Origin of the sequence: Amycolatopsis sp. NPDC051106 (genome assembly GCF_040682775.1) — a bacterium.
In the GTDB taxonomy this organism is placed as follows: domain Bacteria; phylum Actinomycetota; class Actinomycetes; order Mycobacteriales; family Pseudonocardiaceae; genus Amycolatopsis.
This window is the reverse complement of sequence record NZ_JBFBBQ010000075.1, coordinates 1-41679: the sequence shown is the minus strand read 5'-3', so window position 1 is coordinate 41679 and position 41679 is coordinate 1. Positions and strand designations below refer to the sequence as shown.

Genomic DNA, 41679 nt, shown 5'->3' with positions numbered 1-41679 from the left:
CGCTGCTGGCACGACCACCAGCCCTACAACCCCGACCTACACGGCCAGCTCAACACCCTCCGCCGACAGGCCGCTTGACATAGGGCTCTCAGGCGAGCCGGGCGCGGTGGGCCGAGACGGCGGCCCGCCGCGGGTCGGCCGCCGGGAGCGTCTTCAGCAGGGCGTCCAGCACCGCGAAGTCGTCCACCCCGCACGCCGTCTCCCAGAACGCCCACAGCACGCCCGGATCGCCGCTGTTCAACGCTACCTGGCGGACCTGGGCGGTGAGGGACTCACGCTCTTCGCGGATCGCGGGCGCTTCCGACTCCGGCAGCAGCGGCCCGCGGAAGACGCGCAGGACGTCGGCCGGGGAGCCGGTGCGCAACGACGCTCGCGCCCGGGCGAAGTCCGCGTCGACGTCGGCCGCCAGCCGGTACGGGCGGGTCTGCACGACCTGCGCGCCCAGCTGGGAGCGCAGGCGGTGGATCTCCGCGCGGACCGTCACCGGGTTGCCCGTCTCGCCGTAGAGCTGCAGGGCCAGCCGTTCCGCGGAGAGGCCGTTCGGGTGCAGGGCCAGCAGGGTCAAGATCTCCGCGTGGCGCAACGTCAGCGGCACTTCGCGACCGTCCACAGTGGTCGAATGCGCGCCGTCGGAGAGGTAGTCGAGCCGCAGGCGGGAGCGTCGGCTCACACCACCGGACGAAAGCCGGAGCAGGTAGCCCTCGGCCAGGGGCTCCACCGTGGCGAGGCGGCCGTCGGGCAGGGCGACCGTCCCGCCGCCGCGCCGGACGTCCACTGTGGACGGAAGCAGGCACTCCTGGGCCGCCAGCACCCGGCCGCCCGCCGAGAGCAGTGCGCCGGGCCGGCCGCGCAGGGCTTCCAGGTGCGGCATGTTGACGCGGCGCAGGCGTTCGTCGCGGACCGCGAGCTGAGCGCGCAGCTGACCCTCGGCGAGCTGCGCGGTCGCCGTGACCAGCGAAATCATCGCCGGGTGGACCGTGCGCAGCGGCCCGCTGACGTCGATGGAGCCGAGCAGCACGCCGGTCTCGGGGTCGCGCACGGGCGCCGCCGCGCACGTCCACGTGTGGTAGCGCCGGACCAGGTGCTCGGCCGAGTGGATCTGCACCGGCTCGCCCGTCGCGAGCGCCGTGCCCATGGCGTTCGTGCCGATCGCCGCCTCGCTCCAGCACGTGCCCTCGGTGAGGCCGACGCGGTCGCCGCGCAGGAGCTGGGCCGTTTCGCCCTCGCGCCACAGGATCAGGCCGTCCGCGTCGGTCACGATCATCACGTGCTCGGCGTCGTCGGCGATGCTCACCAGCATCTGCCGCAGCACCGGCAGCACCGGGGCCAGCGGATGGGCTTCCCGCAGCGAAGCGAGGGCTTCGGAGTCGAAGACGAACGGTGCCTCGCCCTCGTCCGGGTCGACGCGGGCGGCGAGCGAGCGGTGCCACGAGTCGGAGACGACGGAGCGTGGCGGCCGGGGCCCGGCAACGCCCTGGAGCACCGCTTCGCGGACGTGCTCCAGTAGCCGCGCGGACGACCCGGGATCGCGCGGCAGCTCCGGTTCGGGCGCCTCTGCCACGTCCACCAGCGTAGATAGCCGGCTCACCGCGGTGCAACGCGCTTGCAACGTTGCCCGGCCTACGTTCGCCGCCACCAGCTCAACCGTCACTCCGAGCAACGAGGCAGGGAAGATGGTCCAGTACGCCGCACCGAACACCGAAGGCAGCGTCGTCAGCTACGAGTCGCGCTACGACCACTACATCGGCGGCGAGTACGTGCCGCCCGCGAGCGGCCGGTACTTCGAGAACCCGACCCCCGTCACCGGGAAGACCTTCTGCGAGATCGCCCGCGGCACCGCCGAGGACGTCGAAAAGGCGCTCGACGCGGCCCACGGCGCGGCGCCGGCGTGGGGCCGGACGTCGGTCGAGGAACGCGCGAACACCCTGCTCAAGATCGCCGACCGGATGGAGCGGAACCTCGAGGCGATCGCGGTGGCCGAGACCTGGGAGAACGGCAAGGCGGTCCGCGAGACCCTCGCCGCCGACATCCCGCTGGCCATCGACCACTTCCGCTACTTCGCCGGCGCGCTGCGCGCCCAGGAGGGCGGCATCTCGCAGATCGACGAAAACACCGTCGCCTACCACTTCCACGAGCCCCTCGGCGTGGTCGCGCAGATCATCCCGTGGAACTTCCCGATCCTGATGGCGGTCTGGAAGCTCGCCCCGGCGCTGGCCGCGGGCAACGCGATCGTGCTCAAGCCCGCCGAGCAGACGCCGGCGTCGATCCACCTGCTGTTCTCGATCATCGGCGACCTGATCCCACCGGGCGTGGTGAACATCGTCAACGGCTTCGGCGTCGAGGCCGGCAAGCCGCTGGCCTCCAGCAACCGCGTCCGCAAGGTCGCCTTCACCGGGGAGACCACGACCGGCCGGCTGATCCTGCAGTACGCCAGCGAAAACATCATCCCGGTGACCGTCGAGCTGGGCGGCAAGAGCCCGAACATCTTCTTCGACGACGTCGCCGCGCGCAACGACGACTTCTACGACAAGGCGCAGGAAGGCTTCGCGCTCTTCGCGCTCAACCAGGGCGAGGTCTGCACCTGCCCGTCGCGGGCGCTGATCCAGTCGGGCATCTACGAGGAGTTCCTCGGCGACGGCGTCGAGCGCGTCCGCAAGATCAAGCAGGGCAACCCGCTCGACACGAACACGATGATCGGCGCCCAGGCGTCGAACGACCAGCTCGAGAAGATCCTTTCCTACATCGACATCGGCAAGCAGGAAGGCGCCGAAATCCTCACCGGCGGGGTCCGCAGCGACCTCGGCGGCGACCTGTCGGGCGGCTTCTACGTCGAGCCGACGGTGTTCGCCGGCGACAACAAGATGCGCATCTTCCAGGAGGAGATCTTCGGCCCGGTCGTGTCCGTGGCGAAGTTCGACGACTACGCCGACGCGATCAAGATCGCCAACGACACGCTGTACGGCCTCGGCGCCGGCGTCTGGTCGCGGGACGGCAACACCGCCTACCGCGCCGGCCGTGACATCCAGGCGGGCCGCGTCTGGGTGAACAACTACCACGCCTACCCGGCGCACGCGGCTTTCGGCGGCTACAAGGCGTCCGGCATCGGCCGCGAGAACCACAAGATGATGCTGGACCACTACCAGCAGACGAAGAACATGCTCGTCTCCTACTCCGACCAGGCGCTCGGGTTCTTCTGATGACCGAGCGCGTCGACCTGACCCCGGCCGCCGCGGACCTGCCGCGGCGGCTGGTGTCGCTCCACGGGCCGGTGATGTTCCACCAGTCCGGCGCCTCGGCTCGCTTGAAGTCGAGGGCGGATTTCCTTGGAAGCGCCCGAAGGCGTGCACTTCCTGATCCGCTCCCGGCTGCTCACCGGCGAAGAGTCGGCGGCGCTGAACTGAAGGCGCCGAACAACGCCGTGGCGAGCACCAGTCCTTCCCGGGCGACCGGGGCGAGCAGGTGCTCGTCCGGCGCGTGCTGCAGGCAGCCCGGGTAGGAGTGCGGCAGCCACAGCGTCGCCAGGCCGAGGACGTCGGTGAAGACGTGGTTGGGCAGGCCGCCGCCGAAGTTGGGCAGGAGAGCGACCGGCCGGTCCGCGACGGCGTCCAAAGTGGACTTCGCCCAGTGGACCCACGGGTTGTCGACCGGTGTCCGGCTGGCGCGGAAGCTGGCATCGGCGGTCACGTCGACCATTGAAAACCCTTGCGCCGCCAGGTGTTCGCGGATGGCGGGGGCGACGCCGTCGACGTCGGTGCCGGCCACGTACCGCAGCTGCAGCACCGCACGGGCCCGGCCCGGGATGGCGTTGACCGGGCGGTCGGCGTCGGCCGCGCCGAGCGCGAGGACCTCCAGGGTGTTCCAGCCGTAGAGCCGTTCGGCGGGCGCGAGTCGTTGATCGCCCCAGTTCTCGTCCAGTTCCGGGTCGCCCGGCGTGGTGCCGACGACGACGTCGTTCAGGGCCGCGCGCACGGAGTCCGGCAGGTCGGGTGGCAGCAGTGCGGGTAGCTGAATGCGGCCGTGGCCGTCGACCAGGCTCGCGATCGCGCCGGCGAGCGTCGTCGCCGGGTTGCGCAGGATCCCGCCCCAGTTGCCGGAGTGGTAGGAGTCCGGGCGCAGGTCGGCTTCCAGGGTGATGCGGATGCCGCCGCGCGCGCCGAGGAACAGCGTCGGGGTGGCCGCGTCGAGGCGCGGGCCGTCGGAAGCGATGAGGACGTCGGCGGCGAGCAGGTCTTTCTGCCGCGCGGCGAACTCGTCGAGGCCCGGTGAGCCGATCTCTTCGCCGGTCTCGAAGAGGAACTTGAGGTTGAAGCCGAGCTTGCCTCGTGCTTCGAGGAGCAGGCGCAACGCCGTGAGGTTGACCAGGTGCTGGCCCTTGTTGTCGGCAGTGCCGCGGCCGTACCAGCGGTCGCCGTCCGCGGTCAGCGTCCACGGGTCTCGTCCTTCACTCCACTGCCCGGCTTCTCCGACGACGTCGGCGTGGCCGTAGCAGAGCAGCGTCGGCAGCCCGGGCGCCTCGACGCGGACGCCGACCAGGAACGGGCCGCCCGCCGGGTCGGGGTTGGGGTGCTGGGACACCTCGCAGCCGAGGCCGGTCAGGGCCGGGGTCAGGACCTCGTCGAGGTACGCCTGGATCGCGGCGCGGCCCTCGGGGGCGTCGCTCACCGTGGGGTAGGCGACCAGCCGGGCCAGTTCGGTGAAGAAGGCGCCGGAGTCGACGTGTGCGCGGGCCTGATCGAGCAGCTCCATGATCGCCACTCTAGAGGTGGAAAACAATACGAACGGTCGTGCTATATTCGAGGTATGAACGTCGACGGCGTGTATGTGGGGGAACCGAGCGTCCTGGGCCACCGGCGGGAGCGCCCGGTGCTGAGCGCGATCACGAAGGCGCGGGTCACGGCGCCGGAGCTGGCCTTGACCGAGCTGAACCTCGAGGGCGACCGGCAGGCCGACCTGACCGTGCACGGCGGGGTCGACAAAGCGGTCTACGTCTACCCGGCCGAGCACTACGCGGCCTGGCGCGAGGACGGCTTCGAGGTGGCGACGGCCGACTTCGGCGAGAACATCTCGCTGAGCGGCGTCACCGAAGACGACGTCCGGGTCGGGGACGTCTGGGCCTGGGGTGACGCGCTCGTGCAGGTCTCCCAGCCGCGGTCGCCGTGCTACAAGCTCGCCATGAAGACCGGCCGCAAGGACGTCACCCCGGCGATGATCGACTCCCTGCGCAGCGGGTGGTACCTGCGCGTGCTGCGGCCGGGCACCGTGCCGACGTCCGGCGCCCTCGAGCTGGTCGAACGCGCGGACGCGCCGACGATCGCCGAGGTGTACGTGATCTCGTTCGCGAACTACGGTCAGCTGCCGCCGGACAAGATCGAAGCGGCGCTGGACTTCGCGGACCGCGTGCTGGCGACCCCGGCGCTGGCGGTGTCGTGGAGCGCCGGCATCCAGTCCACTGTGGACCGCTGGCGGGAGCGGCATGCCGGGTGACGGCCGGGTCGCCCGCGGTGACGCGACCCGCCGCGTGGTGCTGCGCCGGGCGGTGGACGTCGCGTCGGTCGACGGCTTGGAGGGGCTGTCCCTCGGCCGGCTGGCCACCGAACTGGAGCTGAGCAAGAGCGGCGTGTTCGCGCTGTTCGGCTCGAAGGAAGAGCTGCAGCTCGCGACGGTCGAAGCCGCTCTGGAGATCTTCCGCTCGTACGTCGTGACGCCGTCCCTCGACGTCGCGCCGGGGCTGCCGCGGCTGCGGGCGATCTGCGAGAACTGGCTGGACTACTCGGAAAAGCGCGTGTTCCCGGGTGGCTGTTTCTTCTTCAACGCCGGCGCGGAGGTCGACGCCCGCCCGGGCCGGGTGCACGACGCGGTGGCGGCGGCGAGCGGCTCGTTCGCGGAGTTCATCCGCGAGACTTGCCGGGACGCGGTCTCGCTCGGCCACCTGGACACGGACGCGGAAGTCCTGGCGTTCGAGCTGCACGCGCTGGGCCGCGCGGCGAACGCCGACTCCGTCCTCAACAACGCCACCACGCCCTACGCCCTGGCCCGCCGCGCCATCCGTTCCCGCCTGGGCGACCCCGGAATGCTCTGAAGGCCACCATGAGGGCATCTAGTTCCCTCATGGTGGCCTTCAGAGGCTTTGGGCTACTTCCAGTCGACCTGGGGGCTGCGGTAGAAGTCGATGCCCTGAGTGGTCCACCGCGGGGCCTGCTTCGCCAGGCGTACGCGGTAGGCGTCCCAGTTGTGCGTCGACTTCGGGGACCAGCCGATCTCCGCGATGCCGGGCAGGCGCGGGAACGCCATGTACTCGATGTCGTCGCTGGTGCGGATCGTCTCCGTCCACAGCGGGGCCTCGACGCCCGCGACCTGCTTCTCGCCGACCCCGGTCACCAGCGAAGCCGGATCCCAGTTGTACCCGTCGCGCACCTCGACCAGCGCCGCCCAGTCCTGGCCCAGCGGGGTCTCGGGGGTGTACTTCATGTCCAGGTACGCGTAGTTCGCCGGCGACATCAGGATCTTGTTGCCCCGGGCCGCGGCGGCCGCGACGGACGCGTTGTCGCCGCCGAAGTCCCAGTACTGCGGGACAGCCGAGACCGGCAGCGTGGACTTCGCGATCTCGTGCCAGCCGGTGACCTTCTTGCCGTACTTGGCGACGATCGGCTGCACCTTCTGCTGGAAGGTCAGGTAGTCCGCGGGCGGTGTCGCGTGGGCCTCGTCGCCGCCGATGTGCAGGTACTGGCCCGGCGTGATCGCCGCCAGCTCGCGCACGACGTCGTCGACGAACTTGTACGTGATCGGCGAGGAGATGCACAGCGAGCTGTAGCCGACCTCGGTGTCCGTGCGCACCGGGACGGCCTTGCCGTCGCAGTTCAGCTCCGCGTACGTCGACTGCGCCGCGTTCGTGTGACCCGGCATGTCGATCTCCGGGATCACGGTGATGTGCCGCGAAGCCGCGTACGCGACGATGTCCTGGTACTGCTTCTGCGTGTAGTAGCCGCCCGGGTCGCCGTACGCGGCCGTCTGGCCGCCGACCGTCGCGAGCTTCGGCCAGCTCTTGATCTCGATGCGCCAGCCCTGGTCGTCGGCCAGGTGCAGGTGCAGCGTGTTGATCTTGTACTGGGCGATCTGGTCGATGTACAGCTTGACCTGGTCCGGCCGGAAGAAGTGCCGGGCGACGTCGAGCATCGCGCCGCGCTCGCCGAAACGCGGGTAGTCGAGGATGGTGCCGCCGGCGACCGTCCACGTCCGGTGCTGGACGCGCTTCGCGTCGATCGCCGACGGCAGCAGCTGCCGCAGCGACTGGACGCCCTCGAAGAGCCCGTCGGCGGTGTTGGCCTTCAGCGCGACGCCGTCGTGGGCGACCTTCAGCTCGTAACCCTCGGTGCCGATGCGCGAGTCGTGCCCGAGCTGCAGCGAGATCGCGGGCAGGCCCCACGAGCGCGGCACGACGGGCAGCGGGTAGCCGGTGGCCGGGCGCAGCAGGCCGCGCAGGTAGTCCGCGACCTGGCCGGCGCCGCGGTCGGCGCTGATCACGGTGAACGGCGTCAGCTTGAAGTCGCCGCGCGGGTCGGCCTTCGCCGACACGGGCGCCGGGACGACGTCGGTCACGCTGCGTTCCGGCGCGGCTGGGGAAGCCGCCGCGGCAGCGGGCAGGCCGACTGCCGTCAGACTCACGATCGCCGCGGTCGAGACGGCTCTGGACAAGCGCATCAGGGCACCTCCGGTCGGGGACTCCCTCACAAAGGTACAGACCAGCCGGTGCATTTGGAACAATACTTTACGAAGTGCGCAGCGCCGCCCGGATCGCGTCCAGGACGCCCGGGTCCTCGATGGTGGAGGGCACCGCTTCGTCGCGGCCGTCGGCGATCGCCCGCATGGTCTTGCGCAGGATCTTCCCGGACCGCGTCTTCGGCAGTGCGTCCACAATGGACACATCGCGGAACGCCGCGACCGGCCCGATGTCCCGGCGGACCATCGCCACGAGCTCGTCGCGCAGCTCGTCCTCGGCGATGTCCGCGCCCGCCTTGAGCACGACGAACCCGCGCGGCAGCTGGCCCTTGAGCTGGTCGGCGACCCCGATGACGGCGCACTCGGCGACGGCGGGGTGCGACGCCAGCACGGCCTCCATGGACCCGGTCGACAGGCGGTGCCCGGCGACGTTGATGACGTCGTCGGTGCGGCCCATGACGAACAGGTAGCCGTCTTCGTCGAGGTAGCCGGAGTCTCCGGTCAGGTAGAAGCCGTCGTAGCGCGAGAGGTAGGCCTCGCGGTAACGCTCGTCGTCGCCCCACAGCGTCGGCAGTGAGCCCGGCGGCAGCGGCAGCTTCACCGTGATGGCGCCTTCGCGCCCGGCCGGCAGCTCGTCGCCGGCCTGGTCGAGGATCCGCACGTCCCAGCCGGGAACGGGCTTGGTCGCCGAGCCCGGCTTGACGTCCATCGGCTCGAGGCCGCGGAGGTTGGCGGCGATGGGCCAGCCGGTCTCGGTCTGCCACCAGTGGTCGATGACCGGCGTGCCGAGCTTCTCGTGCGCCCAGTGGTAGGTCTCCGGGTCCAGCCGCTCGCCGGCCATGAACAGCGTCTTGAACGCTTCGAGGTCGTACTTCTCCAGCTCCCGGGCGTCCGGATCGAGCTTCTTGATCGCCCGCAGCGCGGTCGGCGCGGTGAACAGCGCCTGGACGCCGTGCTCGGCGATGACCCGCCAGAACGCGCCCGCGTGCGGCGTCCCGACCGGCTTGCCCTCGTAGAGCACGGTCGTCGCGCCGGCCAGCAGCGGCGCGTACACGATGTAGGAGTGCCCGACGACCCAGCCGACGTCGGAAGCCGTCCACCAGACGTCGCCCGCGTGGACGTCGTAGATCGCGTCCATCGAATAGGCGAGCGCGACCGCGTGGCCGCCGGTGTCGCGCACGACGCCCTTGGGCTTCCCGGTGGTCCCGGACGTGTAGAGGATGTAGAGCGGGTCGGTGGCCGCGACCGGCACCGGCTCGGCCGGGGTGGCGTTCGCCGCGAGCTCGCGCCAGTCGAGGTCGTGGCCGGTCAGCTCGGCCGGCGCCTGCTCGCGCTGCAGCACGACGACGTGGTCGGGCTGGTGCTCGGTCATCGCGAGCGCGCCGTCGATGATCGGCTTGTACTCGACGACCCGCGTCGGCTCGATGCCGCAGGACGCCGCCAGGATCACCTTGGGCTTCGCGTCCTCGATCCGCGCCGCGAGCTCCTTGGGCGCGAACCCGCCGAAGACCACGGAGTGCACCGCGCCGATCCGCGCGCAGGCCAGCATCGCGATCGCGGCCTCGGGCACCATCGGCAGGTAGACGATGACGCGGTCACCTTTCGTGACCCCCAGGGAGCTGAGCGCACCGGCGAAGCGCGCGACCGTGTCCCGCAGCTCTTCGTAGGTGTAGGTACGTTGCCGTCCGGTCACGGGAGAGTCCCAGATCAACGCGGCCTGGTTGCCGCGGCCGGCCTCGACGTGCCGGTCGAGCGCGTTGTATGCCGTGTTCAGCTCGGCGTCCGGGAACCACCGGTAGAACGGCGGCCGGGAGTCGTCCAGCGCCCGCTCCGGCGGCTTCGTCCAGCTGATCGACCTGGCCGCGGCCAGCCAGAACGCCTCCGGATCGGCCAGGCTCCGCCGGTAGGCCTCGGAGTACGCGCCCATGCCCCGCTCCTTCGCGTCGAACGTTGCCGCCGGCCCCATCATGGCGCGGGAGCGGCGGGCCCGCCGGATTCCGGGCACGCTGAAGACCCGGCAACCTCAAGGCCGCCGGCTGCGTCCTAAGCTGGACCGCGGGAAAACGCCGCGTGACGGTACGAAGTGAACACGGACAGTGAGGGGAGCCCGGCGGTGAACGGACTCGCGAGCGCGTTGCTCTCGCTAGCCCATTCCTTGTTCGGCCCGGGCTTCTGCCCCGGCGACTGGGTCTGGGCCACGAGTGCGGCCGGCGCGCTCGTCGCACTGCTGCCGCCGATCGGCGCGCTGGCGGTGTCGATCATCCGGAAGGGCACGGGCAACCGCTACGACGTCACGACGCTGTCGATCTTCGGCGCGATCGGGCTGTTCAGCGCGCTGGTGTTCCCGTGGCTGCTGTCGAACGGCGTGTCGGGCGTGTTCCGCGCGGAGTTCGCGGGCCAGAAGTCCGGGCTGTCCAAGGCCGAGACGGCCACGCTGACCAGCGGCTTCTGCTGGGTCGACGACCAGAAGAAGTACCTCGGCGGCGGCCAGACCGTCTACGACGTGCTGTTCTCCCGCAACGGCAGTGACATCCCGTTCTTCGTCTACGTCCTGGCGTTCATCGTCCTGGGGGCCGGGTCGCTGCTCTTCGTGATGCTGCAGGCCCGCACCGCCTTCCGCCGCGGCCCGAAGTGGCCGTCGCGGTTCTTCTGGATCCCGTTCGCCGCGATGCTGGTGTTCAGCGTCGGCATGGAGGCGAACACCGCGCTGCACTTCTGGCTCGGCTTCCTGCCGTTCAGCGTGCTGGGCCTGATCCCGGTCGCGATGGTCGGGCCGCCGCCGTGGGCGGTGATCAACCGGCCGGACGTGCCGCCGCGCCGCGACCAGGAGCCGCAGGGCCCGCCGCCGTCGCAGGTCCAGCCGCGCCCGACTCCGCCGCCGCCACCCCCGCCTCCGGTCAACCGGCCGTACCCCAAGACGGCCCTGGCGGCCGCGCCCGAGCCCCCGCCGATGGCCGGCGCGCTGGCCGCCGCGCCGGGCCCGGTCCCGCCGCCGCCCGGTTCGCGCAACGCCGGCGGCAGCCGCTACCGGCGCGTCAAGCAGCTCGGCGCGGGTGGGTTCGGCACGGTCTGGCAGGCCGTCGACACCCAGCTCAACCGCACGGTCGCGCTGAAGATCGCGCACGCGCCGGACCGCGACACCGCCGAGCGCATGCAGCGCGAGGCCCGCGCGCTGGCCGTGGTCAGCCACCCGAACTGCGTCAAGGTGTACGACCTGGCCGAGGAGCCGGACGGGCTCGCGCTGGTCATGGAGTACCTCGAAGGCCGTCCGCTGGCCGAGCTGGTCGACGGCCAGGGCCCGCTCGACGACGTCGCGGCCGGCCGCCTCTGGGCGACGATGGCGGGCGCGCTGGCGGCGGCGCACGACAAGGGCGTCCTGCACCGCGACATCAAGCCGTCGAACGTCATCCTCGACCCGAGCGGCCTGGCCCACCTGATCGACTTCGGCATCGCCCGCAGCCAAGGCGACTCGAAGATGACGGCCACCGGCATGATGATCGGCACGCCCGACTTCGTGGCCCCGGAGCAGGCGATGGGCGCGACGGCGTCCCCGGCGTCGGACGCGTGGCAGCTGGCGGCGACGATCAGCTACGCCCTGTCCGGCCAGCCCCCGCGCGGCACCCGCGAGACCCCGATGGCGGCCCTGATGGCCGCGGCCCGGGCGGAACCGGTGTCCCGGCTCCCGCAGCGCAGCGCCCACGCGCGGCTGCTGGCGGCTTCGCTGGACCCGGAGCCCCGGCGCCGTCCGACGTTGAACGCGGTGCGTCGCGAGGTCGAGGGCTGGCTGTCGCGAGCGGGCAAGTCGGCCGACGGCCCGGTGACGCGGGTCGTGCCGCGCCAGCCGGGGAACCAGCTGCCGCGCCGCTAACCGGGCTTCACGGCCGAGAAGATCACCAGCTCCTTCGGCCTCAGGTCCACCTTGACCTGCTCGAACCCCGCCTTCTCGAGCCGTTCCGGGAAGGTCGCCGCGTCGATGACGTTCATCGTGTCGCCGATGTGCAGGAGGCGGAAGCGGAGGTTGAGCTGGCCGTCGCTGCCGCAGTACGTGCCGCCCGGGCGCAGGACCCGGGCGGCCTCCGCGAAGATCGCGTCCTGCAGCTGCCGGGTCGGCACGTGGTGGAGCATCGTGAAGCACACGACGGCCGAGAACCGGCCGTCCTCGAAGGGCATCTCCGCGCCGCTGCCCTCGACGACCTCGGCACGGCCGCCGAACTTCGCGCGCAGGAGCTCGCTCGACGCGGGGTCGATCTCCAGCACCGTCAGCTTCGGGACGGCGCCGAGCAGCACCTTCGTCGTGGCGCCGAACCCCGGCCCGATCTCGAGCACGTCGTCACCCAGGTCGCGAGCCGCGAGCCACGGCGTCAGGCGTTCCTCGACGGTGGCCGCCCACTTCTCCGAGCTGCAGATCTTGCGGTGGATCAGGTTCATCGGCATCCGTCCGACGCTATTTCGGCGCGGGAGTGGCCGGTAGCCGATACTCTGACAAATGATGTCGCCAAACAGCCAAGCCATGCTGCTCGGCGAGGTCGACCTGCCCGCCGGCACCTGGTTCCCCGAGCACGAGCACCCCGTGCACCAGCTGGTCTGGTCGGCCCGCGGGGTCGTCGCGGTGAAGGCGGGCGACGCCGGCTGGGTCCTCCCGCCGACCCGGGCGCTGTGGATCCCGGCGGGTGTCCAGCACCGCACGGGCGCGCTCGGCCGGGCGGCGCTGCGCGGCATCTACGCCGATCCCGCGCTGTCCCCGGTGTCGTGGCCGGTGCCGCGGATGGTGGTCGTCCGCCCGCTGCTGCGCGAACTGCTCGAGTACCTGACCGACGACAGCGTGGCCCCGGCGGCGCGGCTGCGGGCCGAGGCGGTGGCGTTCGACCTGCTGGAACCCCTGGACGTGATCCCGATCGTGGTGCCGTCCCCGGCCGACCCGCGAGCCCGCGACGTCGAGACGGCGGTGGTGGCGAACCCAGCCGACCCGCGCAGCCTGGCGGAGTTCGGGCGCGACGTCGGAGCCGCGGAGCGGACCTTGGCGCGCCTCTTCGTCCGGGAGTGCCGGATGCCGTTCGGGACGTGGCGCACGCAGGTGCGGCTGCGGGCGTCGCTGCCCCTGCTGGCGCAGGGCGCGCCGCTGGAGGCGGTGGCCCACCGGGTGGGGTACAGCTCGGCGAGCGCGTTCGTCGCCGCCTTCCGGCGGGCTGTCGGGGTCACCCCGGGGGCGTACTTCGCGGGCTGAGCCGGCACCAGTACCGCAGCCGCCCGGCGGAACTGGTGTCCGCCAGGACGCCGCCGTTGCGTTCGATCACCCGGCGCGACGCGTGGTTCTCGGGAGCGCAGGTCAGCAGGACGTCGTCGATGCCGGCGTCCCGGGCGACCCGCAGGCTCGCCCGCAGCAGCGCGGTGGCGTGTCCCCGCCCTCGCGCCGACGGCCGGATGTCGTAGCCGAGGTGGCCCCCGAACTCGGTCAGCTCCTCGTTGAGCCGCAGGTTGAGCCGGACCCGCCCGAGGTACTCGTCGCCGGCGGCCCACCAGAGGATCCGGTGCGGAACCCGGTCACGGGCGACGGACGCCGAACCGCGGACGCCGGCCTCGCGCATCTCCGCGAGCCAGCGCGCGAACGCCGCCGGATCGGCGAGCAGCTCCGGCCGCAGCTCGGTGTGCAGTCCCTCGCGGTGGTACTCGCGCAGGGCGTCGAGGAACGATCGGTGGTGCCGCGGCGCGGGGTCGGTCAGCCCTACCGCCAGGACGGCAGCCACCGTTCGGCTTCCCACTGGCCGGTGGTGATCGCGACGCCGTTCAGGATCGGCCACAGCCAGGCGAAGTTCGCCACCACCAGGCCCACGTACAACGACACCACGAGCAGGCCGGTCCCGCGCCGTTCGAACCCGCGCCGGGCGCTGCCCAGGATCTGGCCCAGGCACAACGTCAACCCCAGCACCAGGAACGCCGCCAGCGGGGTCGCGTAGAAGAAGTACATCTGGCGGTCGATGTTGGTGAACCAGAAGACGTACCCGCCGAGGTAGCCCACCAGCACGGCCGCGTAGCGCCAGTCCGCGCGGAAGATCGAGCGCCACACCGACCAGCCCAGCATCGGGATCGCCAGCCACCACATCGCCGGCGTGCCGATGAGCATCGTCGCGCTGACGCAGCGGGACTCGCCGCAGCCGGTGACGTCGCCGTCGTAGCTGTAGAGCATCGGGCGCAGCCCCATCGGCCACGTCCACGGCTTCGACTCCCACGGGTGCGGGTTGTCCTTGGGCGTGACCAGCGTTTCGTGGAAGTGCAGGACGTTGCCGGTGTAGTCGGCGAGCGAGCGCAACGACGACGGCACCCACGACCAGAAGCCCGGCGCGATGTCCTTGATCTCGGTGTAGTGCCGGTCGGTCGCGGTCTCGCTCGCGAACCAGGCCCAGTACGCGGCGAGGTACATCAGGAACGGGACGAGCAGGATCGCCCACAGGGCGGGCAGCACGTCCCGGCGGATCGTGCCCAGCCACGGCCGTTCGACGCCGGCCGCGCGGCGTGCCGCGACGTCGAAGAACACGCACAGCAGCCCGAACGCGACGATGTAGTACAGCGCCGACCACTTGACGCCGAAGGTGAGCCCGATCATCAGCCCGGTCGCGAACCGCCACCAGCGGAAGCCCAGCTTGGGGCCCCACACGGACTCGTTGACCCAGCCCTCGCGGACCGCCGTCGCGAGCCGGGTGCGGACCTGGTCGCGGTCCACCAGCAGGCAGGAGAACGCGGCGAGCACGAACAGCGCGATGAAGATGTCGAGCATGCCCATGCGCGACTGCAGGTGCAGCACGCCGTCGCTGATCACGAGGATGCCGGCGATGCCGCCGAGCAGCGTCGAGCGGGTCAGGCGGCGGGCGATGCGGATGGTCAGGAAGACGATGAGCGTGCCGGCCAGCGCGGGCATGATCCGCCAGCCCCAGCCGTTGTAGCCGAACAGCCATTCGCCGATCGCGATCAGCTGCTTGGCCAGCGGCGGGTGGACGACCAGCTCGTAGCCGTAGTTGTCCTCGTAGCCGCCGTTGCGCAGCATCTGCCACGCCTGCGGCACGTAGTGCTTCTCGTCGAAGACCGGGCTGCCCTTGTCCGTCGGCACGCCGAGGTTCTGCAGCCGGACGATGCCGCCGATCGCGGTCAGCACGAGGGTGACGACCCAGCCGCGCAGCCGGTCGGCGGGCATGCCGCGGCCGAGCAGGGTCACTTCGCGGTCGGTCGGCGGCCGGAGCGCCTCGACCGGGTCCGGCCGGACGCTTTCGTCGTCGGGACGGGTCAGCACGGCGGTCACGGGGGCGATCCTACGGGCGGGACAGGGCGTGCGTCGTCCGGATCCGCTGATCAGCCTAGGCTGGACCGGTGAGTCCCTCGGTCCTTCCCGGTCGTCTCGTCCTGGCCGCCACCCCGCTCGGCGACGTCCGCGACGCCTCGCCCCGCCTGGCCGAAGCGCTGGCGGAAGCCGACGTCATCGCGGCCGAGGACACCCGCCGGTTCCGCACGCTGGCCTCGGCGCTGGAGGTGACCCCCCGCGGCCGGGTGGTGAGCTTCTACGAAGACGTCGAGACGGCCCGCCTGCCCAAGTTGCTCGAATCGTTACGCGCGGGCGAGTCGGTGGTGCTGGTGACGGACGCCGGTATGCCCAGCGTGTCCGACCCGGGGTTCCGGTTGGTGGCGGCGTGCGTCTCGGCGGACATCCCGGTCACGTGCCTGCCCGGCCCGTCCGCGGTGACGACGGCGCTCGCTTTGTCCGGTTTGCCGTGTGACCGGTTCTGTTTCGAGGGCTTCGCGCCGCGCAAGCCCGGGGAGCGGTCCAAGTGGCTTTCGTCGTTGCGCGACGAGCCCCGGACGGCGGTGTTCTTCGAGTCCCCGCACCGGCTGGCGTCGTTGCTGGCGGACGCGGTCGCGGTGCTGGGCCCGGACCGGCCCGCCGCGGTGTGCCGCGAGCTGACCAAGACGTACGAAGAGGTGAAGCGGGGACCTCTGTCGTTCTTGGCGGAGTGGGCCGCGGACGGGGTCCGCGGCGAGATCACGGTGGTGCTGTCCGGAGCGGAACCGCGGGAGGTGTCGGTGGCGGACCTGGTCTCGGAGGTCGCGGACCGCGTCTCGGCGGGCGAGCGCTTGAAGACCGCGGCGGCGGAGGTCGCCGAGGCCGCGGGAGTGTCCAAAAAGGAGCTTTACGACGCCGTTCTCGCCGCGCGCACCGCGAAGTAACAACGCTCACAACGAGAAGATGTCCGTTTTGCCGCAAGTGATCGATGTGAGATCCGAATTAATCCGTTCGGCCGCTACCGCGGCAGTCGATCATCGGTGAAGGTACTCCCTGGGCGCGGTCCGGGTTGTCCGGCCGCGGAGTGAGGGGAATCTTCGTGGCTTTCGACGTGCGTTCTTCGCGGCTGAGATCCAGACGTGGCGTGCTCTTCTTGGTACTGGCCGTGGCTTTCGGGATCCTCCCCGCCACGGCTTTTTTGCGCCCATCGCCCGCCGCGGCCGACACCGTCGCGCAGGTCCCGGACACCGCACCGGACCAGGCGACCGCCGCCCGGTACTCCGGGCAGGCCGGAAAGCGCGTTCAGGTCATGGACCAGACCACCGAGACGACGGAGACGTTCGCCGACCCGGACGGCACCGTCACGACCACCCGCCACCTGCGGCCCGTGCGGGTCAAGCAGGGCGGGAAGTGGGCCACACCCGATTCGACACTGGCGCCGAAGGACGGCGTGCTCGCCCCCAAGGCCGCGACCACCGGGATCACCCTCTCCGCCGGCGCGGGGCGCTCCGCGAAGTCCGTCGGCGCGCAGCCCTTGCTGCGGTTGACCCGTGACGGCACCACGGCCGGGTTCGACTGGCCCGGCACCTTGCCCGAGCCGGTCGTCACCGGCTCGACCGCGACCTATCCGGAGGTCCTGCCCGGCGTCGACCTGCGGGTCGAGGTGGACGTCGACACCGTGCACGAGGTCGTCGTCGTCAAGACGCCCGAGGCGGCCGCCAACGTGGCGAAGCTGGGCTTCGGCGTGCCGGTGCAGAACGGCGCCGTGACGAAGGACGCCGACGGTTCGCTGCACGTACGGAACGCCGCGGGCGACGAGAAGTTCACGGCTCCGCCCGCGGCGATGTGGGACTCGTCGGGCGTCGAGACGGCCACCCAGGACTTCACGCGCGGGCCGGCCCCGGCCGGGCACCGCGCCGCCGTCGGCGTCGGGCTCGACGGGGCGAAGCTGACCCTCACCCCGGACCCGAAGCTCCTGGCCGCCGCGGACACCGTCTACCCCGTCTACATCGACCCGACCTGGCACGACAACTACTGCGCCGCGTGCGGCCGCAACCACTACCTGGTCCAGTACGCCTGCGGCACGGGCAAGACGCCGGGCGACGCGGTGTGGGACAGCGACGACAGCCTCCGCGCCGGTTACTACAACGACCCCAATTCGAGCTGCAGCGGGCACCTGGTCACCGCGCGGTCCTTCGTCGAGATGAACCTCGGCGGCCTGGGCGGGAAGACCATCTACAGCGCGAAACTGACCATGGGCCTGGCCCAGCCCGGCAACTGCTCGGGCAGCAACAACATCGTCTGGGCGGGCGGCATCAGCCCCGGGCTGCGGTTCAACAGCGGACCGGCCTGGTGGCAGACGGTCGCGACGGTCTCGGGCTGCCCGACCAACGTCGGCTTCGACATCACCTCGACCATCGCGACCGCGGTCAGCGGCAACTCGCCGACCTGGACGTTCGGCATCATCTCGCCGAACGAAAACGACCAGGCGACCTGGAAGCGCTACTCGCCCCAGGTCGGGTTCGAGGTCAAATACAACTCCCCGCCGAACCAGCCGAAGAACCTCGCGATCTTCAACGGCACGCAGTCCTACCCCTGCGTCCAGGGCGCTTCCCGGCCGGTCCTCGGCCCGACCGCCACCGGCTACGTCACCCGGGCCAACGTCTCCGACCCGGACGGCTACCAGCTGGACGCGCGGTTCCGCGTCTACAAGGGACTGGTCAGCACCAACACCCACGTCTGGGACGGCCGGGAGTTCGGCTCGGACAACATCCTGAGCGACGCGAACCAGGCGAACCGGAACGCGGTCACGACCCTGCCCACGACCGAGATGAACGCCGACGGCCTCTACTCCTGGGACGTCCATTCGACGGACGGCCGGGAAACCTCCTGGGCGGTGCCCTGCGAGGCCGAAGTCGAGCTGACCCCGCCCGCGGCGCCCGGCGTCGCGTCGCAGACCTACCCCGCCGGCGCGTACGGCGGTGGCCCCGGCCGTCCCGGTGACTTCACGTTCACCGCGGCCGGCACGGCGGCCCCGGTCGACCACTACGTCTGGCGGATGGACAACACGGCCGCGCCGAGCTGCGACGGCACCGAGGCCGGCACGGTGAAGCCGAAGGCCCTGAACGGGCCCGGCACCACCGCGATCGCGCCCGGGAGCTCAGGTCCGCACGTGCTCAGCGCGTGGTCGTGCAACCGGGCGAAGACCCCGTCGACCCGGATCGACTACGCGTTCACGGTGAAGGACGCCGCAGCGCCGGTCGCGTCCTGGCAGTTCGAGGGCGACGGCCGATCCCAGGTCACCGGTCTGCGCTACGCGGGTGCCGGCACCGGCAACTTCGCCACGGGCAAGGTCGGCCAGGCCGCGGCGCTCAGCGGCCAGGCGGGCGACTACTTCGCGACGCCGGCCCGGATCGTCGACACCACCAAGTCGTTCTCCGTCTCGGCCTGGGTCAACGCCGCCGACCTGAACGGCCAGCGGGCCGTGCTCTCCCAGGACGGGGACCAGACCAGCGGGTTCGCCCTGCAGTACCTGAGCACCGGCAAGTGGGCGTTCAGCCTGAGCGGCTCGGACATCGCGAACCCGGTCGTCACGTCGGCGGTGTCGACGGCCACGCCGTCGGCCGGGACCTGGGCGCACCTCACCGGGGTCTACGACGCGAGCGCGCACACCGCGGCGCTGTACGTCGACGGCAGTCTCCAGCAGACGGTCTCGGCGACCGCGCCGAACGTGAGTGGTCCGCTCGTCCTCGGCGGCGCGAAGTGGGGCGGTGTCCGCACCTACCTGACCAAGGGCTCGATCGACGAGGCAGCCGTGTTCGGCCGCGCGCTCTCCGCCGCCGAGGTCGGCACCTTGTACGGCGCCAACGGCGTTCCCACGGGGTTGACGGCCGCCCGCGAGTACACTTTGGACGGTGGCACGCAGGACGCCACGGGAACCGAGAACACGCTCGCGTTCACCAGCCTTCCCTTCGGTCCGGGGTATTCGGACTCGGCGGGCCAGTCGGCGACCGACGACTCGACCGGCCACGGCAGCGGCCGGGGCCTGGTGGGCTCGGGCCCCGGCTACGCGGCGACGTCGTCCCCGGTGGTGGACACCGCGCAGAGCTTCTCGGTCTCGGCCTGGGTGAAGCTGGACAAGCCGGACTTCTACACCCTCGCGGCGCAAGAAGGCACCGCCGGCGACTCGTTCATGCTCAGCTCCTCGACCGACAACGTCGCGTTCGGGATGAGCACCACGGACGCGGCCGGCGACGCCGGCAACTGGCGGTGGGCGGGAACGTCCGTCACCCCGTACGCCGGGAAGTGGACGCACCTGACCGGGGTGTACGACGCGGTCGCGGGCAAGGAACGGCTGTACGTCAACGGCGCGCTCGCCTCGGAGACGGTGATCCCCGCGGGCACCGTGTGGCGGTCGACCGGGCCCTTCGGGATCGCGAAGCAGCCCGGCCGGTCGGTGGGGGCCTTCGCCGGCTCGATCGACCAGGTCCAGGTCTGGGACCGCGCGCTGCCCGCCGCCGAGGTGTCCGGCCTGGCCAACACCGCGGTGCTCCGGGCGAACTACCAGCTCGACGGCAGCACGACGGACTCCGTCAGCGGCGTCACGGGCACGCCGTCCGGGACCTTCCAGATGACGACGGACGAGAACGGCTCGAACGTCGCCCGGTTCCCGTTCGAGTGGGGTTCCCAGGTCGAAGGGCCGCGCCCGCAGAACTTCCGCAGCGACCGCAGTTTCACGGTCGAGGCCTGGGTCAAGCACACCTGGACCGAGGCGGACGCGGCGCGGGAGAAGCAGCGCGACCCGTCCGATCCCGGCGGCGTGGACAAGCCCGGCCGCACGGCGCTCGGGGCGAACGGCGCGAACTTCTCGCCGTACCTCCTCGGCTACCGCGGCGTGCAGGACGCGAACGGCGTCTGGCACCCCCGCTGGAGCTGGGCGATGTGGATGGCGGAGTCGACCCCGGCGACGCCGGTGGCCATCCTGGCGACGCCGGACGCGGACGCCCAGTCCGGCGTCTGGACCCACCTCGCCGGGACGTACGACGCCGTGGCGCACCGGGCCTGCCTGTACGCGACGACGGACGCGTACCGATACAGCACGAAGTGCGTCGACAACGTGATCGGCTGGAACGGTGCGAGCGACCTCGAGGACCTCTTCCTCGGGCGCGGCCGTTTCAAGGGCCAGGACAGTGACTACTGGTACGGCGACCTGCGCGGTATCCGGGTCTACAGCGGTGTGCTCGACCAGCAGCACATCAACGCCGACGCCGTCCTCGACCACCCCTAGCCCTGCCCGACCTTCCCAGAATGGGTGGATCTTCCATGCGCAGAAGTGCCAGCCGGGCCCGGTCGGGCCGGCTTTCCCGGGCCACGGCGGTAGTCCTCGCGGTCGTCATGCTCGGCTCCGGCGGGACGGCGGTCGCCGCACCCGGCCGGCCCGGCAGCGACTGGACGGTCCCGCCGGGGCAGAAGGAGAAGAGCGTCCCGGTGAGCCCGGTGGCCACCGGGAAGCTGCCGGACATCAAGATCGGCACGCCACCCGTCACCCCGCCGGTCTGGCCCGCCGCGAAGGACGCCGACGTCGACCTGGCCCCGGCGGCCACGCAGCAGCTGCGCGCCGACGGCACCCCGGTGCGGCTCGGGCGCGCCGCGGCCGCCGCGAAACCGACCAAGGTGCACGTCAAGGTCGCTGACCGGCAGGCCGCCGAAGCACTGGGCCTCGACGGCGTCGTCCTCGCGGTCACCGGAGCCGCCGACGGCCCGGTCCGCGTCGGACTGGACTACAGCGGCTTCGCGAACGCCTTCGGCGGCGGCTGGAGTGACCGGCTCCGGCTGTTCACGCTGCCGGCCTGCGCACTGTCCACACCGGACAAGGCGGAGTGCCGCACGCGGACGCCGATCGCGGGCTCGGCCAACGACGCCAAGACGAAGCAGGTCACCGCCGACGTCGTGACCGGTGGCCGGACGCAGGTGCTGGTGGCCGCGGCGACGGCCAGTGGCTCCGCGGGCTCGACCACCGCGATGCCGCTGTCGGCCGCCGGCGACTGGTCCGGCGGCGGGTCGGGTGGTGACTTCTCCTACAGCTACCCGTTCGCGGCGCCGAAGGCCCCGAACGGCGCGGCGCCGAACCTCTCGCTGTCCTACTCCTCGGGCAGCATCGACGGCCTGACGTCGGCGACGAACAACCAGGCGTCGTGGATCGGCGACGGCTGGGACTTCACGCCCGGCGGGTTCATCGAGCGCCACTACAAGGGCTGCAGCGAGGACCTGGGTGGCAACAACGACCAGACGAAGACCGGCGACCAGTGCTGGGGTCCCGACAACGCGTCACTCGTCCTCGGCGGCCGCTCGACCCAGCTGATCAAGATCAACGACACGCTGTGGCGGCCCAAGTCCGACGACGGCTCCAAGGTCGAGCTCCTGACCGGGGCGGCGAACGGCGTCTCGCGCGGCCAGCACTGGCGCGTCACCACCGGCGACGGCACCCAGTACTACTTCGGCCTCAACCACCTCCCCGGCTGGACCAGCGGCAAGCCGGAGACGCAGTCCGCGTGGACGGTCCCCGTGTTCGGCAACAACGACGGCGAGGACTGCTACAAGGCGAACGACTTCGCGCATTCCTGGTGCCAGCAGGGGTGGCGCTGGAACCTCGACTACACCGTCGACCCGCACGGCAACGTCAGCACCTTTTACTACCAGCCGGAGAAGAACTCCTACGGCCTGAACCTGAACGTCACCTCGGCCGGTACCTCGTACGTGGCGGGCGGCTACCCGCTGCGCGTCGAGTACGGCCTGCGCCTGGCGAGCGGCAGCGTCTACGGAAGCGGCCCGACGAACCAGGTCGTGTTCGACACCGCCGAGCGGTGCATCCCGGACTCCTCCTTCGACTGCGCCCCGGCGAAGCTCACGGCCGCGAACGCGGCCCACTGGCCGGACGTCCCGTTCGACCAGATCTGTGCCGAGGGCGCGACCTGCGACTACGGTGCTCCCGCCTTCTTCACCCGCAAGCGCCTGACCGCGGTGCGCACGCAGTACCTCACCGGCACGACCCCGCACGACATCGACCAGTGGGACCTCGTCCAGTCCTACCCGGGGTCGGGGGACAACGCGCCGCCCGCGCCATGGCTGAACTCCATCACCCACACGGGCAAGGCGGGGACCGCGCCGATCACCCTGCCGCCGACGGAGTTCGACCGCTACATCTTCCCGAACCGCGTCGACACGCTCGGCGACAAGTACGCGGCGATCACCCGCAGCCGGCTCAAGGAGATCCGGACCGAGACCGGCGGGCGCATCTCCGTCAACTACTCGGCGCAAGATTGCGTGCCGGGCACGAAGATGCCCGCGTCTCCGCAGACGGACAAGTACCGCTGCTTCGCCTCCTACTGGAGCCCGCCCGAGTCGAAGGACCCGGTGCTGGACTGGTTCCACAAGTACGTCGTCACCGACGTCACGGAGGACGACGGGCCGGGTGACTCGGTCCCGGTCGAGACGCACTACTCCTATCCGGTCGACAGCGCGGCCTGGCACTACGACGACAGCCAGTTCACGCCGGACGACCGCCGCACCTGGAACCAGTGGCGCGGCTACAACGTGGTGACGACGTCCATCGGCGCGCCGGGGACGGTGCAGACCGTCACCGAATCCCTGTACCTGCGGGGGATGGACGGCGAGGTGGTCACCGACTCCGGCAAGGGGACCATCACCGACAAGGACCCGCTGCAGGGCTTCGTGCGCGAGTCCCGGACGTACCTGGCCGACGGCAAGACCGTCGACTCGGCATCGATCAACGACCCGTGGGTGCGCGGCCCGACCGCGACCAGCGCCGACGGGCGGCTCAAGGCGTACATGATCGACACCCAGTCGGTCCGCGGCCGCATGCTGCTGTCGGACGGGGCGACCTACCGCCGGACTCAGGTGAACAAGGAGTTCGACGACAACGGGATGACGACCCAGGTCGAAGACCTGGGCGACACCTCGACGCCGGCGGATGACACGTGCACCAACACGGCCTACCTCGCCAACACCGCCGGGATGTTCGACCGGTCGAGCACGGTGGTCATGTTCGGCGGGAACTGCGACGGGACGCAGACCGCGGCGAACAGCATCACCGACGTCCAGGTGGCCTACGACCACCAGGCGGTCGGGGTGCCGCCGACCAAGGGTGACATCACCGAGCAGGACACTCTCGACACGTGGGACGCGGCCGGCAAGCACTACGTCGCCACGACCAAGAACACCTACGACGACCTCGGCCGTGAGACCGAGGCGCAAGACGTGTTCGGCGCCCTGACCAAAACCGAGTTCGCGCCGGCCACGGGCGGCCCGGTCACCCAGATCAAGACGACCAACCCGGCCGGCTGGACCTCGACGACGACGCTCGAGCCGGCTCGCGGCAACCCGACGACTTCGGCCGACGTCAACAGCGTCACGACGGACATCGACTACGACGCGCTGGGCCGCAAGACCGCGGTCTGGAACCCGGGCCGGACCCGGAGCCAGGCGGCGAGCGCGACCTTCGAGTACGGCGTGAGCAAGACCGGTCCGGTCTACGTGCGCACGAGGACGCTGCAGGACACGAACGCCTACACCGACGCCTACACGATCTACGACCACCTCGGCCGGACCCGGCAGACCCAGGTCCCGGCGCAGGGTGGCGGCCGGATCATCGCCGACACGCTGTACGACTCGCGCGGCCTCCAGTTCAAGACGAACGCGCCGTTCTACAACGACGCGTCCGGCCCGAACTCGACGCTGGTCGGGGCGGCCGACAACGTCGTGATGGCGCAGACGGTCACGGAGTACGACCGCCGGGCGCGGCCCACGGCGTCGATCCTGATGTCGAAGAGCGTCGAGCAGTGGCGGACCACGACCCGGTACGACGGCGAGAAGACGACGACGATCCCGCCCGCCGGCGGCTCACCGTCCACAGTGGTCACCGATGCGCAGGGTCAGACCGTCCAGCGGTTGCAGTACACCAACGGCTACACGCCGGGCGCCGCGAATCCGGCCGACGTCACGACGTACACGTACAACGCGGCCGGCGCGCAGACGTCGGTGCAGGACTCCTCGGGCAACGTCTGGTCGACCAAGTACGACCTGCGCGGCCGGAAGGTCGAGCAGAACGACCCGGACGCGGGGCGCTCGACGTTCACCTACGACCAGGCCGGGCAGCTCAAGACGACCACGGACGCCCGGAACCAGACGCTGGTCTACACCTACGACACGCTCGGCCGGAAGGTCCGCGAGAACAAGGACTCCGACACCGGCCCGCTGCTGGCGACGTGGACCTACGACACGGTGCTGCACGGCCTGGGCCTGCCGGCGTCCTCGACCCGCTGGGACGGCGCGGACGGCTACACGAACCGCGTCGTCGCCTACGACGCGTTCAGCAGGCCGACCAAGACGGCCGTCGACATCCCGGCCAAGGAGGACGCGCTCAAGGGCACCTACGAGTTCTCGACGAAGTACACGGCGACGGGCGCGGTCGCGGAGACCGTGAGCCCGGCGGCGGGGAACCTGCACCAGGAGCACGTCGTCCACGGTTATACGGACCTGGGCCTGGCCTCGACGACGTACGCGCTCGACTCGACGACCGGCGCGCGCACGGACCTCGTGTCCGCCACCGGGTACACCTCGCTCAACGAGATGTCGACGCTGCAGCTGGACGGCGCCACCTCGGTGTCGAACGTCGGCGTGACGCAGACGTACGACGAGGTGACCCGGCGGGCGCAGACCACGACGGTCAGCCGCGAGACGCAGGTCGGCGCCGAGCTCACGAAGCGGACCTACAGCTACGACCCGGCGGGCAACGTCCGGAAGATCGCGGACACCCCGGCGGGGGCGGCAGCCGACATCCAGTGCTTCGACTACGACTACCTGCAGCGGATGACGGACGCGTGGACGCCGTCGTCGGGTGACTGCGCGACGGCGAAGTCGGCGTCGGCCCTGAACGGGGCGGCTCCCTACTGGAACACCTACACCTACGACAAGACGGGCAACCGCAAGACGCAGGTCGAGCACAAGCCGGCCGGCGACGTGACGACGAACTACGCGTACCCGGCTTCGGGTGCCACGGCGGTCCGGCCGCACGCGCTGCAGGGCACGAACGCGGCCGGCCCGAACGGCACGTCGACCACGAGCTACACCTACGACGAGGCCGGTTCGGTCAAGACCCGCGATGTCGGCGGCAACACGCAGACGTACACGTACGACGCCGAAGGCCACACGGCGACCGAAACGGATCAGGCAGGGGCCAGCTCGTACGTCTACGACGCGGGTGGCAACCGCCTGATCGCCCACGACCCGACCGGCGCGACGCTGTCGATCGGCGACCTGGAGATCATCCAGGCCGCGGGCACGCACGCGGCGACGGCGATCCGCTACTACTCCCACGGCGGCGCGCAGGTGGCCGAGCGCGCGGGGTCGGCGGGGCTGAAGTGGATGCTGGGCGACCTGCACGGCACGAACGGCCTGTCGATCACGCAGGGGACACTGCAGCCCAACCAGCGCTACACGGATCCGTTCGGCAACGTGCGGGCGCAGACGTCGACGTGGCCGGACAAGCACGGTTTCGTCGGCGGCTACCAGGACACGACGGGCCTGACCCACCTCGGCGCGCGCGACTACGACCCGACGACGGGGCGGTTCACGAAGGTGGACCCGGTGCTGACGCCGGATCTGCCGCAGACGTTGAACGCGTACGCGTACGCGAACAACTCGCCGGCGACGGAGTCGGACCCGTCGGGGTTGTCGGCGTGCTACAGCATGGGATCGGACGGGTTGCTGTGCAACCCGGGCACACCGCAGGCCGACAAGTGCAAGGACAACCCGCACTGCAACACGGTCGGCCACCCGCAAGCTTCGGCCGGTTACAAGAACGCGCACGACAAGGCGATCCGCGACTCCGGCATCAGCCAAGCCGCGTACGAGGACGCGCAGGCGGTGGTGAAGAAGTCCAAGTGGGACGTCTTCGTCGAGGCGGCGGGCGAGCTGATCAAGGGCCTGATCGGCTGGGACGACATCAAGGACTGCGTGACGCAGGGAGCGTTCGGCGCGTGCGTCCGGACGGTCATCAACTTCATCCCGTGGGGCAAGATCCTCAAGGCCGGCGAGATCATCGCGGACTTCTGGAAGGGCGCGAAGGCGCTCATCACCTTCGGCAAGGAGGTGGAGAAGGCCGAGAAGGTCATCGTCGACACGGAGAAGGTCCTGGTCGACGCGGACCGAGCCGCGAACGCGGCGGCGGACGCGGAGCGGGCTGCTTCGGAGGTGGCCCACGGGGCTCAGGAGGCGAAGGGTGCCGAGGCTGCGGAATCAGCCGCCTCCTGCCCGTTGCACAGCTTCGTCGCCGGAACTCGGGTCTTGCTGGCGGACGGATCGACGAAGCCGATCGAGCAGGTTCACACCGGCGACGTGGTCGAGACGACGGACACGTCGACGGGCGCGGTCGAGCAGCACGAGGTGGTGGGCACGCTCGTCCACGACGACGAGCAGGAGCGCACCGAGGTCACGCTGGAATCGGGCGACTCCATCGTGGCCACGGACTGGCACCCCGTCTGGGTGGAAGAGACGGGCGCCTGGGTCGAGATCGGTGACTTGACCGCGGGTGAGCACCTACACTCCGCTGATGGGCGGTCGGTCGCGGTCACGGATGTCCGCCACTTCAGCCAGCAGACGCCGGTCTACGACCTCACTGTGGACTCGGTCCACGACTTCTACGTGCAAAGTGGTCCGACGACGATCCTCGTGCACAACAGCAGCGCGTGCCTCGGTCGCAACCTCAAAGCCGCGGGCGAACAGCCTGCCACGCCGAGACCCGAGGCACACCACATCGTGCCGGAGAACCACCGGCTCGCCGGGCCGGCGCGGGACGTCTTGTCGAATCACAACATCAGCATCGATTCGGCGGAGAACGGCGTCTGGCTGGGACACGACACGCACCGCGGCACGTTCCCCAACTCCTACGTGCGCTGGATCAACGAATCGGTCGTCAACGCCAACAAGGGTGGTGGCCGGAGTGCGGTTCTGTCGGTGTTGTCCGACGCCAAGCAGATACTGAAGAGCCTTGATCAGAACTTCGGAAACGGCCTGTGATGGATCTCGTTCCTTGCCTCGTCGACGGCGATGTCGACACGTACGGCTTTCTGTTCGGCGGTGTGGACTCCACGCCTTCCGCTTCCGAGGTCTGGGATGCGCTCGAAGTAGAGTGGGAGCCGGGAAGCGCGGGGCGGCAGCCGAACATCTTCTGCCACAACTTCATCCGGGACTTCGTCTTCGACGACGTGGCCCTGCGTTCTCTCCGATCGATCGCCGGAGACGACTTGAAAGTCAACGGCACGCTGCGGCTGGGGCAGCAGATCCTGACCGTGGTCGAAGCGGCGCCCGTCTTGTCCGTGGTCGATGAAGCGCGGTCTCGTCCCTCCGAATTCAGCTGGGCGAAGATCGGGTTTCCGCACGTCGAGACCGACCTTCGGGAAAGCGTGAGCGACCGGATGTTCCACCTCCCGTACCCCGAATTGTCTACGAGCGTCGTCGTGGGTGCGAAGGTGCGTGAAGCTTACGAGCGAGCGGGCCTGACGGGGTGGGTGTTCGAGCCTGCCGCAGTCGACGACTAGTCAGGTCGGCAAAGCGGTCACCGCGGCATGCGCCTGCTCCGCATCGGGCGCATCCCCGGTGATCACGTCCGTGTACACGAAAGACTCCCCGATCCGCACCAGCAGGTAAGCCAGATCCGGTACCGGCAACGGTGGCACCAACCGCCCGGCCGCTACTTCCCGAGTCAGCAGTGTGATGGGCGAGGCGGGCGACGGGTCGAGATCGGCTCGCTGGTCGCGGGGGAGCACCTACACTCGGCGGATGGTCGGTCGGTCGAGGTCAAGTCGGTTCGCCACTTCGAGCAGCAGGCCCCGGTCTACGACCTCACGGTGGATGAGGTCCACGACTACTTCGTGGGCGCAGGTGTGGCCGCGGTCCTGGTCCACAACTGCGCGGCGCCGAACGTCCGAGCTTCCCCTGCTGCTTCCGACTGGGCCACCAAGGGTGCGCACTTGCACGTTGGTGGTAAATCGGAAGTCCGAATCTTCCCGAACCACGAGGGTGGGGTCGGATTCGAGCCGATCAGATTGAGTACAGGCACGGCCAGCGCGCGGGATGTGGCAGCCGCGCGAGACGCGATTATGAACAGCTCCGACCTTCGGGCCGATCTCATCGACAAGGCCCAATCTGCGATGGAACACATGAACACTCACAATTGGGGAAACTCCAAGAACCGCGCACCTGAGATGAGGCGGCTCATCACGGCGTTGGGTAGGATCAAGTGACCGCTGTCGGAAGCATTTCGGAGATTATTTGCACCGGTTCAGTCTCGAGCGTGGGAATTGGGTCGTCCGTGGAGCAGGTCCGGGCGGCTTTGGGGCCGGAAATTGTCGCAGATGGGAAGAAGAAGTCTATTCGGCTCGACTATGGGATGCTGGAATTGAATTTCTACTCGAACATCTGCGAGTCGTTTTCTGTGCAGGTGCACAGGGTGGCGGCGCATCCGGATGTCGGGACGGTGGGTGTTCTGCCTGCTGGACGGCGAGCCGATTTCAGTGCTGTCTCTCTTGAAGATCTCCGGGATGCCCTTCTTCGACAATGTTCATTGCGGTTGGAGGAGCTGAAACCTCAAGGCGGCTATCGTTGCTATCAAGTCGTTGGTCGGCACGTGAACATATTTGCTGTCTCCGATGAAGAATTCGGCCTCGAGTCCCTCGCGGTCGGGGATATCTGGTCGATCAGTGTTGCCGGGGCAGGTTGAGCGGGTCGTCGGATCAGGTCAGTAACGCGGTCACCGCGGCATGCGCCTTCTCCGCATCCGGCGCATCCCCGGTAATGACGTCCGTGTACACAAAAGATTCTCCGATCCGCACCAGCAGGTAAGCCAGATCCGGCACCGGCAACGGCGGCACCAGCCGCCCGGCAGCCACCTCCGAAGCCAGCAGTGACTCCACCTCCGCGGTAGTCCGCTGCTGGCAAACACTCGCCCGCGTCGTCAGCAACCGCAATGCCCGCTCCGGCTCCCGGCGCAAGAAGTCCCGAAAAGGCGGCGACTCGTTCGCGAACCGGACATACCCACTCACGAAGTCCGCCACGCCAGCAGCCCCACGCCCCGCGCAAGAGGGCAACAGCCGGGCGATCGAAGCCGACGACAGCGACCACAGGATCTCGCCCAGCAGACGATCCCGCGATCCCACCCGCCGGTGCAGCGTCGCCCGGCTGATCGACAGCGCCTCCGCCAGCTCGCCCATGTCCACGCGCCGGCCGGCCAGGAACCAGTCGCGGGCCACGTCGTACGCCGTCGAGTGAGACATATGCCAGAATGTCTCACATCGAGCGGCGAACAGCCAACGGCGAGAGGGACAGCGACATGCGCGCAGTGCAGGTGACCGAGTTCGGCGGACCCGAGGTGCTCACGCCCGTCGAGCTGCCCGATCCCGTGGCCGGCCCCGGCGAGGTCCTCATCGACGTCGACCGCATCGGGGTCAACTACGCCGACACCCACCAGGCCGAGAACTCCTACCTCGCGCCGTCCAAGCTGCCGCTCGTCCCCGGTGGTGAGGTCGTAGGGCGCGCGAACGGAAACAAAGTCGTCGCCCTCCTGAACGGTGGGGGCGGGTACGCCGAGAAGGCCGTCGCGCCCCAGGCGACCACCTTCCCCGTGCCCGAGGGCATCGACGACCTCACCGCCCTGTCCATGCTGGTCCAGGGCGCCACCGCCTGGGTCCTGCTCCGCAAGAACGCCCACCTGGCCGAAGGCGAGTCCGTCGTCGTGCACGCCGCCGCCGGTGGGGTCGGGACCATCGCCGTGCAGCTCGCCAAGGCCTGGGGCGCCGGCCGCGTCATCGCCACCGCCAGCAGCGACGAGAAGCGCGCCCTCGCCCTCGAACTCGGGGCGGACGTCGCCGTCGACTCGCGGGCGGAGGACATGACCGCCACGCTGATCGAGGCGAACGAGGGCCGCCGCGTCGACGTCGTGCTCGACATGGTCGGCGGCACCACCACCGACCAGAGCATCGCCGCGCTCGCGCCGTTCGGCCGGCTCGCCTTCTACGGCATGGCCGGGCGCGACAACCCGAAGCCGGTCGAGCTGCGCAACCTCCTCGGCCACAGCACGACGATCAGCGGCATGTGGCTGCCGCACGTCTTCCGCCTGCCGGGCAACGTCTTCGGGACCGCCCTCGCCGACCTGTTCAAGCTCGTCGGAGAGGGCAAGCTCAAGGCGATCCCGGGCGGCGAGTTCGCCCTGTCGGACGCGCGCGGCGCGCACGAGGCCCTGCGCTCCCGCAAGACCGTCGGCAAGCTACTGCTCGACCCCGGCGAGTAGGCGTTCCAGGGGTGCCGCCTTGTGCAGGCACTCCTGCCACTCCGCCTCCGGGTCCGAATCCGCCGTGATCCCGCCGCCGACACCGAGTTCGATCCGGCCGGCGGAGATCTCGAACGTCCGGATCGCGACGTTCAGCTCCAGCCCCGCCGCCGGCGACACCAGCCCGATCGCACCCGTGTAGACCCCGCGCCCGCAGGGTTCCAGCTCCGCGATCAGGTCCAGCGCGCGGATCTTCGGCGCGCCGGTCACCGAGCCGGGCGGGAACGTCGCGTCGAGCAGCTCGGCGTCGGACACCGACGGGCGCAGCACCCCCGTCACCGTCGAGTCCAGGTGCCAGACCCCCGGCGCCGGGCGGACCCGCAGCAGCGAGGGCACCGTCACCGACCCCACCTCGCACACCCGGCCCAGGTCGTTGCGCACCAGGTCCGTGATCATCACGTTCTCCGCGACGTCCTTGGCGGACCGGCGCAGCAGCGCCGCGTTCCCGTCGTCACGAGGTCCACGCCGGGGGAGCGTTCCCTTGATCGGCGTCGAGCGCACCGACCGGCCGTGCCGCGCGAGGAACAGCTCCGGCGAGAACGAGACCACCGACCCCCGCGGACCCGAGACGAACGCCGCCCGGCGGGGATTCAGCGAAGACACGCCGGCCGCGAACAGCGCGGCGGGCGAGCCGGAGAACGCACCCGTGAACCGGCTGCAGATGTTCGCTTGGAACAGTTCCCCGGCTTCGATGGCGTGGACGCACGCCTTCACCGCGTCCCGGTGCTCCGAGGGCAGCGGACGCCGGAGTGGCCCGGCCGTCCAGGAAAGGTCCGGAACACCAGCGGCCAGCATCGACTCCATTGTGGACGCCGAGGGGCCGGCGCCGTCCAGGGATTCCAGGTGGCACGTGTCCGCGGAAGACCACCGCAGCACGTGGTCCGCCCAGCCCCACGCGGACGCCGGCAGGGCACCGCGGCGTCCGGACGGATCCGCGGCGTCGTACGACAGGTAGCCGAACCAGCCGCCGCCGATCACGCCCGGCGGTGCGGATACCGGCGAAACCGGCGGCAGCGTGCCGGGAGCGACGGCGAGCGAGGGGGCGATCACCGCGTGGGCGCCGAACCACTCACCCGACAGCATCGCGGGCGGCGGCAGCCCACGGGCGGCGTTGTGGTGAGCGAGCACCGAAAAAGCGCGCGACGGCGTGACCTTCGTCCGAAGTGTCCTGCTCGTCACGCGCATGGCGACATATCACCACACGTCAGAGCAGAAGGTCACCCAATGTGAACGGGTACACGACGGCGTTCTGCTCCACCGGCCCGTCGATGCCCGGCACGTCCGCCGCGCACGCGTGCTGGTGCACGCCGAGCCGAGCGTGGAACCAGCCGGCCCGGCCCGGGATGCCGTTGTGCCGGATCAGCCACAGCACCACTTCGGAGTCGGCCCAGCGGTCCGGGTGCAGCCGGTGCTGCCAGCAGTCGTAGTCGGCGTAGACCAGCACGCGCTCGATGCGCGCCGCGTGCCGGACGTGCTTGATCCACGCCTTGATGAACCGGTCGTCGACACTCGGTGCCGCGACCTCCAGCGCCGGCGCCAGCGACCCGGGCGCGAAGGCGCCGAGCCGGCTGGCCGTCCGCACGAAGTGGTCGGCCTGGTCGTGCACGGCGCCCGGACGCGCGTAGTGCCGGCCGCCGACGTGCAGCCCGGCCTCCTGCGCGCCGGCCAGGTTGCGCTCCGCGGCGGAGCTGCTCCAGTTGACGTTCTCGCTGATCGTCACCGAGACGAACCGGGTCTGCGCGGCGCGCACGGCCTGCCAGTCGGACACGCGCTCGCGGTGGGACAGCGAGATGCCGAGTTCGGCTTCCGGCTCCGTCACAGTCCGCCCCCGGCGCGTCGATGAAGAGCACACCATACGTCGCGGAGAGCGGACCCGCAGTGACCCACGCGCGGTTGATCAGGCGTTTTCTTCGATCAAGCGCTTTCCTCCTGGAACGTTCGCGTGCCCCACCACACCGAGACCGCCGCCATCACCAGCACCACGACGCTGCCGGTGAACAAGGCGTCCATCGTGAAGTCGCCGCGGAACGAGTTCCGCTCGACGTCCACCACGTGCCGGAACGGGTTGAGCTGGGAAACCGTGTACAGCCACTTCGGCGCGGCTCCGGCCGTGATCGGCAGCAGGATCCCGGAAAGCAGCAGCAGCGGGATGAGCACGGCGTTGAGCAGCGCGGGGAACGTCTCCTCGCTCTTCAACGTCAGCGCGAGCGCGTAGGAGCAGGACGCCAGCGACACCGCCAGCAGGAACACGATCACCAGGCTCAGCAGCACGCCACCGACGGGCGCGTCGAGGTCGAACGCCAGGTACGCCAGCGCGATGATCAGCAGGGCCTGGACGACGGCCTGCAGCGCGCTGGCCAGCACCTTGCCCAGCAGCAGCGCCGCGCGGCTGACCGGCGTCACCCGGAACCGCTCGACCACGCCGGAGCGGTAGTCGGCGAGCAGCCCGAACCCGACGAACGAACTGCCGAACAGCGCCAGCTGGGCGATCAGCGCCGGGGTGAGCAGCATCCAGCCGTCCACTTCGGACAGGCCCTGAGCCTGCATCGCCCGGACCATCAGGGGCCCGAACAGGAACAAGTACAGCAGCGGCTGCATGATCCCGATCATGATCCAGGTCGGGTTGCGCAGCGCGGCCTTCATGTCGCGGCGGAAGATCAGCCAGGTGTCACGCAGCACGGGTGCTCTCCTCGGCTTCGCGCAGCGAGCGCCCGGTCAGGGTCAGGAAGACGTCGTCGAGCGTCGGCCGGTGGACTTGGACCGACAGCATCGGGATCGACTTCGCGTCGAGCGCGCGCAGCAGTTCCGGCAGCGCGACGTCGCCGCGCGGCACCCGGAACCGGACCTCCCCGTCGGAGACGGACAGCTCCTGCGCGCCCGCCAGCCGCCCGGCGATCTCGGCGGCGTCGGCGCCCTGTTCCGGGTCGACGCCGACCTCGACGCGGTCGCCGTTGACCTGCGCCTTCAGCGTGTCGGGCGTGCCCTCGGCGACGATCCGGCCGTCGTCGATGACGATCAGCCGATCCGACAGCGCGTCCGCCTCGTCGAGGTAGTGGGTCGTGAGGAAGACCGTGACGCCCCGCTCGGCGCGCAGCCGGCGGATGTGGTCCCACAGGTTGGCGCGGCTCTGCGGGTCGAGGCCGGTCGACGGCTCGTCGAGGAACACCAGGTCCGGCGAGTGGATCAGCCCGAGCGCGATGTCGAGCCGCCGCCGCTGGCCGCCCGAGAGGGTCTTGGTCGGCCGCTGGTCCAGCCCGGTCAGGTCGAGCTGCTCGGCGAGTTCGGCGCCGCGTGCGATCGCGTCGGCCTTGCTCATCCGGTAAAGCCGCCCCTGCAGTTCGAGCTCGTCGGCGACCTTGCTCTCCGGCGCGCTGCCGCCGCCCTGGGCCACGTAACCGATGCGCTCGCGCACCCCCAGCGGGTCGGTCAGCAGGTCGCGGCCGCCGACGGTCGCGGTGCCCGCGGACGGCTTCAGCAGCGTGGTCAGCATGCGCAGCGTGGTCGTCTTCCCGGCGCCGTTCGGCCCGAGGAACCCGACCAGCTCGCCCGCTTCGACGTCGAGGTCGACGCCTTTCACCGCGTGTACTTCGCCCCCAGTGCGGCCCTTGCGGCGGAAGCGCCGCTCGAGACCGCGTGCCGTGATCATGAGATCCCCTCTCGCAGTAGTCAAGCTTGACTAGTAAGCCCGCACTGTGCCCCAGAAGGGTGCGCTAGTCAAACTTGATTACTCACTGGATGGGGCCGGCGGCTCCCCGAACGCGCGCCCGGGGTCGTCGGCCATCACGTATTCGCCGGCTTCGAGCCGGGCGATCAGGTTCCGGAGCCAGTCCAGGCTCGCCGCCGAGATCTGGGCCCACAGCCCGAACAGCTCGGTGATGTGCGCGGGCTGTCCCCACTCCGAGCCCTCGTCGATGAGCAGCGCCGCTCGCCGCACCTCGGCTTCGAGGTGGACGAGCCGCTGGTTGAGCATGCCGATCACCCGCTTGCGGGGCAGCGCGGTCATCAGCGAGATCGCGGCGGACAGCTCCGGGTGCCCGACCTCGGGATCGGACAACGCCGTGCCCAGCAGCAGGTGGAACTCCCGGTCGCCGTCCTCGGTGACGCGGTAGGCGACGCGGTCCGGACCGCCCTCGCCCGGCTCGACGTCGACCTGCTCCAGCAGGTCTTCGGCGGTCATCTTCTTCAGCGCGTGGTAGATCGACCCGGGCTGGACGTTGGCCCACTTGTCCGCCGACCAGGTCAGCAGCTCCCGCCGCACCTGGTAGCCGTGCGCGCGGCCGTACATCCGCACGACCCCGAGCACGAGCAGCCGTGTCGCCGACAAGCGGGCCTCCCTCTCGACAAAGCGTGTGACGCCCTCCGTAGGCTAATAAGGTATGAGCACCCCTGTGTTGACCGCGGTGGCCTGGCCCTACGCCAACGGCCCCCGCCACATCGGCCACGTGTCCGGATTCGGCGTCCCGTCCGACGTCTTCTCCCGCTACCAGCGAATGGCCGGCAACCGGGTGCTCATGGTCTCCGGCACCGACGAGCACGGCACCCCGATCACGGTCCAGGCCGACAAGGAAGACTCCACCCCGCAGCTGACGGCGGACAAGTACACCCGCCAGATCGGCACCGACCTGCAGGGCCTCGGCCTCTCCTACGACCTGTTCACCCGGACCACGACCGGCAACCACGCCGAGGTGACGCAGCAGATCTTCCTGGCGCTGCACCGCAACGGCTACGTCGTGCCGAAGACGACCCGTGGCGCGATCAGCCCGTCCACCGGCCGCACGCTGCCCGACCGCTACGTCGAGGGCACGTGCCCGATCTGCGGGTACGACGGCGCGCGCGGCGACCAGTGCGACAACTGCGGCAACCAGCTCGACGCCGCGGAGCTGATCAACCCGAAGTCGCGGATCAACGGCGAGACGCCGAAGTTCGTCGAGACCGAGCACTACTTCCTCGACCTGCCGGCGTTCACCAAGACCCTCGGCGACTGGCTGGGCACCAAGACCGACTGGCGCCCGAACGTCCTCAACTTCACCAAGAACCTGATCGACGACATGCGGCCGCGGCCGATCACCCGCGACCTCGACTGGGGCGTCAAGATCCCCCTCGACGGCTGGCGCGACCAGCCGCTGAAGCGGTTCTACGTCTGGTTCGACGCGGTGATCGGGTACTTCTCGGCGAGCGTCGAGTGGGCGCGCCGGTCCGGCAACCCGGACGCGTGGCAGGAGTGGTGGAACAACCCCGACGCCCGGTCGTACTACTTCATGGGCAAGGACAACATCACCTTCCACGCCCAGATCTGGCCGGCGCTGCTGTTCGGCCACAACGGCGAGGGCGACAAGGGCGGCGAGCCCGGCAAGTACGGCCGCCTGCACCTGCCGGACGAGATCGTCTCCAGCGAGTTCCTCACCATGAGCGGCTCGAAGTTCTCGACCTCGCGCGGGCGCGTGATCTACGTCGAGGACTTCCTGCGTGACTTCGGCCCGGACACGCTGCGGTACTTCATCTCGGTCGCCGGCCCGGAGACCCAGGACACCGACTTCACCTGGGACGAGTTCGTCCGCCGGACCAACTTCGAGCTGGCCAACGAGTGGGGCAACCTGGTCAACCGGTCCATCTCGATGGCGCACAAGAACGTCGGCGCCATCCCGCGCCCGGAGGCCCCGACGGCGGCCGACGAGGACCTGAAGGCGCTCTCGCGCAAGGCTTTCGACACCGCGGGCGCGCACCTGGCCCGGTCCCGGTTCAAGCTGGCGGCGAGCGAGGCGATGAAGGTCGTCACCGCGGCGAACAAGTACATCTCCGACCAGGAGCCGTGGAAGCTCAAGGACGACCCCACGCGGCGCGACACCGTGCTGCACACCGCGCTGCAGGTGGTGAGCGACGCCAACACGCTGCTGACGCCGTTCCTCCCGCACTCCGCCCAGAAGGTCCACGAGGCCCTCGGCGGCACCGGCGTCTGGGCCGCCCAGCCGGAGCTCAAGGAGGTCGACGACCTCGACATCGCCGGCCGGGTCAACCCGATCCTCACCGGCGACTACGCGGGCGAGCAGGCGAAGTGGGAGTCGAAGCCGATCGAGGTCGGCAAGCCGCTCGCCAAGCCGAGCCCGCTGTTCACGAAGCTCGACCCGGCGCTCGGCGAGACCGGCCCGGAGTGGGCGCCGATCACCAAGGATTAAGAGGTAATGCATGGGTGACGAGAAGCGCGAGCTGCCGCCGGTCCCGGACCGGCTCCCGGTGTCGGTGGTGGACGCGCACACCCATCTCGACGCGTGCGGCGCGGTCACCGCGGCCGAGGTCACGGCCATGGTCGACCGCGCCGAGCGCGCCGGCGTCGCCCGCGTCGTCACGGTCGCGGACGACCTCGCCTCGGCGCGCTGGGCCGCGGAGGCGGCCACCTGGGACAGCCGGGTCTGGGCCGCGGTGGCCATCCACCCGACGCGCACCAAGGCCTTCGGCGAGGCCGAGAAGTCCGAAGTGGAGCGCCTGGCGGCCCAGGAGCGCGTCGTCGCGGTCGGGGAGACCGGCCTCGACTACTACTGGGACTACTCGCCGCACGACGCCCAGCAGGAGGCGTTCCGCTGGCACATCGACCTCGCCAAGCGGCTGGACAAGCCGCTGATGATCCACGACCGCGAGGCCCACGACGACGTGCTGCGCATCCTGGCCGAAGAGAATGCGCCGAATGCCGTAATCTTCCATTGTTTTTCCGGAGACGCGGAAATGGCCCGCAAGTGCGTCGACGCGGGATACGTCCTTTCCTTCGCGGGCACGGTCACTTTCAAGAACGCGAAGGGGCTCCACGAGGCGGCTCGGCTCTGCCCGCCGGACCAGTACCTCGTCGAGACCGACGCGCCGTTTCTGACCCCCCACCCGTTCCGTGGGCGGCCGAACGAGCCGTTCGGCGCCGCCTACACCGTCCGTCACCTGGCGGCGCTCAGGGGCGAAGCTGTCCACGAGGTCGCCGAATCGGTCCGGACCACTGCCGAGCGCGTGTACCGACTCCCCAGTGTCACAACGGGTTGAACGCATTGCGACATCGGGGTTGCTTGATCGTCCACCTGATGGAGTGACGGGGATCACGACACTCCGGGGGGTGTTTGCGCAACCCGGCGGGACCCGTTACTGTCCCGTGATCGTGCCGGTCGGTACTGCAGACTGCAGTTGCCGACTGTTACGCCCTCAGTCACGTCAGTGCACGTCGGGGAAGCGGAACCGGGTAGGTACGACCGGGACCGTGACGATGGCGCCGACTGCGGGCCCAGACGTAAAGACGCTGCCCCGAACGGCGTCTTGGGAAAGGGAACGACAGCGGTGACAGGTAGCAGACAGGCTGGAGCGCGCTCCGCGGCCGTCCTCGAGCGTCATTACGAGGACACCGCCTACGGCCAGCTCGACTTCTCCGACGACCCGAACATCACGCAGCAGGACATCCTCGCCGCGCTCGGCCCCGACGCCGACGCGATGATGGCCGAGATCGACGTCGACGTCGACGAACTGATCCGCCTCATCAACGCGGAGACGACCTTCCTGCCGCCGATCGTCATCCCGGACGAGATCGAGGCGGACCGGACCGCGTCCCCGCAGGCCAAGCGGGCCGCGATGGACGAGAGCATCCGCCAGACCAGCAAGGTCTGGAAGCGCCGCTTCCTCAAGGGTGCCGTCCTCAGCGTCATGATCAGCGTCGCCGGCGGCGGCGCGGCCGCGCTGGCGATGAACAAGAGCATCACCGTCGACGTTGACGGCCAGCAGCAGACGATCCACTCCTTCGGCGACACCGTCGGCGAGGTGCTGGAGGACGCGGGCCTGTCCGTCGGCGCGCACGACTCGCTCTCCCCGTCCCCCCAGGCGGAGGTCGGCGACGGCGGGGTCATCAAGCTCGAGCGCGGCCGGCAGCTGAAGCTGATCGTCGACGGCACGGAGCACACCTCCTGGGTCCGCGCGACCCACCTCGGCGACGCGCTCGGCCAGCTCGGCATGGCGGGCATGGACAAGCCCGGCACCTGGATGTCGATGCCGAAGGACGGCGAGCTGCCTCTGGAGGGCGCCACCGTCCAGATCAAGACCCTCAAGAACATCACCCTGTACGACGGCGCCAACGCGCCGAAGCAGGTGAAGACGACCGCGGTCACGACGAAGGAGTTCCTGGGCGAGTACAAGCTCACCCTGGGCCCGGAGGACCAGGCCGAGGGCGGGCTGGACGTCAAGCTGACCGACGGCGCCGAGGTGCACATCAGCCGCACCGGCGTCTCGACGGTCGTCCAGAAGGAGAGCATCGACCCGCCCGAGCAGCGCGTCGACGACCCGGACCTCGCCAAGGGCAAGACCTCGGTCGAGGACCCGGGCACCCCCGGCGAAAAGGAAGTGACCTACAAGGTCACGCAGAAGAACGGCAAAGAGGTCGGCCGGGAGAGCATCTCCGAGAAGGTCATCACCCAGCCGAAGCCGAAGATCGTCCACGTCGGCACCAAGCAGGCCCCGACGCCGGCCATCGGCGACGGTTCCTCGTGGGACCGCATCGCGCAGTGCGAGTCGGGTGGCAACTGGGCCATCAACACGGGCAACGGCTACTACGGCGGCCTCCAGTTCGACAAGCGCACGTGGGACGCCTACGGCGGCGACCAGTACGCGAACCTCCCGAGCCAGGCTTCGCGCGAGCAGCAGATCGCGGTCGCGGAGAAGGTCCGCGACGCCCGCGGCGGCTACAGCGCCTGGCCGGTCTGCGGCAAGAAGGCCTGACGTTCCTTTCGAAACGGCCCCTGTCCCTCGTGGACGGGGGCCGTTTCGCGTGCGCGAACCGACCCTCCGGGTACGCGAACCGACCGTCCGGGTACGCGAACCGACCCCCTGGGTAGGCTCGTCCGGTGGTTGAACTGCTGGGACCGGCCGAGATCCGGGGGCTGGCGGCCGAGCTGGACGTGCGGCCGACCAAGAAGCTCGGGCAGAACTTCGTGCACGATCCCAACACCGTCCGCCGGATCGTCGAGCTGGCGAACGTGGGCCCGGACGACGTCGTCCTCGAGGTCGGGCCCGGGCTCGGGTCGCTGACCCTCGGGCTGCTCGCCACCGGCGCGCGCGTCGTCGCCGTCGAGATCGATCCCAAGCTCGCCGAACGGCTGCCCAAGACCGTCGCCGACCGGGGGCCCGAGGTCGCCGGCCGGCTCCAGGTCGTCGCGGCCGACGCGCTGCGGGTCACCAAAGAGGATCTGCCCGAGCCGACCGCGCTCGTCGCCAACCTGCCCTACAACGTCGCCGTTCCGGTCGTGCTGCACCTGCTCGCCGAGGTGCCGTCCCTGAGGTCCGGCCTCGTCATGGTCCAGACGGAGGTCGCCGAGCGGATGGCGGCCGGCCCCGGCAGCCGGATCTACGGCGTGCCGAGCGTCAAGCTCGCCTGGTACGGCCCGGCGCGCAAGGTCGCCGCCGTGCCGCGCTCGGTGTTCTGGCCGGTGCCGAACGTCGACTCCGCGCTCGTCGCCTTCGAACGCGGTGACACTCCGGCGTCGGACGACCGCGATCGGCTCTTCGGGCTCGTCGACGCCGCCTTCTCACAACGCAGGAAGACGCTCCGCGCCGCGCTCGCGGGCTGGGCGGGCTCGGCCGAGCGGGCCGGGGAACTGCTCACGGCCGCCGGGATCGATCCGAAGACCCGGGGCGAGCAGCTGGACGTGCACGACTTCGCCCGGTTGGCTGCTGTCCGTTAGCACGTCCACATCGGAGGCTTTCGGGGGTTCCGGGTGGCGGAGCCCCCGGCCCGGGGCGAAGCCCCGGAAGTCACAGAAGTCAACGGCGTCCGGCGAAAATACGCCTCTTGCCGTGCGATCCCGCGATTCGGACACCTCCACTCGTGTGATCTGGGCCAACGGGCTTGCTTTAGCTCCGCGGGATCGGTTTTACTCAGTACGTCCATCCCGAGCGACTGAGAGACCTGGCTCGCCGAAGTCGCAGCAACCACCCCCCACGGGGCAGGTGCTACCGCCAGGACCGATGGAGGCCGTTTCCGATGAAGAGGGTTGCTCGCCCCCTGCTCCTGACCAAGCGTCGCGTCGTCGACGAAGGCCGCCGCTCCGTGACCGCATGTCGGCGCTCCCACTGAGCTTGCCCGACCCGTCACACCTCTTCTTCATGCACCGTCCATAGAGGACGGACACTCGCTTGCGGCCGGACGCGCATCTCTGCGCGCCCCGTTTTCTGGAGCCTTCGTGATCACCGTCGAAAACCTGTCCAAAACCTTTGCCACCAACGGAAATTCGGTCGTCGCCCTGCGCGACGTGAGCGTCGACGTCCAGGCCGGCTCGCTCTTCGGCGTGGTCGGCCCGGCCGGGTCCGGCAAGTCCGTCCTCGCCCGGTGCATCGCGCTGCAGGAGCGGCCCGACCGCGGCGTCGTCCGCCTCGACGGCCTCAACACCGGCACCCTCGACGGCCGCCGCCTGCGCGAGATCCGCCGCCAGCTGGGTGTCGTCTCGACGAAGCCGGAGCTGATCGCCGAGCGCACGATCGCCGGCAACATCGCCTCCCCGCTCGAGCAGCTCGGTGTCGACGGCCCGCAGCGCCGCAGCCGGGTCGGCTCGCTGCTCGACCTCGTCGGCCTGACGCAGCGCGCCACGCAGCGTCCCGGCGAGCTGACGGAGGGTCAGCTTCGCCGCGTCGCGGTCGCGAAGGCGCTGGCGGCGGCGCCCGCGGTGCTGCTCGCCGACGACCCGACCGCCGGCATCGACCCGGAGGAGGCCGGCGCGGTGCTCACCGTGCTCGACCGCGCCCGCGCCGAGCTCGGCACCACCGTCGTGATCACCACCCCGGACGCCGGCGTGGTCCGCCGGGTCTGCGACGACGTCGCGGTGCTCGAAGACGGCACGGTCATCGAGCGCGGCACCGTCCTCGACCTGGTATCGAACCCGGCCAGCCGCACCGCGCAGGCGCTGTTGCCGGCCATCGAGACCACCCGCGCGCAGTCGGCGCGCTACGACCGCTCGGTCGACGTCGTGCTGATCGGCTTCGCTTCGGTCGGTGCGCTGCTGCCCGAGGCCGCGGGCCGCTTCGACGTCGAGTTCGCCACCATCGGCGGCGGCCTGACCCGGATCGGCGACACCCCGGTCGGCCGGTTCCGCCTCGGCGTCCGCGGCGAGCGGGCCGACGCGGCGCTGGCGTGGGTCGCCGAGCGCGGCGGCCACGTGACGCACACCGCCCGCGGCCCCCAGGGCGTCGCTGCCGCCTGACCCGAGCGCCCCAATGTGGCCTTGGGTGCGTTGAACCGGTGCTGCGGAACACGATGGTCGGCATCCAGCAGGTCGACGAGTCGCTG

At 70.4% G+C, this 41679-nt stretch carries 30 protein-coding genes, 2 pseudogenes and 1 riboswitch; of the genes and pseudogenes, 18 read left to right on the top strand and 14 right to left on the bottom strand.

Translation table 11 applies throughout. The annotated features are described in order from the left end of the window. Positions 1–88: 88 nt before the first annotated feature. Complete coding sequence (locus AB0M83_RS37380) at positions 89–1561, bottom strand: GAF domain-containing protein (protein WP_364524615.1); 1473 nt, start codon at positions 1559–1561, stop codon at positions 89–91. A 112-nt stretch (positions 1562–1673) separates the two neighbouring features. Here AB0M83_RS37380 and AB0M83_RS37375 point away from each other — a divergent pair, with 112 nt between their 5' ends. Together AB0M83_RS37375 and AB0M83_RS37370 are read left to right on the top strand one after the other, a co-directional pair. Then, a complete protein-coding gene (locus AB0M83_RS37375; RefSeq protein ID WP_364524613.1) occupies positions 1674–3197 on the top strand; it encodes an aldehyde dehydrogenase family protein in 1524 nt (507 codons plus the stop codon). Next, positions 3197–3401 (top strand): annotated as a pseudogene (locus AB0M83_RS37370) (hypothetical protein). The gene AB0M83_RS37375 and the pseudogene AB0M83_RS37370 overlap by 1 nt, the downstream one beginning before the upstream one ends. Here AB0M83_RS37370 and AB0M83_RS37365 read toward each other — a convergent pair. Beyond that, positions 3370–4746 (bottom strand): M20 family metallopeptidase, encoded by a 1377-nt coding sequence (locus tag AB0M83_RS37365; protein WP_364524611.1) that lies wholly within the window; start codon positions 4744–4746, stop codon positions 3370–3372. The pseudogene AB0M83_RS37370 and the gene AB0M83_RS37365 overlap by 32 nt on opposite strands. A gap of 54 nt (positions 4747–4800) precedes the next feature. Here AB0M83_RS37365 and AB0M83_RS37360 point away from each other — a divergent pair, with 54 nt between their 5' ends. Continuing rightward, complete coding sequence (locus AB0M83_RS37360) at positions 4801–5484, top strand: MOSC domain-containing protein (RefSeq protein WP_364524609.1); 684 nt, start codon at positions 4801–4803, stop codon at positions 5482–5484. Next, a complete protein-coding gene (locus tag AB0M83_RS37355) occupies positions 5474–6079 on the top strand; it encodes a TetR/AcrR family transcriptional regulator (RefSeq protein ID WP_364524607.1) in 606 nt (201 codons plus the stop codon). The genes AB0M83_RS37360 and AB0M83_RS37355 overlap by 11 nt, the downstream gene beginning before the upstream one ends. A 53-nt stretch (positions 6080–6132) precedes the next feature. Here AB0M83_RS37355 and AB0M83_RS37350 read toward each other — a convergent pair whose 3' ends face one another. Together AB0M83_RS37350 and AB0M83_RS37345 are read right to left on the bottom strand one after the other, a co-directional pair. Continuing rightward, positions 6133–7698, bottom strand: a complete 1566-nt coding sequence (locus AB0M83_RS37350; RefSeq protein WP_364524605.1) for a beta-N-acetylhexosaminidase — start codon at positions 7696–7698, stop codon at positions 6133–6135. Positions 7699–7765: 67 nt separating this feature from the next. Then, the gene (locus AB0M83_RS37345) at positions 7766–9685 is read right to left on the bottom strand and encodes a propionyl-CoA synthetase (protein ID WP_364524621.1); all 1920 of its coding nucleotides are present in this window, start codon (positions 9683–9685) and stop codon (positions 7766–7768) included. A gap of 144 nt (positions 9686–9829) precedes the next feature. Between AB0M83_RS37345 and AB0M83_RS37340 the strand changes: the two genes are divergently transcribed. Further along, entirely contained in the window at positions 9830–11584 is a 1755-nt protein-coding gene (locus AB0M83_RS37340; protein ID WP_364524603.1) for a serine/threonine-protein kinase, read from the top strand. Here AB0M83_RS37340 and AB0M83_RS37335 read toward each other — a convergent pair. Further along, complete coding sequence (locus AB0M83_RS37335; protein WP_364524601.1) at positions 11581–12150, bottom strand: class I SAM-dependent methyltransferase; 570 nt, start codon at positions 12148–12150, stop codon at positions 11581–11583. The two genes, AB0M83_RS37340 and AB0M83_RS37335, sit on opposite strands and share 4 nt — an antisense overlap. Before the next feature lie 76 nt (positions 12151–12226). Here AB0M83_RS37335 and AB0M83_RS37330 point away from each other — a divergent pair, with 76 nt between their 5' ends. Beyond that, positions 12227–12940 carry a helix-turn-helix transcriptional regulator gene (locus AB0M83_RS37330; protein WP_364524619.1) on the top strand — a complete coding sequence of 238 codons (714 nt, stop codon included), beginning with the start codon at positions 12227–12229 and terminating at the stop codon, positions 12938–12940. Here AB0M83_RS37330 and AB0M83_RS37325 read toward each other — a convergent pair. Next, complete coding sequence (locus AB0M83_RS37325) at positions 12912–13460, bottom strand: GNAT family N-acetyltransferase (RefSeq protein WP_364524599.1); 549 nt, start codon at positions 13458–13460, stop codon at positions 12912–12914. The two genes, AB0M83_RS37330 and AB0M83_RS37325, sit on opposite strands and share 29 nt — an antisense overlap. Next, the gene (locus AB0M83_RS37320) at positions 13439–15007 is read right to left on the bottom strand and encodes a phospholipid carrier-dependent glycosyltransferase (RefSeq protein WP_364524597.1); all 1569 of its coding nucleotides are present in this window, start codon (positions 15005–15007) and stop codon (positions 13439–13441) included. The genes AB0M83_RS37325 and AB0M83_RS37320 overlap by 22 nt, the downstream gene beginning before the upstream one ends. Positions 15008–15075: 68 nt before the next feature. On the opposite strand from AB0M83_RS37320, the gene rsmI reads away from it, so the two are divergent. The 4 genes from rsmI (at position 15076) to AB0M83_RS37300 (ending at position 27600) form a co-directional block, all read left to right on the top strand. Beyond that, a complete protein-coding gene (gene rsmI, locus AB0M83_RS37315; protein ID WP_364524595.1) occupies positions 15076–15927 on the top strand; it encodes a 16S rRNA (cytidine(1402)-2'-O)-methyltransferase in 852 nt (283 codons plus the stop codon). A 200-nt stretch (positions 15928–16127) separates the two neighbouring features. Continuing rightward, on the top strand, positions 16128–20270 hold the full coding sequence (locus AB0M83_RS37310; protein ID WP_364524593.1) for a LamG-like jellyroll fold domain-containing protein: 4143 nt from the start codon (positions 16128–16130) through the stop codon (positions 20268–20270). Between the two features lie 35 nt (positions 20271–20305). Next, positions 20306–27079, top strand: coding sequence for an RHS repeat-associated core domain-containing protein (locus AB0M83_RS37305; RefSeq protein ID WP_364524591.1), 6774 nt, complete (start codon positions 20306–20308; stop codon positions 27077–27079). Continuing rightward, positions 27079–27600, top strand: a complete 522-nt coding sequence (locus AB0M83_RS37300; RefSeq protein WP_364524589.1) for a hypothetical protein — start codon at positions 27079–27081, stop codon at positions 27598–27600. The genes AB0M83_RS37305 and AB0M83_RS37300 overlap by 1 nt, the downstream gene beginning before the upstream one ends. On the opposite strand, the pseudogene AB0M83_RS37295 reads toward AB0M83_RS37300, so the two are convergent. Further along, a pseudogene (locus AB0M83_RS37295) lies at positions 27601–27759 on the bottom strand (QsdR family transcriptional regulator); the annotation flags it as partial. It lies immediately after the preceding gene. Between AB0M83_RS37295 and AB0M83_RS37290 the strand changes: the two are divergent. Both AB0M83_RS37290 and AB0M83_RS37285 read left to right on the top strand, forming a co-directional pair. Beyond that, entirely contained in the window at positions 27715–28305 is a 591-nt protein-coding gene (locus AB0M83_RS37290) for a polymorphic toxin-type HINT domain-containing protein (RefSeq protein ID WP_364524617.1), read from the top strand. The pseudogene AB0M83_RS37295 and the gene AB0M83_RS37290 sit on opposite strands and share 45 nt — an antisense overlap. 68 nt (positions 28306–28373) lie before the next feature. Continuing rightward, the gene (locus AB0M83_RS37285) at positions 28374–28781 is read left to right on the top strand and encodes a hypothetical protein (protein ID WP_364524587.1); all 408 of its coding nucleotides are present in this window, start codon (positions 28374–28376) and stop codon (positions 28779–28781) included. A gap of 13 nt (positions 28782–28794) precedes the next feature. Here the strand turns inward: AB0M83_RS37285 and AB0M83_RS37280 are convergent, their stop codons facing one another. After that, positions 28795–29334 carry a QsdR family transcriptional regulator gene (locus AB0M83_RS37280; protein ID WP_364524585.1) on the bottom strand — a complete coding sequence of 180 codons (540 nt, stop codon included), beginning with the start codon at positions 29332–29334 and terminating at the stop codon, positions 28795–28797. A 56-nt stretch (positions 29335–29390) separates the two neighbouring features. Here AB0M83_RS37280 and AB0M83_RS37275 point away from each other — a divergent pair, with 56 nt between their 5' ends. Next, positions 29391–30347, top strand: a complete 957-nt coding sequence (locus tag AB0M83_RS37275) for a zinc-binding dehydrogenase (RefSeq protein ID WP_364524583.1) — start codon at positions 29391–29393, stop codon at positions 30345–30347. On the opposite strand, the gene AB0M83_RS37270 is transcribed toward AB0M83_RS37275, so the two are convergent. The 5 genes from AB0M83_RS37270 to AB0M83_RS37250 all read right to left on the bottom strand — a co-directional run bounded on the left by AB0M83_RS37270 (position 30324) and on the right by AB0M83_RS37250 (position 34710). Further along, positions 30324–31571 carry an aminodeoxychorismate synthase component I gene (locus AB0M83_RS37270; RefSeq protein ID WP_364524581.1) on the bottom strand — a complete coding sequence of 416 codons (1248 nt, stop codon included), beginning with the start codon at positions 31569–31571 and terminating at the stop codon, positions 30324–30326. The genes AB0M83_RS37275 and AB0M83_RS37270 overlap by 24 nt on opposite strands. Positions 31572–31590: 19 nt before the next feature. Beyond that, positions 31591–32205, bottom strand: coding sequence for a GH25 family lysozyme (locus AB0M83_RS37265; RefSeq protein WP_364524579.1), 615 nt, complete (start codon positions 32203–32205; stop codon positions 31591–31593). Between the two features lie 95 nt (positions 32206–32300). Continuing rightward, positions 32301–33065: an ABC transporter permease gene (locus tag AB0M83_RS37260; RefSeq protein WP_364524577.1), complete on the bottom strand. Its 765-nt coding sequence runs from the start codon at positions 33063–33065 to the stop codon at positions 32301–32303. Then, on the bottom strand, positions 33055–34032 hold the full coding sequence (locus AB0M83_RS37255; protein WP_364524575.1) for an ATP-binding cassette domain-containing protein: 978 nt from the start codon (positions 34030–34032) through the stop codon (positions 33055–33057). The genes AB0M83_RS37260 and AB0M83_RS37255 overlap by 11 nt, the downstream gene beginning before the upstream one ends. A 78-nt stretch (positions 34033–34110) precedes the next feature. Continuing rightward, positions 34111–34710 carry a PadR family transcriptional regulator gene (locus tag AB0M83_RS37250; protein ID WP_364524573.1) on the bottom strand — a complete coding sequence of 200 codons (600 nt, stop codon included), beginning with the start codon at positions 34708–34710 and terminating at the stop codon, positions 34111–34113. A 52-nt stretch (positions 34711–34762) separates the two neighbouring features. Here AB0M83_RS37250 and metG point away from each other — a divergent pair, with 52 nt between their 5' ends. The 5 genes from metG (at position 34763) to AB0M83_RS37225 (ending at position 41593) form a co-directional block, all read left to right on the top strand. Further along, on the top strand, positions 34763–36559 hold the full coding sequence (gene metG / locus AB0M83_RS37245) for a methionine--tRNA ligase (protein WP_364524571.1): 1797 nt from the start codon (positions 34763–34765) through the stop codon (positions 36557–36559). 10 nt (positions 36560–36569) lie between these two features. Next, complete coding sequence (locus AB0M83_RS37240; protein ID WP_364524569.1) at positions 36570–37406, top strand: TatD family hydrolase; 837 nt, start codon at positions 36570–36572, stop codon at positions 37404–37406. A gap of 288 nt (positions 37407–37694) precedes the next feature. Further along, the gene (locus AB0M83_RS37235; protein ID WP_364524567.1) at positions 37695–39119 is read left to right on the top strand and encodes a transglycosylase family protein; all 1425 of its coding nucleotides are present in this window, start codon (positions 37695–37697) and stop codon (positions 39117–39119) included. A 125-nt stretch (positions 39120–39244) separates the two neighbouring features. Next, a complete protein-coding gene (gene rsmA, locus AB0M83_RS37230) occupies positions 39245–40081 on the top strand; it encodes a 16S rRNA (adenine(1518)-N(6)/adenine(1519)-N(6))-dimethyltransferase RsmA (RefSeq protein ID WP_364524565.1) in 837 nt (278 codons plus the stop codon). Positions 40082–40280: 199 nt separating this feature from the next. Continuing rightward, positions 40281–40371, top strand: a riboswitch (SAM riboswitch). 208 nt (positions 40372–40579) lie between these two features. Continuing rightward, positions 40580–41593 (top strand): ATP-binding cassette domain-containing protein, encoded by a 1014-nt coding sequence (locus AB0M83_RS37225; RefSeq protein WP_364524563.1) that lies wholly within the window; start codon positions 40580–40582, stop codon positions 41591–41593. Positions 41594–41679: the final 86 nt, after the last annotated feature.

Excerpts from the sequence above, each read along its gene's own strand:
- AB0M83_RS37375 (WP_364524613.1), top strand. The coding sequence starts at position 1,674 with ATGGTCCAGTACGCCGCACCGAACACCGAAGGCAGCGTCGTCAGCTAC.
- AB0M83_RS37365 (WP_364524611.1), bottom strand. The coding sequence starts at position 4,746 with ATGGAGCTGCTCGATCAGGCCCGCGCACACGTCGACTCCGGCGCCTTC.
- AB0M83_RS37360 (WP_364524609.1), top strand. The coding sequence starts at position 4,801 with ATGAACGTCGACGGCGTGTATGTGGGGGAACCGAGCGTCCTGGGCCAC.
- AB0M83_RS37355 (WP_364524607.1), top strand. The coding sequence starts at position 5,474 with ATGCCGGGTGACGGCCGGGTCGCCCGCGGTGACGCGACCCGCCGCGTG.
- AB0M83_RS37350 (WP_364524605.1), bottom strand. The coding sequence starts at position 7,698 with ATGCGCTTGTCCAGAGCCGTCTCGACCGCGGCGATCGTGAGTCTGACG.
- AB0M83_RS37345 (WP_364524621.1), bottom strand. The coding sequence starts at position 9,685 with ATGATGGGGCCGGCGGCAACGTTCGACGCGAAGGAGCGGGGCATGGGC.
- AB0M83_RS37335 (WP_364524601.1), bottom strand. The coding sequence starts at position 12,150 with ATGCCGATGAACCTGATCCACCGCAAGATCTGCAGCTCGGAGAAGTGG.
- AB0M83_RS37330 (WP_364524619.1), top strand. The coding sequence starts at position 12,227 with ATGCTGCTCGGCGAGGTCGACCTGCCCGCCGGCACCTGGTTCCCCGAG.
- AB0M83_RS37305 (WP_364524591.1), top strand. The coding sequence starts at position 20,306 with ATGCGCAGAAGTGCCAGCCGGGCCCGGTCGGGCCGGCTTTCCCGGGCC.
- AB0M83_RS37300 (WP_364524589.1), top strand. The coding sequence starts at position 27,079 with ATGGATCTCGTTCCTTGCCTCGTCGACGGCGATGTCGACACGTACGGC.
- AB0M83_RS37280 (WP_364524585.1), bottom strand. The coding sequence starts at position 29,334 with ATGTCTCACTCGACGGCGTACGACGTGGCCCGCGACTGGTTCCTGGCC.
- AB0M83_RS37275 (WP_364524583.1), top strand. The coding sequence starts at position 29,391 with ATGCGCGCAGTGCAGGTGACCGAGTTCGGCGGACCCGAGGTGCTCACG.
- AB0M83_RS37270 (WP_364524581.1), bottom strand. The coding sequence starts at position 31,571 with ATGCGCGTGACGAGCAGGACACTTCGGACGAAGGTCACGCCGTCGCGC.
- AB0M83_RS37255 (WP_364524575.1), bottom strand. The coding sequence starts at position 34,032 with ATGATCACGGCACGCGGTCTCGAGCGGCGCTTCCGCCGCAAGGGCCGC.
- metG (WP_364524571.1), top strand. The coding sequence starts at position 34,763 with ATGAGCACCCCTGTGTTGACCGCGGTGGCCTGGCCCTACGCCAACGGC.
- AB0M83_RS37240 (WP_364524569.1), top strand. The coding sequence starts at position 36,570 with ATGGGTGACGAGAAGCGCGAGCTGCCGCCGGTCCCGGACCGGCTCCCG.